This window comes from Azospirillum brasilense (assembly GCF_005222205.1).
GTDB lineage: Bacteria > Pseudomonadota > Alphaproteobacteria > Azospirillales > Azospirillaceae > Azospirillum > Azospirillum brasilense_G.
In genome coordinates this window covers 952,796-1,008,959 of the sequence record NZ_CP032346.1, presented here as the reverse complement: position 1 = coordinate 1,008,959, position 56,164 = coordinate 952,796, and the positions used below count along the sequence as shown (strand labels likewise).

Below are 56,164 nucleotides of genomic sequence, written 5' to 3'. Positions count from 1 at the left end.
GTGTCGACCAGCAGCATCCCGCGCGGGGCGGGCCGCTCACCGACGATCTCGAGCCGCTGGCCGTCGTAGCTGTCGAAACGGTCGACGTACTGCGCTGCGCTGCGCCGGGCGAAGGCGTCCAGCGCCTGCCGCTTCTCCGGCTCCGCCGACTGGTCGAAATAGGGGGCGGCGGCGACGCGGAGTGCGGCTTCCAGATCGAAGGTGTCGAGCATCACCGGCAGGAAGCGCTGGAGCCGCGCCCGTGCCGGCTCGCGTCCCGCGGCCTCCCGCATCAGGGAGAGGATGGCCTCGTTCAGCCGCGCCACCGTGGCGCGGGCGCCCGGCGTGGTGCCGGCTGCCGTGCCGGGCGCTTGCTGCGCCACGGCGGGGACCGGCAGCAGGCCGGCGGCCAGGACGGCCAGAGCCAGCGCGGCGCGCATCCAGGCCCGGCGTGAGATGGAACCAATCATCGCGGCGTTCCCATCCTCCTGCATTGGTCGTGGAAATCTGCCCGTTCGGGGCAAGCGGATTCAACCGTCCGTATGGGATGTAACAGCGTCCGGGCCGGTCTATCCTCCTGCGCGGCGCTGTCGAAGGGAGGTGTCCGGATGGGTGGACCGGCGAAGGGACGAGAGGGGTGGATGCCGATCCCGGACCATCCGCTGTATGGCTGCGACGCCATCACCCTGCTGACCGTGCTGGCGCGCAACGGCGGGCCGCGCGGGCGCGGCTGGCCGACGGCGCTGGCGGCGCTGGCCTCGGCGCTGGGGCGCGCGCCCTTCTCGCTGGCCGAGGCCGGGTGGGTGGCGGCGCGGCGGCGGACGTCCGCCGGCCTGCCGCCGCCGGTCTTCATCCTCGGCCATTGGCGCAGCGGCACCACCCACCTCTACAACGTGCTGAGCCGCGACCCGCAATTCGGCATCATCGACCCCTTCGCGGTCGGCCTGCCCTGGGACATGCTGGGGCTGGGCTCGGTCCTGCGGCCGCTGCTGGCCCGCGCCCTGCCGGAGCGGCGCTACATCGACAACGTGCCGGTCAAGGCCGACAGCCCGCAGGAGGACGAGATCGCGCTGGCGAACATGTCGCCGGTCTCCTTCTACCACGGGCTCTATTTCCCGGAGCGTTTCGACGAGAACCTGCGCCGGGGACTCTACTTCGACGGCTGCACGGCGGCGGAGCGGGAGGCCTGGAAACGCCGCTTCCTCTATTTCCTGGAGAAGGTGTCGATCGCCCAGGGCGGGCGCTGCATCCTGCTGAAGAATCCGGTCTACAGCGCGCGGGTCGCCATGATGCGGGAGATCTGGCCCGACGCGCGCTTCATCCACATCCATCGCGACCCGCGGGCGGTGTTCGTGTCGACGGTGGGCTTTTACCGGACGCTGCTGGCGCGGCTGGCGCTCCAGCCCCATGAGCACATCGACGTGGAGCGGGTGGTGCTGGACCATTACCCGCGCATCATGCAGGCGCTGATCGACGACACGGCCGACCTGCCGGCGAACCGCTTCGCCGAGGTGCCCTTCGAGCGCTTCGAGCGCGCGCCGCTGGAGGAGGCGGAGCGGCTGTACCAGACGTTGGAATTGCCGGGCTTCGCGGCGGCGCGCCCGGCTTTCGAGGGGTATCTGGGGGCGGTGAGCGGCTACGCGAAGAACCGCCACCGCCTGTCCGACGAGGGGCGGGAGCGGGTGGACCGCGAATGGGCGCCCTTCGTCGCGCGCTGGGGGGCCGGTGTGGCGTGAGAGGCGTGGGATGGCGGAGTTTTGCCCCCACCCTGACCCTCCCCCGCTTCGCAGGGGAGGGAATATCGCCCTCCCCTGCGAAGCGGGGGAGGGAGGGGACCCGCGAAGCGGGGAGGGTGGGGGCGATAACCGTTCTGCTCATCACTCTCCTCACCCACCCCGCCCAATCCGCCTGCCGCACCGTTTCCGTCACCGCCGACGGCGCCCCCGTCACCGGCATCGAGGACATGGCGCTCGACGCCGCGCGCGGTCATGCGGTGCTGTCCGCCTACGACCGCCGTGCCGGAACCGTGGGGGGGCTCTATCGGCTGAACTTGCGATCCCTCGACGCGCCGTCCGTCGCCGTCACCCCGCTCGCCACCGGCCTGCGCCCGGCGGGCATCGACCTGCGCGCGGAACCGGATGGCGCGCGCTCCCTGCTCGCCATCAGCCGCCACGAGGACGGGTCGGCGACGGTCGAGCGTTATCGCCTCGACGGCGTTACCCTGACCCACCAGGGCACCAACGCCGGCCCGCTCCTCTGCCGGGCCAACGACGTCGCCTTCCTCGACGGCGACCGCTTCCTCTTCACCAGCAGCCATGGCGGCTGCGGCTGGAGTGCCGTGATCGAGGACAACGTCCTCGGCGGGCGCCACGGCTTCGTCGGCCTCGTCGAGAACAACGGCGCGCGCGTCCTGATCGGCGGGATCGGCTTCGCCAACGGCCTGTTCCCCGAGCCGGCCCACGACCGGCTGACCGTCGCCGCCACGCGGGAGGACGCGCTGCTCGTTTACCGCCTGTCCGATCCGCAGGCGCCGCCGCAACGCATCGCCGTTCCCGGCGGGCCGGACAACCTGACGATGGCCCCGGACGGCCGCCTGCTGGTGGCGCTGCACCCATCGCCGTTCCGGCTGGCGCTGCACCGCTACGGCTGGCCGGGAGGGGCGGCGGCGCCGACCCGGATCGCGGCGCTCGGCCCCGCCGGGACGGAGATCCTGCTGGACGGGGACGGGCGGCGCTTCCCCGCCGCCACGGTCGCCCTCTCGTGGAACGGGCGGCTGATCATCGGCTCGGTCACCGCGCCGGGACTGCTGGTCTGCGACGCAGCCGCCAACGGTGCCACAGGATCATCAGCGCCGGCAGAACCACCAGCGACGAGATGACCGTGTAGGTGATCGACACCGCCAGCAGCACTCCCATGCTGGACAGCCCGCGGTGGTTGGACAGCGCCAGCGTGGCGAAGGCGGTGCTGGTGGTCAGCGTGCTGACCAGGACGGCGCGCGGGGTGCTGGTCACCAGAAGCTCGATGCCGAAGGCGCCCTCCGACGCGCCCTCCCGCACCAGATCCTGCCCGCGGGTGACCATGTGGATGCTGCTCGACACGCCGAGCGCGAAGAGCAGTGGGATGACGATCACGTTGGCGAAGTTGAAGGGGATGTCCAGCAGCCCGGCGGTCGCCATGGTCCACAGGGCGGCCAGGACCAGCGGCGCCAGGATCAGCACCATCCCGGTCACCGAGCGCTGGACCGCGACCAGCAGAAGCACCATCAGCACCAGCGTCAGCGCCGTCGCCTCCAGGAAGGACGAACCGACGACGCGGGCCGCCTCCGTCACCGTGACCGGCGCGCCGGTGGCGTTGGGGGCCACGGCCAGCACCGCGTCGGCGAAGTCGGCCATGTCCCGGCTGTCGGAGATGTCGTGGGTGGGCAGCACCTCGACGCGGGCGCGCCCGTCCGCGGCGATCCAGCGCGCCTTCAGGCTGTCCGGCACGTCGGCGGCGGTCACCGGCCGCTCCACCGCCATGCCCTCGCGCAGCCGGTCGAGCAATGGCGGCACCCCTCCGGTCAGCGCGCCATTGAGCGTGGCGAGCTGCGCCGGCTGGATGCGGGACAGGGCGTTGCCGAAGCCCTGCACGGCGGCGCGCAGTTCGGGCGGACCGTCGCGCTTGTCCGCCAGATATACTGCCACCACGCCCTTCAGCGCGGCGAAGGCCCGCTCCAGCGCGCCCTGGTCCAGCGCCGCCGACTCCACCGGGGCGGTCAGGCTGGGGCCGAGCAGCAGCGACAGGTCGGCCAGGATGGGCAGCTTGGCCTCCTGGTCCTTGGGGATGAAGCTGGCGTAGGTCCGCACGCCGCCGGATTCCGGCAGGGCCCGCAGCCGGTCGGCCAGCGCCTGCGCCGCCGCGAGGTCGGGCGTCAGGATGTTGACGGAATAGGGGGAGGTGCGCGGGGTGGTCGCCAGATCGCGGTAGGTGGCGACGGCCTCGGTCGTCTCGTCTTGGAGGTTCAGCGGGTTGACGTCCAGCCGGACCAGCGGCAGCGCCGCCATGGAGAGGACGGCGCTGGCTCCGGCCAGGGCGAGGATGGCGCGGTGGTGGCGGCTCACCCAGCCGGCGAAGCCGCGGTCCTCGCGCTCCGGCGCCGGAACGCCGGGGCCGGGGCGCAGCAGGACGATCAGGGCGGGCAGCAGGCTCAGGCTGATGAGCAGGGCCACCAGCATGCCGACGGCGGAGATGACGCCGAACTCCGCCAGCCCCAGATAGGCGGTCGGCACGAAGGACAGGAAGCCGATGATGGCGCACAGGGTGCTGAGCACCAGCGCCGGGCCGACCGCCCGCACCGCCTCGATGGCGGCGGCCAGCGGCGGCAGGCCGCGGCGCAGCTCCTCCTGGTAGCGCAGGCCGAGATGCCCGCCGTAATCGTCGCCCAGCCCGAAGAACATCACCGCGCAGGTGACGGAGATCAGGTTCAGCCGCCCCACGGTCAGCGCCGCCGCCCCGGCGCTCAGCGTCAGGCCGAGCAGCAGGACCACCATGATGCAGGCGATCAGCCGCCCCGACCGCATCCCGGCGATCAGCACCGCCGAGACCAGGATGAAGGACAGGATGGTGGCGATGCCGGCGCTGTTGGCCACCGTGTCCAGCTCCGTCTGGCGCAGCGGCACGGCGCCGGTGACCCGCATCTCGACCCCTTGCCCGACCGGCTCCGCCATCACAGCGCCGATGGCCTCGTGCACCGCGGTCACCGCGGGCCGCCCGCGCCCGAAGGAGCTGTTGTCGAGGATGGGCCGGGCCAGGACGAAGCGGCGGTTGGCCGCCCGGTCCTCCTCCTCCGCGGCCTGTACCAGCCCGGTCCAGGACAGCGGCACCGGACGCCCATCCGCCACCGTCGCGCTGCTGACCGCCAGCCGGTTGAGCAGTTCGGCGGGGGTGGCCGGAGCGCCCTCGTCCGCGTGGGTGAGGATCAGGTCCAGCAGGTCGGCCAGCCCCTGGAGGTTCGGCGCGGCGTTCAGCGCGCCCAGCGCCGCCTGCGCCCCGGCCAGCCGGGTCGCCAAGTCCTGCAATTTTTCCGTGTCGAGAAAAAGCAGCCCGTACCGGTGGAAGTATGGATCGGCGGACGGCACCTCCACCGCCGACAGCACGTCCGTACGGGCGGACATGCGTTCCGCCAGACGTACGGCGGCGGCGTCCGACTGATCGGGGGAAGGGCTGTCCACCACCACGACGATCTGGTCGTCGGCGAAGGGAAAGGCCTGCCGGTACTCCTCCGTGTGCTGACGGAAGGCGGTGTCGGGCGAGATCATGTCCGACGTGCTGGTGCTCATCGTCAGATTGTCGGCGGAATACCAGCCCGCCAGCACCGTCATCAGCACCCAGAGGGCCAGCGTCACCTTCGGCCTCCGGCAGGACAGGGCGCCCAGGCCCCCGATCATGGCGCGGCCGAAGTCCGCCATCCGGCCCAGGACACCTTGCCGTTCTGTCACGCTGTACGTCTCCCTAGAAAGCGTACGCAGTCTGCCAGGACAACCTTTGGCACCCAACGTACGCTACTGTATGTTACTTCCAACCAATGGGCGAACCGCGGCACCTCGTTACCCAGATACCTCCACCATGGGAAACACCCATGGAGAACACCGGGGCAAAGCGGGAGCGCCGATGCAAGACCACAACGCAAGCACAACCTTGCGGGTCCAACGGGCCGAGCCGTCGGCCAAGGCCGTGAGCGGCGCCGTGGCCGAGGCCACGGACGCCCTGATCCGCCGCCAGCAGGCCGACGGCCATTGGGTGTTCGAGCTTGAGGCCGACGCCACCATCCCGTCCGAATATCTGCTGCTGCACCACATCCTGGACGAGATCGACCCGGAGCTGGAAGCCGGGCTGGCCGCTTTCATCCGCGGGCGGCAGGGCAAGGACGGCGGCTGGCCGCTGTTCTTCGGCGGCGCCATGGACATCAGCTGCAGCGTGAAGGCCTATTTCGCGCTGAAGGCGGCGGGGGACAGTCCCGAGGCGCCGCACATGCGCCGCGCCTGCGAGGCGATCCTGGCGCGCGGCGGCGCGGCGCGCTGCAACGTCTTCACCCGCATCCTGCTGGCCCAGTTCGGGCAGATTCCCTGGCGCGCCGTGCCGGCGATGCCGGTGGAGGTGATGAACCTGCCGCCCTGGTCGCCCTTCCACATCTCGCGCATCTCCTACTGGTCGCGGACGGTGGTGGTGCCGCTGCTGGTCGTCATGGCGCACCGGCTGCGCGCCCGCAACCCGCGCGGAATCGGCATCGCGGAGCTGTTCACCGAGCCCCCGGAACGGGTGCGCAACTGGCACAGCAACAACAGCCGCGGCGGCTGGGCCACGCTGTTCCGCGCGCTCGACGCCGCCCTGCACGCGGTGGAGCCGCGCCTGCCCGCCAACGGGCGCCAGACGGCCATCGACCGCGCGGTGCGCTTCGTCACCGAGCGGCTGAACGGGGAGGACGGGCTGGGCGCCATCTTCCCGGCGATGGTCAACGCCGTGCTGATGTTCCACTGCCTGGGCATGCCGCCCGACCATCCCGACGCGGCGACGGCGCGCCGCGCGCTGCGCGGGCTGGTGGTGCGGCAGCCGGGGCGGGTCTATTGCCAGCCCTGCCTGTCACCGGTGTGGGACACCGCGATCATCTGCAACGCCCTGCTGGAGACCGGCAGCCCGCTCGCCCGCGCCGCGGCCCGGAGGGGAGCGGATTGGCTGGTCGACCGGCAGATTTTGGACGTGGAGGGCGATTGGGCGTGGCAGCGTCCGGGGCTGGCGTCGGGCGGCTGGGCCTTCCAGTACAACAACCCCCATTATCCGGACACCGACGACACCGCCATGGTGGTGATGGCCCTGCAACGGCTGGACGCCGAGCGCTATGGCGAGCCGATCCGCCGCGCGCGGGACTGGATCGTCGGCATGCAGAGCCGCAACGGCGGCTGGGGCGCCTTCGATGCCGAAAACCAGCACGATTTCCTCAACCACATCCCCTTCGCCGACCATGGCGCCCTGCTCGATCCTCCGACCTCCGACGTGACGGCCCGCTGCGTCATGATGCTGGCCCGGCTGGGCGAGGGGCGCGACACCCTGCCGACCCGCCGCGGCCTGACCTTTCTGGAGCGCGAGCAGGAGAGCGACGGCGCTTGGTTCGGGCGCTGGGGCACCAACTACGTCTACGGCACCTGGTCGGCGCTGGAGGCGCTGAACGCCGCCGGCGTGCCACACGCGGCACCGGCGGTCCAGCGCGCCGCGCAGTGGCTGCTGGTCCACCAGCGCGCGGACGGCGGCTGGGGCGAGGACGGCGCCAGCTACTGGGCCGGCAACCCGCGCGGCGAGGGACCGGTCTCCACCGCCTCGCAGACCGCCTGGGCTTTGCTCGGGCTGATGGCCGCCGGCAAGGGCAACCACCCGGCGGTCGACCGCGGTATCGACTATCTGCTGGCGGCCCGCAACGCCGAAGGGCTGTGGAGCGAGGATCCCTTCACCGCTGTGGGCTTCCCCCGCGTCTTCTACCTGAAGTACCACGGCTACGCGGCGAGTTTCCCCCTGTGGGCGCTGGCCCGTTACCAGGCCCTGAGACCCTGATGGGGCGGGCGTGAGAGGAGCGGCGGTCCTGGCCGCGGCCCTGGCCGTGACCGTCCAGGGCGTGCGCAACGGCGAGGGGGAGGTCGTCCTTGCCGTCTGCGAGGAGGCGGCCTACCCGGCGGGGCGCTGCGCCTTCCGGGCCACCGCCCCGGCTGTGGAGGGGTCGGTGCGCATTGCCGTTCCCGACCTGCCGCCGGGGACCTACGCGCTGCGCGCCTACCACGACGAGAACGGCAACGGCCGGTTGGACCGCAATCTTCTGGGCGTGCCGCGGGAGGGCTTCGGCTTCGGCAACGACGCCCCCGTGCTTCTGGCGCCGCCGAGCTTCCGCGACGCCGCCGTGACGGTGGGGGCGGAGGATGTGGAGACGGCGTTGACGCTGCGTTACTGGGTATCTCCGTAGGGAGGCGTGATGACCGCCGCGATCCTCACCGGCATGGCGTTGGAAGCCCGTCTGGCCCGGCGCAGCGGGCTTCCCGTCGCCTGCGCCATGGGGGACGCCGCCGCCGCGCTGGCGGCGCATCGGTTGCTGGAGGGGGGCGCCGGCGGGATCGTCAGCTTCGGCATCGCGGGGGGCTTGGCGCCCGACCTGCGGCCCGGCTCGCTGGTCCTGGCGACGGCCGTCGTCGATGAGGACGGCGCCGTCTTCGAAACGTGGCGACCCTGGCGGGACCGCCTCCAGAGCGCCTTGCCGCTGGCGCGCTCCGCCTTGGTGGCGGGCGCCCGGATACCGGCGGCGACGGTCGGGGACAAGGCGCGGCTGCGGGCTCTGACCGGCGCCGTGGCCGTCGATCTGGAAAGCCTTGCCGTCGCGCGGGCCTGCCAGGCGTGGGGCCGGCCCTTCGCCGTCCTGCGGGTGGTCGCCGATCCGGCGTGGCGGGCGCTCCCCAGGGCGGCGCTGGCCGGGCTGGACGGGGCGGGGCGCATGGCCCCCGGCGCCGTGCTGGCGCGCTTGGTCGCCGACCCCCGCGAACTCGTCGCGCTGGGCCGGCTGGCCTGGGACCTCGGCCGCGCCCTGGCGTCACTGCGCGGCGCCGCCCAGGCCATTCCGACGGATTTACTCGGCGGCGGTCCGCTCGGCCTCGATCCGGCGCAGCGTGTCCGCGACGTGGCGTGAGAAGACCTCCTCCGCCGGGCGCTGGCGGTCCAGCGGGATCTCCGGCGCCATCGGCCCCTCCGTGCGCGGTCCGCGCAGGCTGACCGCCAGCGCCGACAGAGGATTGCGCAGCGTGTCCTCCACCGCGGTCGGCTCATAGCCGCTATGGACCATGCAATCGGCGCATTTCTCGTAATTGCCGGTGCCGTAGGCGTCCCAGTCCGTCTCCTCCATCAACGCCTTGAAGGTCGGGGCGTAGCCCTCGCCCAGCAGATAGCAGGGGCGCTGCCAGCCGAAGACGTTGCGCGTCGGGTTGCCCCAGGGCGAGCAGCGGTAGCTGCGGTTGCCGGCCAGGAAATCGAGGAACAGCGACGATTGCGAAAAGCGCCATTTCCGGCCCCGCCCCCGCGCGAAGACGTCGCGGAACAGCTCCTTGGTCTTGCGGCGGTTCAGGAAATGCTCCTGGTCGGGCGCGCGTTCATAGGCGTAGCCGGGCGACACGGTGACGGCGTCGATGCCGGCCGCCATGACCTCGTCGAGGAAGGCGGCGACCTTCTCCGGCTCCGCCCCGTCGAACAGGGTGCAGTTGATGTTGACGCGGAAGCCCCGCGCCTTGGCGGCCCGGATCGCCGCGACGGCGCGGTCGTAGACGCCCGGCTGGCAGACCGCCTTGTCATGCTCCTCCCGCCCGCCGTCGAGATGGACCGACCAGGTGAAGAAGGGGCTGGGGGTGAAGCGGTCGAGCCGCTTTTCCATCAGCAGGGCGTTGGTGCAGAGGTAGACGAACTTGCGGCGCGCCACGATGCCGGCGGCGATGGTGTGGATATCCGGATGCAGCAACGGCTCGCCCCCGGCGATGGAGACCACCGGGGCGCCGCATTCGTCCACCGAGTCCAAAGCTTCCTCCACCGACAGGCGGCGGCGCAGGATGGGGTCGGGATAGTCGATCTTGCCGCAACCCGCGCAGGCGAGGTTGCAGCGGAACAGCGGCTCCATCATCAGCACCAGGGGGAAACGCCGGTTGCCCTTGAGGCGCTGGCGCAGCACATAGGCGCCGACGAGCGCCGCCTGGATCGCGGGAACGGCCATGGCTACGCCTCTCCCGGACCATGGTGGATCGCCGTCTGGTGGATCGCCGTCATTCGCTCATCCCTGAAATTGCATCGCGCTCCAGTTTGGAGCGTCCGGGGACGCACGGCAGGTAGCTTACTGTATGATACGTGCCGCGGTCCGGCGGCCCGCGAGGGTTTGGCGGACGTACACGGCGTACGTACGCCCTTTCGGTGCGGGGTTCGCCGTCGCGGTCAAGGCTGCGGCGCCTTGCGCCTGCTCCGCGTGGCTTTGGCCTTCGGGGATTTGGCTTGCGGCTGGGCGAGGTGCTTCAACGCCTCGTACCGCTCCAGGAAAAGCGCGTACGCCCGATCGGGCCCGACCGGGACGATCCTGTCCGGGTGGGCGGGCGGCAGGTGTCCCCAATCCAGCCAAGCGGGCGGCAGGAGATCGCGCAGCTCCGTGGCCATGCAGACGAGGTCGGCCTGCTTGATGGCCGGCGCCTCGTCGTCGAAGCCGAACCAGCGGCGCAACGCGTCCTTGACCGGATGGAGCCGCTGTTTGACGTAGTCGCGGTCCAGCATCACCTTCACCGGCGACGGCCAGTCGCCGAGGAACTCCTCGCAGTCGTGCATCAGGGCCGAGTAGGCCAGGGGCGGCGGCACCAGACGCGAGACCATCACCGAATGCTCGGCGACCGAGTACCAGGGCCGGGCCGCCCCGCCCCAGCGCGGCTGGGACGACAGGCACTGGGCGATGTCCTCGATCGGCATGCCCGTGGCGTCCGGAGTCAGCAGGTCGAGGACGAAGCCGGACGGCATCAGGATGGCCGTCCGTCCGTCCGGTCTCTTGAGAAGGTCGAGTTGCATGGTGGCTGGCTGTTCCGAAACCGCGTGCGGGGTGCGGGGCCATCCCCGAGAGGCGGCCCCGGCCGTCGGCCCGATCGTTGATCGGGCCTTGCGGGTTTAGCAGATCGCCGACAGGGCGGACAACGGGCCCCGGCGCAAGGTCGCGATCATCCACGACAGCGCGTCGCTCCGCCCGTTTCCATGGTTGCATAAATTACGATTTTTGCATCATTTGCGGACTTCTCCGGTCGTTCCCAGCGATGTAACGTGCTCAGACGCTTTCCCAATGCAACGACACGGATAGGATGGCCGCGCCGATGCTCAACGAGCCTGCGAAGGATGGGTCGCTGAACCGCAGCATCAACGACCTGCGTGTCCTGCTGATCGAAGACGATGACTTCACCCGCCGGCTGATGAGCCGTCTGCTCCAGGATCTGAAGGTTCGCCAGGTGTGGGAGGCGTCGGACGGCGTGTCGGCGCTGGCCATCCTGCGCGACCATCCCGAAAAGGTGGACCTCGCCATCTGCGATCTGGAAATGCCGCGGATGAGCGGGTTGGACCTGCTGCACGCGCTGCGGACGGCCACGGGAAATCCTCTGGCCGATCTTCCGGTGATCGTCCTGACCGCCCACCGCGAGGCGGACACCGTCAAGCGGGCCATCGCCTACGGAATCTCCGGTTATCTGGTGAAGCCGGTGTCGAAGGCCGACCTCCAGAAGCGGCTGTCCTTCGTTCTTCAGAAAGTCCGCTGACAGGCTTTCCACAATCATTAGGCGTGATTGCTCGGAAACTGAACCATTTCGCGAAATCGGGCGTTGCAGGAATGGGTGGGAGGGGGCACCTTCCTTCCGAACATCCCCTGACGGGAGACGCCGTGCCATGCCGGGGACCGTCCGGCCCATTTCCGGTCCGCTGCGGATCGCCTCCAATCCCATCGTGGACCGCCGCGAGGAATTGGCACGTGCGGTCGTGGCGATTCAGTTCGAGCGCTGGCCGGCGCTTTACGCCCGGTATGGCGATGCCGGCCGGGAGCACTGCGTCGAGGATGTCAGCTTCCACCTTCTGTATCTGGCGGAAGCGGTGGCGAGCGACAGCCCGGCGCTGTTTCGCGAATATGTGGCCTGGGTCAAGATCCTCTTCGCCGGAATCGGCATCCCCGACGGGGAGCTGGGCGAAAGCCTGGAAATCCTCCGCGACGTCGTGGCCGGCCGGGTCGATTCCGCCACGGCGGCGCGCGTGCGCGCGTGCGTGGGGGAGGGGCTGGCGGCTTTGCCCGGCCTGCCACGGGACGTGCCGCCCTTCGTCCGATCGGATGCGCCGCTCGGCGCGCTCGCGCGCGCCTATCTGGATGCGCTGCTGTCCGGCGACCGGCGCCGGGCGGCGACGATGGTGACGGAAGCCGCCGCCGGCGGGACCAGGGTGCCCGACCTGTACCTGCATGTGTTCCAACCGGCCCTGCGCGAGATCGGGCGGCTCTGGCAGACGCGGGCGATCACCGTGGCGCACGAGCATTTCGCCACCGCCGCCACCCAGGCGATCATGGGTCAGCTCTACCCGGCGATCTTCGCCACCGAGCGGAAGGGCCCGTCCATAGTCGCCACCTGCGTCGGCGGGGAGCAGCACGAGATCGGCATCCGCATGGTCGCCGATTTCTTCGAGATGGCCGGTTGGGACAGCCATTATCTCGGCGCCAACACCCCCGCGAACAGCATCATCCACGCGCTGCGTGAGCGGAACGCCCGGATTCTGGCGGTGTCCGCCACCATCACCGCCCATGTCGGGCGGGTCGCCGCCCTCATCGCCGCGGTGCGCGCCGAGCCGTGGGAACAGCCGCCGCGGGTGCTGGTCGGCGGTTACCCCTTCAACCTCGTTCCGGACCTGTGGAGGACGGTCGGCGCCGACGCCTTCGCCCCCGGCGCCGAGGAGGCGGTCGCCATCGCGGACCGGCTGATCGGCCCGGCGGCTCCGGACCGTGCCGCCGGTGTCGCGTGACGGGCATGGCGTGACGGGGATGGCGTGATGTGTGCGGCTTGAGGGAGAAGGCATGGACGGGCTGGTCCTGACCTGCGATCACGACGGGCGTCTGCGCGCCCTGCACCGGGTGGGCGCCGGACTGCCGGGATTGACCGGAAAGCCGGGCACCCCCTTTCCCGTGCTGTTCGGCCCGGACGCGGTGGCGGGCGCGCTGGACCTGTTCAGCGGCCTGCGGAAGTCCGGCCGGATGATCGATCAGCTCCTGTCCAGCCGACTCCACCCCACGGGGGCGTTCCATGTCAGCGGGCTCAGCGACGCGGAGGGACTGCTGCTGGCGGTGGCGCGGGCACCCGGCGGGCTCCCGGCCCTGCTTGAGGAGATGGAGACGCTCAACCCGCGGCTTGCCGAGCGGCTCGCTCCGCTCCGCAGGGCGGTGCCGGCTCCGGAGGTGCCCACCGTGGACGCGCTGTTCGACGAGATGACCCTCCTCAACAACGAACTCGCCACCGTCCAGCGGGCGCTCGCCAAGGCCAACGCCGAACTGGCCGCCAGCAACGAGCAGAAGAACCGTCTGATGGGCATGCTGGCCCACGACCTGCGCACGCCGCTCCAGGTCGTCGTCGGCTTCGCGGAGCTGTTGGAACAGAGGCTGGACGGGCGGCTGGAGGCGACGGAGCGGGCCTGCCTGGAGCGCATCCGGGAATCCAGCCTGTCGATGCGCCACATGGTGGAGGACGCGCTGTCCCTCGCGGCGCTGCAGGCCGGGCAACTGCGGCTGGCGCGGCGACCGTCCGATCTGGCGGCGCTGGTCCGTCGGAACGTCTCGATGAATCGCGTGTTGGCCGAGGGCAAGACCATCACCATCGAGCTGTCCGTGCCCGAACGCCCGCTGCCCATGGCCGACATCGACCCGGCCAAGCTGGATCAGCTTCTCAACAACCTGCTGTCGAACGCCATCAAATACTCCGACCGGGGCGGGCGGGTCCGCGTCGCCCTCAGCCAGGCCCCGGGCGAGACCGCGAGCGAGGGTGGCGGCCGGGCGCGCCTGCGCGTGTCCGACGAGGGAAGGGGCATTCCCCCGGCCGAGTTGGCCCAGCTCTTCCAGCCCTTCGCGCGCACCGGCCGGCTGGGCACCGAGGGGGAGGGGACGGTCGGCCTCGGCCTCTACATCTGCCGGTCCATCGCCGAGGGGCATGGCGGGCGCATCACCGCCGATTCGGCGCCGGGACGCGGCTCGACCTTCACCGTGGACCTGCCGTTTGTGGCATCATCCCCTTGAGACGCGGCGCATTCCACAGACGGGCTGGCGCGCCGACCGGCGATGCTGTAAAAGGAATCCCTACGATGTTGCGACGCGAAAGGTCCATGGGTTTACCCTTCCGCCGTTTCGGGCGGCCTCCGTGGGGAGCGCCGTGAGCGACGGCCGACCTCCCGACACGTCCCTGGACCGTCAGGCTCCGGAGGACGTTGACCGCGGCGATGCCGCGCCCACCGGCTCCCCGCCGGTGAACCCCGCTTCGGCGGTGCTGGACGATTTCCTGAACCACGACCATGGCGCGCGGATCGCGCTGGGCGACCTCGTGGGCATTCTGGGCGACCGCGCCTTCGGCGCCCTTCTTCTGATCCTGTCCATTCCGAACATCCTGCCGGTGCCCGGCCTGTCCACGGCGACGGGCCTGCCGATGCTGCTGATCGGCGCGCAGATCGCCGCCGGGCGCGACCGCCCCTGGCTGCCGCGCCGTCTGGCCGCCCTCACGCTCGACCGCGACGCCTTCCTGCGCGTGATCGCCAAGGCGAAGCCGCACGTCGACCGGCTGGAGCGGCATCTGCGCCCGCGCCTGCCGGCGATGACCGCCCCCACGGCGGAGCGGCTGCTCGGCGTGGCCGTGATGATCCTCGCCGGAATTCTGGCCCTTCCCATCGTCTTCGGCAACCAGCCGCCGGCCTTCGCCATCGCGCTGATCGCGCTGGGGCTGATCGAGAAGGATGGGGCTTTCGTCGCCGCCGGCCTCGTCGCCGGACTGATCGCCATCGTCATCGTCGCTGCCATCCTGTTCGGTTTCGGGCAGGCCGGCATGCTGATCTTCGACAAACTGTCTTCATAAAGAGGGAGCGCCCGCGGGCTCGACGCCATGATTTGGGAAGTACTGGTCATCATTTTGCTGATCCTGCTGAACGCCTTTTTCGCAATGTCGGAAATGGCGCTGGTGTCGTCGCGGCGCGCGCGGCTTCAGCAGATGGCCGAGGAAACACGCAGCAAGGGCGCCCGCGCCGCGCTGAAACTGTCGGAGGACCCCGGCAATTTCCTCTCCACCGTGCAGGTCGGCATCACGCTGATCGGCATCATCGCCGGCGCCTACGGTGGCGCGACCCTGGCCGACCGGCTGGGCACGGTCCTGGACGCCAACGTTTCCTGGATCGCCCCTTACGGCCAGCAGGTCGGCTTCGCGCTGGTGGTCGCCGCGATCACCTACCTGTCGCTGATCGTCGGCGAGCTGGTGCCCAAGCGCATGGCGCTGGTGAACGCGGAGCGCATCGCCGCCGGCGTGGCCGGTCCGATGAGCGTCCTGTCGCGCATCGCCATGCCGCTGGTCTGGCTGCTCGGCGTCTCGACCGAGGGCGTGATGAAGCTGCTGCGCCTGCCCACCGCGCGCGAGCAGACCGTCACCGAGGAGGAGGTCAAGAGCCTCATCAAGGAGGGCACGCAGACCGGCGTCTTCGAACCCGCCGAGCGGCAGATGATCGAGGGCGTGTTCCGCCTGTCCGACCGCACCGCGCGGTCGATCATGACGCCGCGCCCGGACCTCGTGTGGATCGACCTCGACGACCCGCCCGACGCCATCGCCAAGGAGATCCAGGCCAGCGGCTATTCCCGCTTCCTGGTCTGCCGCGGCGACGTGGACGAGGTGCAGGGCATCGTGTCCAGCAAGGCGCTGCTCAACCAGGCGCTCCAGGGCCGCAGCTTCGACCTGCGTGAGGCCATGGTGGAGCCGCTGATCGTCCATGACGGCACCCCCGTCCTGCGGCTGCTGGAGCTGTTCAAGCAGGCCAGCATCCACATGGCCGTGGTGGTGGACGAATACGGCAGCGTCGAGGGCATCGCCACCGTCACCGACATCATGGAGGCCATCGCCGGCGAGATGCCCGAGCAGGGGCAGGAAGGCGACGGCTTCGCGGTCCAGCGCGAGGACGGCTCCTGGCTGGTCGACGGCATGACCCCGGTGGAGGAGGTGGAGTCGCTGGTCGGCGTGAAGGGGCTGAAGGGCGAGGGCGATTACCACACCATCGCCGGCTTCATGCTCGACCGTCTGGGCCATGTCCCCACCGCCGCTGAGCATTTCCGCTGGAACGGCCTGCGCTTCGAGGTCATCGACATGGACGGCCGCCGCATCGACAAGGTGCTGATCCAGGAGAACGGCGAGGTCTCGGAGGGCTGACGGAGCGCTCCGACTGGCGGCGTCACAGCTCGGTGACGCCGCTCTTCGGGATGCGGACCTCGCGGTGGACCGACATGCTGAGCAGAAGCCCCACGCCGATCATCAGCGTCATCATCGCCGACCCGCCGTAGGACACGAGCGGCAGCGGGATGCCCACCACCGGGATCAGGCCGGTCACCATCGACACGTTGACCATCACGTAGAGGAAGAACTGCGCGGTCATGCCGACCGCCACCAGCCGGGCGAACTGGCTGCGGCAGCTCAGCGCGATGACCACGCCGTAGATGAACAGCATCAGGTACAGCGCCAGCAGGATCAGCGCGCCGACCATCCCGAACTCCTCCGCCAGCACCACGAAGATGAAGTCGGTGTGCTTCTCCGGCAGGAACATCAGCTGGCTCTGCGAGCCGGACATGAAGCCCTTGCCGAACAGCCCGCCCGACCCCAGGGCGATCTTCGATTGGAGGATGTTGTAGCCGGCGCCCAGCGGGTCGGTCTCCGGGTCGAGGAAGGTGTAGACTCGCTGCTTCTGATAATCGTGCAGGAACTCCCAGGCGATGGGAATGGCCGACAGGCCGCCGCCGATGACCAGCAGGAACTTCCAGATCCTCACGCCCGCCGCGAAGAAGACGGCGCCGCTGCCCATGATGAGCAGCAGCGAGGTGCCCAGGTTCGGCTGCATCAGCACCAGCGCCACCGGGACGAAGACCAGCAGCAAGGGCGGGATCAGCAGCAGCGGGCGGCCGATCTGGTCCAGAGAGATGCCGTGAAAGTAGCGCGCCAGCGCCAGGGTCAGGGCCGGCTTCATCAGCTCGGACGGTTGTAGCTGGAAGAATCCCAGGTCGATCCAGCGCTGGGCGCCCATGCCGATGCGGCCCATCAGCTCCACCGCGACCAGCAGGCAGAGCACGATCAGGAAGATGGCGTAGGCCGACTTCATCAGATGGCGCACGTCGACCAGCGCGATCATCAGCATCAGGACCAGGCCGGGAATGGCGCGCACGAGCTGCGGCTGCGCCCAGGGCTTCCAGTTGCCGCCGGCGGCCGAGTAGAGCAGGGCCACCCCGACCGATGTGATGATGCAGACCAGGAGCACCAGCCCCCAGTTGATCATGCGGAACTTGCTGCCGAGCGTCAGTTCCGGGCGCTGCGGGGCCAGCCCGCCCGACCCGTGGTTCGAAAGGACCGCGACCATGAGGAAACGTTCGTTGTGTCCGGGGGCGTCCGTGCCGGAAGGGCAAGCGGCGGCGCCTTGCGCGGCGGATACTGCACCAGCGCCGCCCTCCGGTAAAGCCGCCCGCTCCCCCCGCCTTAAAACTGCTTCAGCGGCCGGTCAGAACTGCTTCAGCAGGCGGTCGATGTACTCGCGCTCCATCTGCGGGCGGCCATACTGGCCGGAGCGGCGGCGCAGCTCGTCGAGGATTTCACGAGCGCGCTGGAGTTCGGCCTCCTCGGGGATCTTCACGTCCTCGTTGTTGTAGTTGCCGAAGCCGGAGGGGCGGCGGCCCAGCGGATCGCGGTTGCGGCCCTGGCCCTGGCGCTGCTGCGCCTGCCCGGGCTGCTGCCCGCTCATCGCCGGACCCTGCTGGCCCATCATCTGCTGCATCATCTGCTCGGCCATGGCCTGCATGCCCTGCTGAAGCTCGTCCATCGCCTGGGTCTGCGGCGGAACGGCGGAGCCGGGTTGCCCCTGCTGGAGCGCTTGGCCCGCGTCGCGCATGGCCCGTTCGGCGCGGCCCAGCGGGCGGGGAATTTCGCCGCCCTGCTGCTCGCCCATACGGCGCATCAACTCGCCGAGCTGGCGGCGCAGCGCCTCCTGCTGCTCGGCCTGCTGCTGCATCAGCGGGCTGCCGGACTGGCCCTGCTGCCCTTGCTGTCCCTGCTGCGGACGGCCCTGGCGGTTGCGCGGCCCCGGCTGCTGTCCCTGCTGCCCGTCCTGCCGGCCCATCTGCTCCTGTGACTGGCGGAAGGTCTGGTCGAGCAGCTGCTGCTGCCGCTGCGTCAGCTCCTGAAGCTCGCGCATCATCTGCGCCGCCTCGTTCTGGCCCTGCTGCTGCATCTGGGCCATGGCGCCGTTGCGCATCTGCTCCATCATCTGCTGGAGCTGGGACAGCATCTGCCGCGCCGCGTCGCGGGCGCCGGTCTCGGCCATCTGCCGCATCTGTTCCATCATGCGCTGAAGGTCCTGGCGGTCCATCATCTGGTCGGCCATTTCCGGCGGCACCATGGGGATCTGCTCGCCGCGCTCCAGCGCCTCGCGCATCTGCTGCTCCATGGCGTCGAGGAACTTGTCGAGCGCCGCCTGAAGCTCGTCCATCAGCTTTTTCAGTTCCTGGTCGTCGGCGCCGCGCTCCAGCGCCTCGGCGAGACGGCTCTCGGCGTCGCGCAGGTCGCGCTCGGCCAGCGACAGGCCGCCGTCCTCGATGCGCAGCGCGGTTTCCCACAGCAGTTGCTGGACGGCGGGGACCGATGCCCCCTCCTCGTCGAGCAGCAGGCGGTTCACCGCCGTGCGCATCGCCAGGAAAGCCACCAGATCGCCGCCGAACTGGCTCGGCCGCGCCGAGATCTCGGCCAGGGCGCGGGCCACCTCGATGCGGAGCTGCTGGGGCCGCAGGGTCAGCTTCTTGCGCTCCTCCACGATGGCGCGGGCGACCGGGTGGTTGAAGACGCGCTCAGGCAGGACCATCGCCACGTCCTCGGTGCTGCCGGTCTGGCCGGCGCCGTCGAGCGCGGTCAGGCGGATGGTGACGTTCAGCCCGGCCCAGGGATGGGCGGTCAGGTCGTGGAAGGCGGCGTTGCGCGCTTCGCGCGGGCGGACGCCGGGCAGGGCCAGCGGCAGTTCCAGCGGGCTGCGGTCGAGCGCCGGGGCTTCGCCCTCCGGCAGGTCCAGCCGAACGACGGCCTTGGCCTCGGCCAGCCCGTAATCGTCCTGCGCGGTGTAGTCCAGCCGCAGCGCACCGCGCTCCCCCTTGGTCGGGGGGCTGGCGTAAGCGATGGTCGGCGGGGTGTCCGGAATGATCCGCACGTTCCAGCCGCCCAACAGGTTGGACCCCTGGGTCACGGCGATGCGGGCGCCGTCCTCGATGGGCTGCTGGATCTGGAAGGTCGCGGAGTCCACGGCCTCGAAAGCGGTGGTCTTGCTGCCCGCCTCCAGCGACGGCGTGCCGCTGCCGCCGGTGACGCGGGCCAGCACGAGGCTGCCCTTGGGGACCGGCACGGGATCGGCGAGGCTCGGCGTGTGGGCGGGGTTGGCCGATTTCAGGAAAACCGGCGGCAGGCCGGTGTATTCGGGCGGCGTCACCCAGAGGTCGAGCGTCGCGACCGACGCCGTCGCCGTTCCGCCGAAATGCGGGGTGATGGCGGCGGCCAGCCGCGGCTTCCAGTCGCCCCAGGTCGCCCCGCCCGCGGCGATCAGCACCAGCGCCACCAGCGCGCGCAGGGCGTAGCGGTCCCGGGCGGCGAGGCCGTCGGACAGTGGCATGGCGACGCGCAGCCGCCGCATGGCGGCGCGCACCCGCTCCTGGTGCAGGCGCCACAGCTCCGCGGCGACGGGGTCGTTGCCGGCGGGCGTGTCGCGCAGGGCGTGGAGGGGGCGGTGGGGCAGGCCGCTGTCGCGCTCCAGCCGGCGGCGGGCGGCGTCCTCATCCGGAAGCCGGAAGGCACGCAGCCCGCGCCACCCCGTCCAGCCGATGGCGGCGACGAACAGCAGCAGGACCAGCGCGTGCAGCCAGCCCGGCAGAAGCAGGAAGACGTTCAGCAGGGCCAAGGCGAGGAAGGCCCCGGCGATGGTGATGGGCGCCCAGAGCGCCGGCCACAGCCGTTCCCAGAGCAGGGCGGCGCGGGCCTGCCCCATGCGCAGGCGGGGCTCCCGCGGGGCGGGTGCGGGGGGCGCCTCCTTGCGCAGGGGGAAGCGGAACCCGTCCTTGCTGTCGCTCATGCCGCTCTCCCGTCTGGTCAGGCACCGGGCGGGAGGAGACACCGCCGCCGGGACATCGTCAGGATATAGGCTCGGCTGCGCCGTCTGTCGCGGTCCGGCATGCCGGTTCGCTACCGAAACATCGGGCCATGTCCAAATTAAGGCAACCCGACGGATGGTCGAGAGGGCAGCGCCCTTTCCCATTCACGGCCGCGGGCGGTGGGACGTTCTCCAGAAGGCGAGGCGCAGCGCGCCCGCGCCACCGTGTCCGTTCAGGAGCGTTTCCATGCCAAGCCCCAAGACATTCTCGACCGCGACCGCCGCCGGGGAGCCGTACACCCTCGACCCCGACAAGGCTGGACAGGTCCTTGTCTATCGGTTCGCCGACAAGGCGAAAGCGACCGACTGGAGGTCGCGCCGCCGGAACACCGTCGGCGGCGGCTTCGCCAAGCCCGGCGATTCGGCCTTGAACGACTGGGCGATCAAGCAAAGCTCGTTCGGCAGCCAATCCGAGAACTCGAACGAAAACCCATTCGTGTCCGTCGCCACGGATTACGAGACCCTCTATGTGAGAGCCGAGGGGTGGGTGAAGAAAATTCTCGAGGCGGCCCCCGACCTGGGCGTCTTCTCGGTGCCCTACGACAAGCTTTATCGGCCGTCGCCGACCAAGCCGCTGTCGAAGGAGGAAACCGAGTGGCTTTACTATGATGGCGACACCGAACTCGAGACTTATCTGAAGTCGTGGGTGGCCAATCCCTACAAGAAGTAAACGGCGCGCGGTCGCGGCGTTCCGAAGGCCGGGCTGCCCCAGCCCGGCCGCTCAGGCCGTAGGGGCCGTCGTGCCGGTCCTCTCACCCCGTCCGTCGAGCCATTCGCCAAACCACTTGTCCATGACCAGGATATGGCCGCAGAGCCACATCTCGACGTAGCTCTGGAGGAACTGGACCTCCTCCGGATCGCGGGCGCCGGAATCGGATTGCCGGCGGACGAAGTCGGCGAAGGTGTCGTGCATCGTCTTGTGCTTGGCGTAGTCGGGGTAGCCGACCGCGTGCATCAGCCCTTCCTCGCGGCGGAAATGATAGGCCGAGTAATCGGCCAGTTCGCGCAGGAAACGGTTGGCGGATTCGCGCGTTTCCCCGGCGGCGATCGCCGCGCTGAACTGGTTGAAGAGCTGAAACAGCCGCTGGTGGTCCCCGTCCACCGCGCTCTGACCGATGGCATAGGCCGCGTCCCACTCCATGATGTTCCCCGCCCGTTTCTCGAACGGGGAATCATACGCCTTATGGGGTGTTCTGTGCAGAGGGTATCGCACGCCTCGTGTCTTGCGGTTCAACCCCCGGGGCGTCAGCCCTTGTGCCGGTCGGCCCAGAGATAGACGTCGGCCTTGACGATTCCCGCGAACTCCGCGACGGCGCCGTAGGCCTGGGCGTCGATGCGGATGTCCTCCTGGTAATAGGCGAGGAAGCAGATGCGCCAGTCGTTGGCCGGCTTCGCCAGGACGAGCTGCCGCAGTTTGGACGAACAGCCCGGCGGCCAGGCCCCGCCGGCCATCTGACGCTCCGGGGAGCGGTCCATGCAGGGGCTCTTGGTCAGCAGGATCTCGACGGTGTTGGGTTCCTGGCCGCCGTTCTGCGCGACATAGCCGGCCCAATTGACGATCAGCGCCTCTTCGGCGTGGGCGGCGCCGCCGCCCGGAACGGTGTTCTGGCCGTTGGGCAGGGAGTTGAGCGTCCAGAGGAGGGTGTCGTCCTCGTTCCAGCGCATGACCAGCGCGACGAGGTTGGGGTCCTGGGCGACGGCCAGGGCGATGTCGGCGACGGCGTCGCGAAAGGCGCCGTTGAGGCGGATGGACGTCATGGAAAGGGGCTCCCTGCGGGTTGGATGCCCCCTTCCTGACGCTCTTCGGCCGGTTCGCGTGAAGGGCCGGCTGCCGGTGGACCGGATCAGTCCTTCAGCCAGTCCGGCACGCGATCCAGCGCCAGCAGCTCCTCCACCGGCACGCGCGGCCGGATGACCGAGAATTGGTCACCGTTCACCAGCACCTCCGGGATCAGCGGGCGGGTGTTGTAGGTGGAGGACATGACCGCGCCGTAGGCCCCCGCCGACAGGATCGCCACCAGATCGTCCGGCGCCATGGCCGGCAGCGCGCGCTGGAGCGCGAAGGTGTCGCCGCTCTCGCAGACCGGACCGACGACGTCGTAGGGCTCGGTGGCGGCGCCCTTGGCGGGCTCGGTCACCGGGACGATGCCGTGATAGGCCTCGTAGAGGGTGGGGCGGATCAGGTCGTTCATCGCCGCGTCGATGATGACGAAGCGGCGGTGCAGCCCCTGCTTCAGGTAGATCACCCGCGACACCAGGATGCCGGCGTTGCCGACCAGCGAGCGCCCCGGCTCCAGCGAGATGCGGCAGCCGAGATTGCCGGTGATCGACTTCACCATGGCCGCGTAGTCGGCGATGTCCGGCGGCGCCTCGTGCTTGTAGACGATGCCCAGCCCGCCGCCGAGGTCGAGGCGGGTGATGTCGTGCCCGTCCTCGCGCAGGACGTGGAGCAGCGCCGCCACCCGCTCGTAGGCGGCGCGGAAGGGGGCGAGGTCGGTCAGCTGCGACCCGATGTGGACGGCGATGGCCACCGGCTTGATACCCGGCAACTTGGCGGCCTGGGCGTAGACCTCCCGCGCGTGGTCGTAGTCGACGCCGAACTTGTTCTCCTTCTTGCCCGTCGCGATCTTGGCGTGGGTCTTGGCGTCCACGTCCGGGTTCACGCGGAAGGCGATGGGCGCGGTGACGCCCAGGCTGACCGCCACCTCCGACAGGGCCTCCACCTCGGGGATGGATTCCACATTGATCTGGTGGATACCGGCCTCCAGCGCGGCGCGCATCTCCTCGCGCGTCTTGCCGACGCCGGAGAAGATGATCTTGCCGGCCGGGATGCCGCCGGCCAGCGCGCGGCGCATCTCGCCGCCCGACACCACGTCGGCGCCGGCGCCCAGCCGCGCGAAGGCGCGGATGACGGCGAGGTTGGAGTTGGCCTTCACCGCGTAGCAGACGTCGGCGTCCTGCCCCGCGAAGGCCCCGGCGTAGGCGCTGTAATGCGCCTCCAGCGCCGCCGTGGAATAGCAGTAGAAGGGCGTTCCGACCTCCGCCGCGATGGTGGACAGCGGCACGGATTCGGCGTGCATCACGCCGTTGCGGTAGGCGAAGGCGCTCATGGGAAGCGGGCTCCGGAGGACGGCTGACCGGGCTTGGGGTCGGTCTTCGGGTTCGGGTAGGTGCCGGGGAACGTGTCGGCTTCCTTGCCCTGCGGGGGATCGACGAAGCTCGGCTTCTTGCCGCAGCCGGCCAGCGTCAGCGCGACGGCGGCGGTCGCCAGGATCAGCAGCGGGCGCCTCACAGGAAGCGCTCCCGCGCCGCCGCGACGGCCTCGCGCACGCGGACGGGTGACGCGCCGCCGAAGCTGCGCCGGCTGTCCAGCGACGCCTCGATGCTCAGCGCCGGGAAGACGGACTCGGTGATGCGCGGCTCGATGGCCTGCAGCTCCTCCAGCGTCAGGGCGGTCAGGCCGACGCGCTTGTCCTCCGCCGCCTTCACGGCGCGCCCGGTGATGTGGTGCGCCTCGCGGAAGGGGATGTTCAGCTCCCGCACCAGCCAGTCGGCGAGGTCGGTGGCGTTGAGGAAGCCGCGGTCGGTCGCCTCGCGCAGCGCCGGCACGTTCGGCTGCATGTCGCGCACCATGCCTTCCATGGCGGCGATGCAGAGCGCCAGCGTGTCGTCGGCCTCGAAGACCGGCTCCTTATCCTCTTGCATGTCCTTGGAATAGGCCAGCGGCAGGCCCTTCATGGCGACCAGCAGGCTGTTCAGGCTGCCGATGACCCGCCCGGCCTTGGCGCGCACCAGCTCCGCCGCGTCCGGGTTCTTCTTCTGCGGCATGATGGAGGAGCCGGTGGTGAAGGCGTCCGTCAGCTTGATGAAGCGGAACTGCGCGGAGCACCACAGCACGATCTCCTCCGCGAAACGCGAAAGGTGCATGCCGCAGATGCTGGCAGCGGCCAGATACTCCAGCGCGAAGTCGCGGTCCGACACGGCGTCCAGCGAGTTGGCGGTGGGCCGGTCGAAGCCCAGCGCCTCCGCCGTCATGAAACGGTCGATGGGGTAGGGCGTGCCGGCCAGGGCGGCGGAGCCGAGCGGGCACTCGTTCAGCCGGGCGCGGGCGTCGCGCAGGCGGCCGCGGTCGCGTCCGAACATCTCCACATAGGCCAGCAGATGGTGGCCGAAGCTGACCGGCTGGGCGGCCTGGAGGTGGGTGAAGCCCGGCATCACCGTGTCGGTGTGCTTCTCCGCCAGATCGATGAGGGCGGCCTGGAGCGCCTTCAAGCCCTGGTCGGCGCGGTCGAGCGCGTCGCGCACCCACAGCTTGAAGTCGGTCGCCACCTGGTCGTTGCGCGACCGCCCGGTGTGCAGGCGCTTGGCCGGTTCGCCGATCAGCTCGGCCAGCCGGGCCTCCACGTTCATGTGGATGTCCTCCAGTTCCACCTTGAAGGTGAAGGCTCCGGAGTCGATCTCTTCCTTGACCCGGTCCAGCCCATCGCGGATGGCATCGGCGTCGGCCTGGGTTATGATGCCCTGGCGCGCCAGCATGGCGGCGTGGGCCTTCGACCCGGCGATGTCCTGGTCGGCCAGCCGCTTGTCGAAGCCGATGGAGGCGTTGATCTTCTCCATGATGGCGGCGGGACCGCGGGCGAAGCGGCCGCCCCACATCTGGCTGGCGGCCGGGGCCGAGCCGTCTTGGGTGGCGCGGTCTTGTGAGTTCGGCTTGGGCTGTTCGGCGCTCATGACGGACACAATACGGATGGGAGGACGGGAAGCGTGAGTATGCGGACTTTGGCGGCCACCGCAATCTTTTGTGTGACGCTGGGCGGTGCCGGGCTGTGGATGGCGCTGGCCGGACCGTCGGCCCCGCCGCCCGCCGTGCTGACGCTGGACCAGCCGGCCAACCAGCCCTCTTCCGGCGTGACGGCGGTGGGGCTGGACAAGTTCCGCTACATGGAGCCGCTGACGCCGGTGCCGGAGCTGCCTTTCCTGGACGGGGAGGGGCGCCGGGTCGACCTGTCGGAGTTCAAGGACCGGCTGGTCCTGCTGAACCTGTGGGCGACCTGGTGCGCGCCCTGCGTGAAGGAGATGCCGGCGCTCGACCGTCTCCAGGCGCAGCTGGGCGGGCCGGGCTTCCAGGTGGTGGCGCTGTCGGTGGACCGCGGCGGCAAGGATCAGGTGCAGCCCTTCTACCAGCGGACCGGCGTGAAGAACCTCACCCTCTACCTCGACCCGTCGAGCGCCTCCATGCAGACGCTGAAGCTGCGCGGTCTGCCGACCACCCTGCTGGTCGATCAGGAAGGCCGCGAGCTCGGCCGCATCGAGGGCGCGGTGGAGTGGGATTCGCCGGAGGTCATCGCCTTCCTGCGCAAGCACATGGGCCACGGCGGTGGGCCGAACCGCGACAGCCGCGGCGGGGTGGTGCGGACGGGCGGGTGATCCTGGCCAAGGTCCTTCTCCCCCTGGGGAGAAGGTCAGGATGAGGGGGCGGCCGCAGGCCGACCACGCCGGCTCATTGCAGAGCGCGGACGCCCTTACGGGCGCCCCCTCACCCTAACCCTCTCCCCGGTGGGGCGAGGGAATTCATGTCACTCCGACGACCCCGACGTTCCCGGCGGGGCATCCCCCGGCGGCGCCTGGGTCTGCGGCGGGGCGGGGCCGCGCGCCAGTTCGGCCATGATGCCCCGCGCCTCCTCGAAATGGCTGTGCAGCATCGGCAGGGCGTCGCGGGCAAAGTCCCCGGTCTCGCCGCCGCGCTCGGCCTGGGCCTCGTACAGCTTGATGGCGCGGGCGTGGGTCTCCTCCTCCGCGGCCATGTAGCGGCGGTCGAAGGCCTCCTCCGGCGTGTCGCGCAGGCTCGACATGTGGGCGCGGGCGGACAGGCCCAGCTCGCGCGGGATGGGGATGCCGTGGCGCAGCGCCATGCCGGCCAGCCGGTCGGTCTTCAGCCCGTGGTCGTCGGCTATGCGCCGGGCGAAGCGGCGGACCGGTTCCGTCTCCGCCCGGTCCTGGGCCAGCTTGCCCAGCGCCTGCTCGGCCATGCCGTCGGCCAGCGCCTCGGCGATGAAGTTGCGCTCCTGCCGCGACAAGGCGGAGGCGTAGGCCGGGGCTGACCCCGGAGCCTGGGCCAGGACCGGACCGGACAGACAGGCCACCAGCGGCCCGACCACCAGCATCGCCGTCAGGAAGCCGCGCCGCATCGCCCCCGTCCTTTCCGCCGTTCCCCTGCGGGACGAACAGAGCGCGAGCGCAGCGGTTCCGCAAAAGAACGAAGCCCGCCCCGGTTTCCCGGAACGGGCTTCGCAATAGGCGTCCGTTCGGACCCGCCGCGTCAGCGGGTCGGGACCGGCGGGTTCTTGGAGTAGTCGTAGAAACCGCGGCCGACCTTGCGGCCGACCCAGCCGGCCTCGACATACTTCACCAGCAGCGGGCAGGGGCGGTACTTGCTGTCGGCCAGACCCTCGTAGAGGACCTGCATGACCGCCAGACAGGTGTCCAGACCGATGAAGTCCGCCAGTTCCAGCGGACCCATCGGGTGGTTGGCGCCCAGCTTCAGCGCCGTGTCGATGGCCTGGACGCCGCCCACGCCCTCGTAGAGGGTGTAGACCGCCTCGTTGATCATCGGCAGCAGGATGCGGTTGACGATGAAGGCCGGGAAGTCCTCGGCCACCGCCGCGGTCTTGCCGATGTTCGCCGTCAGCTCGGCAATCGCGTTGAAGGTCGCCTCGTCCGTCGCGATGCCGCGGATCAGCTCGACGAGCTGCATCACCGGCACCGGGTTCATGAAATGCATGCCCATGAACTTGGACGGGCGGTCCGTCGAGGCGGCGAGGCGGGTGATCGAGATCGACGAGGTGTTCGTCGCGATCAGCGCCTCGGGCTTCAGGTTCGGGACCAGCTTCTTGAAGATCTCGCGCTTGAGCGCTTCGTTCTCCGTCGCGGCCTCGACCACCAGATCGGCGTCATGGAACACGGACAGGTCGGAGCCGGTGGCGATGCGGGCGATCGCCGCCGTCTTGTCGGCCTCCGTCAGCTTCCCCTTCTGAACCTGACGGTCCATGTTCTTGGAGATGGCGGCCACCGACTTCTGCAGAATCTCCGCGCTGATGTCGGAGATGACGACCTCGTACCCCGCCAGCGCGCAGACATGGGCGATGCCGCTGCCCATCTGGCCGGCACCGATGATGCCAATCTTCTTGATCGTGGACATATGAGCTTTCCCGCTTGTCTTTTGGCCCGCTGGTCTTCCGAAGAGGACTGGCCGATTACGCCTTGTCCAGCGCGGCCGTCAGCTCCGGCACCGCCTTGAACAGGTCGGCGACGAGGCCGTAGTCGGCGACCTGGAAGATCGGCGCCTCCTCGTCCTTGTTGATCGCGACGATGACCTTGCTGTCCTTCATGCCGGCGAGGTGCTGGATGGCACCGGAGATGCCGACGGCGATGTACAGCTCGGGCGCCACGATCTTGCCGGTCTGGCCGACTTGGTAGTCGTTCGGCACGAAGCCGGCGTCCACCGCCGCGCGGCTGGCGCCGACCGCGGCGCCCAGCTTGTCGGCCAGCGCCTCCAGAAGCTTGAAGTTGTCGCCCGACTGCATGCCGCGGCCGCCCGACACGACGATCTTGGCCTGGGTCAGCTCCGGACGCTCCGACTTCGTCAGCTCCTGGCCGACGAACTTGGCCGAACCGGCGTCGCCCGTCCCGGCGATGCTCTCCACCGTCGCCGAGCCGCCCGTGGCGGCGGCCGCCTCGAAGGCGGTGGTGCGCACCGTGACGACCTTGATCGGATCGGCGGACTTCACCGTGGCGATGGCGTTGCCGGCGTAGATCGGCCGCTCGAACGTGTCGGCGGAGACAACGCCGGTGATGTCGGAGATCGCCGCGACATCGAGCAGCGCGGCGACGCGCGGCAGCAGGTTCTTGCCCTCCGACGAGGCGGCGGCCAGCACATGGCCGTAGCCCTTGGCCAGTCCGACGACCAGCGGGGCGACGTTCTCCGGCAGCGGATGGGCGTAGGCCGCGTCGTCGGCCAGCAGCACCTTGGACACGCCGGCCACCTTGGCGGCGGCCTCGGCGACGGCCTGGGCGCCCTGGCCGGCGACCAGCACGTGGACCTCTCCGCCGATCTTGGCGGCGGCGCTGACCGCGTTCAGCGTGGCGGCCTTCAGCGCGGCGTTGTCGTGTTCGGCAATGACGAGAATGGACATGTCAGATCACTTTCCCTTCAAGGCGCACTAGCCCCTCAGATCGCGCGGGCTTCGTTCTTCAGCTTGTCGACCAGGGCGGCCACGTCGGCGACCTTGACGCCGGCCTTGCGCTTGGCCGGCTCGGCGACCTTGAGCGTGGTCAGGCGCGGCGCCACGTCGACGCCCAGCGCGTCGGGGGCCAGCGTCTCGATGGGCTTCTTCTTGGCCTTCATGATGTTGGGCAGCGAGGCGTAGCGCGGCTCGTTGAGGCGCAGGTCGGCGGTGACCACCGCGGGCAGCGTCAGCTGCACGGTCTCCAGGCCGCCGTCGATCTCGCGGGTCACGGTGACCGAGCCCTCGCCCGGCGCGACCTTGGAGGCGAAGGTGCCCTGCGGCCAGCCCAGCAGGGCGGCGAGCATCTGGCCGGTCTGGTTGCAGTCGTCGTCGATCGCCTGCTTGCCGAGGATGACCAGAGTCGGGCCTTCCTTCTCGACCAGGGCCTTGAGCACCTTGGCGACGGCCAGCGGCTGCGTCTCGGCGTCGGTCTGGACCAGGATGCCGCGGTCGGCGCCCATGGCGAGGCCGGTGCGCAGCGTCTCCTGCGCGGCCGTCGGGCCGACGGTGACCACGATGACCTCGGTCGCCTTGCCGGCTTCCTTGAGGCGGACGGCCTCTTCGACGGCGATCTCGTCGAAGGGGTTCATGCTCATCTTCACGTTGGCGGTCTCAACGCCGGAACCGTCCGCCTTGACGCGGATCTTGACGTTGTAATCGACCACCCGCTTGACCGGGACGAGGACCTTCATATCCCACCCTTTTCTTGAATTATGCAGGCGCACCTTCGCCGCTGGCGCCGAATCGGGCAGCTTGTGACAGCGCTGCGACCATAGGAGTTGACGTTTTGGCTGTCAACGCCGCCTACGCCGCAAGCGCGAAGGAGGCGGAATTGCATCAACGGTTTGCACCCGGAACCCAGAGCACGTCGGCCGTTCCGTTCGCGTTCAGTTTCCGGCCCAGGACGAACAGATGGTCGGACAGGCGGTTGGCGTACTTGACCGCCGCCGGGTTGACCGGTTCCGACTCCGCCAGCTCGGTCATCAGCCGTTCGGCCCGGCGCACCACGGTGCGGGCCAGATGCAGGTGCGCCGCCGCCGGCGAGCCGCCGGGCAGGATGAAGGAGGTGAGCGGGGCGAGGTCAACATTCATCGCGTCGATCTCCGCCTCCAGCCGGTCCACCTGCGACTCCAGGATGCGCAGCGGCGGATAGGCCGGGTCCTCCGCCTCCGGCGTGCAGAGGTCGGCGCCCAGGTCGAACAGGTCGTTCTGGATTCGCGACAGCATGGCGTCGGTCTCCGGCTGGTCCGCGGTGTGGAGGCGGACCAGCCCGATGACGGCGTTCGCCTCGTCCACCGTGCCGTAGGCGGCGACGCGCGGGTCGTGCTTGGGCACGCGGCGCCCGTCGCCGAGCGAGGTCTGGCCGCGGTCCCCGCCGCGGGTGTAGATGCGGGTCAGCTTGACCATGGTTCCTGCGTGTATCCTCAATCAGCCTTGGGTCAGGATGGCGAGCAGGAACAGCACCAGCGCCACCCCCTGGAGCGCCACGCGCATCCGCATCGCCCGGTTCGATTTGCGCGAGTCGCCCTGTCCACCGCGCGCCATGAAGAACAGCCCGGAGAACAGCGACGCCACGACGAGGCCGAGCGCCACGATCAGCAGAAACATGACGAGTCCGTTCATGGCGCCATACTACCCCACGGTCCAGGTTACGCCTACACCGGCCAATCCGGCTACACGGCCATTCCGATGCGAGGCGCCTGTTGCGCTGACGCCCGGTCTTCTTACATTGTCGCGGACGACCCGGACGGCGAGAGGAATTCGGTATGCGGCGGCGGAGTTTCCTGAAGGCGGCGGCGGCCACCGGGCTGGTAGCCTCGGCCGGAGCCTTTCTGACCACGCGCCGCGCCGCGGTGGCCCAGCCGTCGGAGATGCTGGCCGCCTTCCCCGACCGGTTCGTCTGGGGCGCCTCCACCTCCTCCTACCAGATCGAAGGGGCGGTGACCGCGGGCGGGCGCGGCCCCAGCGTGTGGGACACCTTCAGCCATTCCTTCGGCAAGGTGGCGAACGGCGACACCGGCGACGTGGCCTGCGACCATTACAACCGCTACGCCGGGGACGTGGACCTGATGGCGAAGGCGGGGATGAACGCCTACCGCTTCTCCGTCGCCTGGCCGCGCGTCCAGCCGACCGGCACCGGCCCGGCCAACGCCGAGGGGCTGGACTTCTACGACCGGCTGACCGACGCGCTGCTGGCCAAGGGCATCGCGCCCTGGCCCTGCCTGTACCATTGGGACCTGCCCCAGGCGCTTCAGGACCGCGGCGGCTGGACCAACCGCGACATCGCCGGCTGGTTCACCGATTACGCCCAGCTCGCAGCCGCGCGGATCGGCGACCGGGCCAAGCACTGGACCATGCTGAACGAGCCGTCCGTCCACGCCATCTTCGGCCACGGGCTGGGCGGGCACGCGCCGGGAATGACCGGCAAGGGCAACTATTTCAAGGCGATCCACCACCAGAACCTCGCCCAGGGCATGGCGCTGAAGGCGTTGCGCGCCGCGGGCGGGGCCAAGGGCTGGCAGCTCGGCACGGTGCTGTCGCTCCAGCCGGTCTGGCCGGTCGGCGGGCTGGACGCCAATTACGCGGCCTCGCTGATGTGGGATGCGGTGTGGAACCGCGCCTGCCTCGACCCGCTGCTGCGCGGCGAGTATCCGGAGCTGCTGCGCGACGGCTTCGCCCCGCTGGTCAAGGCCGGCGACCTGGAGGCGATCCGCCAGCCCATCGACTTCCTGGGCATCAACTATTACAGCCGGATGCACCAGCAGCCGGACCCGGCGGGCCTGTTCGGCACCGGCTACGGCTCCCCGCCGGAGGGCACGCCGACGACCGGGATGGGTTGGCCGGTGGAGCCCGACGGCATCGCCGAGATCCTGATCGAGCTGAAGCAGGAATACGGCAACCCGCCGGTCTATGTGATGGAGAACGGGGCGGCTTATCCCGATCAGACCGGGCCGAAGGGTTTCGTCCAGGACAACGACCGCATCAGCTACCTGCGCCGCCACATCCTGGCCGGTCATCAGGCGTTGGAGGAGGGGGTCGATCTGCGGGGCTGGTTCGTGTGGAGCCTGCTGGACAATTTCGAGTGGGCCGAGGGGTACCAGCGGCGTTTCGGCCTGATCGAGGTGGACCGCCAGACCCTGGAGCGCCGTCCCAAGGCCAGCTACCACTGGTACGCCGACGTGATCCGCAGGAAGGGCGTTCCGACCTCGGCTTGAGGGGGCCGGCTTGAGGGGGCCGGGTTAAGGGGGCCGGGTTAAGGGAATGGGGCTGCGATCATGGCGCCTGTTGCCGCCGCCCAGCCGACGCGCTTCGCCATCCAGAAGGCGCGCGGCAAGGGCTGGAAGACGCTGGAGGTCGGCGAGGACCTGGACCACGCCCGCGCGCGCTTCAACCTGATGGTGCGGGTGAACCCGCGCGCCTATTTCCGCCTGATCCAGCTCGACCACAACGCCGGGGCCGGCGGCGACGGGATGGAGTTCAGCTGGAGGCTCATCGAGCTGCACGACCCCACCCAGGGCGGAGCGGCCGGGCCGGGGCCGAAGCCCGCTCCGGCGAGGCCGGCGCCCCGTGTGGCCGCCAGGGGTGCGTCCCGGGCGCCACGGCGGCGGGAGACGGTGCCGCTGCCGCTGCGCTTCTATGCGGCGGTGGTGCTGGCGGGGCTGCTGATCGGCGGCGTGCTGTATCTGCGCTATGGCCTGCCGGGGCCGTGACGGGCGGTCAATCCTCGGCGGTGTAGCCTTTGCGGCGCATGCACAGCGCGAAGATTTCCTTGCGGTAGCGGAACTGTGGGGTTTCCGGCAACGGGCGGTAGGGATAGCCGCGCAGCCGCATGGTGTTGTCCACCTGTTCGGTGCACTCGTCGTAGGCGGCGGTCGCCGTGGTCTCCGTGGCCGTCCATTCCCGGTAGGCCGGGGTGCTGCCGCAGGCCGCCAGCATCAGCGTTCCGCCCGCCAGGATCGCGTGTCTCAAGGTCGCCATGCCATGACCTCCCGCAAAGCGCCCAACAAGGTGCCATGTGTGGATCTATACCACGTTTTTGCGCGCGCATCGGTTAACGGATGGGGAATGGACCGGCCCTTCCGGGTGCCGCCGGGGGAGGGGGACCTGATGCCGCCGCAACGCAGGCGCACAAAAATCGCGCCCGGAAATCCGCCGCAATCTGGTAACACGGTCGCGCATCCACGATAGTGGGTCGGCGATGGTCGGTTGGCGTCTCGGACGGAGGATGGTCATGACGGGTGGTTCGCACCGCGCGCGCCGCGCGGTCGCGTTGGCTGTGGTGGTGCCGGTTCTGGCGGCGGGTCTGCTGGCGGGCGTTCCGGTGTGGGCGCAATCGACGGCGGACATCCAATGGGCCCAGACCATCCTGAAGGATAAGGGCTACAACATCGGCGGGCGGGCCAACGGCCAGATGCACGCCGAGACGAAGGCGGCGCTCGGCAAGTATCAGGCCGCCCACGGACTGCCGGTGACCAACCAGCTCGACAAGGCGACCATCGCCAAGATGATGGGCGAGCGGGAGGGCAAGGCCCCGGCGACGGTCGGAAACCTCGCCCAGCAGAAGATCGGCGGCGGCGGCCCCGGGCAGGCGCCGCGCGAGCCGCAGCGCGAGGTGGTGCCCCGCGCCGCCCCCACCCAGCGGATCGACAGCGGCACGGGCAGCGTCGGCGGCGGCGCCCAGTTCAGCGCCGGCCCGCCCGTGACCAGCAGCAGTTCCTCGTCGGGCAGTTTGTCCGGGGGTGGCCCGTCCGGCGCCCCCGCTGCGTCGGCTCCCGCCGCGTCCGCCACGACGTCCGCGTCCGGACAGGGTCCGGTGCCGCAGGCCGCACCGCGGGCCAGCGTCACCGCGGCCACCCCGTCCGGGCAGCCGGTCCCGGTGGTCGAGCCGGCGGCGGACAGCGGGTCGATGCTGCCGGGCTGGGCCGCCAACGGCGCCCGCTACGGGGTGATGGGCGTGATCGGGGCGACGGTGCTCGGCATCGGCTTCGCGTGGTGGCGCAGCGGGCGGGCCAACGCCTCGCGGCCGGTGCCGCGCAACGACGGCCCGCGCGACCAGCGCCGCGAGCCGAGCTTCGGCAGCGGCCGCCGTCGGGAGGAGCTGACCACCGGAGCCCTGCCGCCGCTCAGCAGCGGCGGGCGCGGGCGGCGGTAGGCCGCGGCCTTCTCAGGCAACCCTGTTTTAGGCCATCTGGGACATCGGGCACAGGGTGTTGCCGCAGCCGGACGGGTTGCAGGCGGGCATCGGCGCGGGCGACGGCTTGGATGCGCCGACGCGCGGCGCCATGATCGCCTTCGACACCTCGGTTCCGCCGCAGGACGGGCAGGACAGTCCGTCGGCCTTTTGGGTGTCGTAATCGGCCATGTTTCTGAACCACTGTTCGAATTCGTGGCCGCAGGCGCAACGCAGGGCATAGAGGATCATCGCGGGGTCCCCGGGGTGGATGGGCAACGGATCGGCGGCGACCATGGCCGAGCTTCGCCGTTGCCCGCGATGAGGTGGATCAAACCGCTGCGCTCCGGTCCCGTGAGCGGGTTTACTGCGGTCGTTCGGACAGGGCGACGCCTTCCGCGCTGGGATAGACCGACAGCAGCCGCATCGGCTTGTCGCTCAGGTTGCGGCCGCTGTGCCACGCCGCCTGCTCGATGTAGGAATCGCCGGCCTTGTAGACCTGCGTCGGCATGCTGTCGCTGGCGATGGTCAGCTCGCCCTCCAGGATGTAGATGAACGGCGAGACGGCGTGCCGGTGGCGGATGATCTCGCCGCCGGGCGGCAGCTCGACCAGCCGCGCCGTTACCAGCGGTGTTCCCTCCGGGTAGGCGAAGGCCTTGCCGTCCGCCGTGGCGGTGGCCTGAAGCAGGGTCTTGACGATCGGCCCCGGTGCTGCCGCGGGCTTGTCCTGCGCCGAGGCCGCGCCGGCCAAGGCGATGAGCGCCGTGGCGGCAAGGGCGGCGCGCTGGATGGCCGCCGTCCGCAAACAGGTTCTTACGATCATCGCGTGCGCTCCATGCCGTGGTTTCGAAAAGACACTGGCTGCCTATCCGTGGCGGCACGTCGAAAATGGAGAATAATAGCGATGAAACGCAACCAATTGTCGCGGCCTGCGGCGAAGTGCGGCATCCCGGTGCCGTAAAACCTCAGCGGTGGGTCGTCACTCCCACCTGCCGGCACATGGACAGCATGGCGCAGGTGGAGCAGCGCGGGCGGTCGCCGGTGCAGATCCATTTGCCGAAGGGCACCAGCCGCTCGTTGATCTCCACCCAGTAATGGCGGGGCAGCAGCTCCATCAGCGCGACCATGGTGCGCTCCGGCGTCGGGGCGGCGACGAAGCCCCAGCGGTTGACGATGCGGTGCACATGCACGTCCACCGCCACCGCCGGAATGCCGAATCCGACCGCCAGGGTCAGCGCCGCGATCTTCGGGCCGACGCCGTGGAAGGCCATCAGGGCGTCCGGCGTGTCGGGCACCTCCCCGCCGTGCTCCGTGATGATCCGCCGGGACAGCGCCCGGATGTCTCGGGCCTTGGGCTCGGGAAAGGTCGCGCCGTCGAGAAGGCGGGTCAATTCCTCCGGCGTCAGGGCGACCATCTGTTGCGGCGTGCGCGCCACCGCGAACAGCCGCTCGCACACCACGATGGTCGTCTCGTCGCGCGTCCGCGCGGAGATCAGGCTGCCGACCAGCTGCTCGAAGGGGCTGCCGTAGCCGCGGTCGCGCAGCGCGAACATGGCCGCCTTCGGGCGTCCGGCCACGGCCTGGCGCAGGCGCCGGAACGCCTCGTCGATGTCGAAGGGGTCCTTGTCGGCGAGAGGTGGCGCGGAGCGCAGAGGCATGATCGGTCGCTGGCATGGTGAAGGGGGCCACACCGAAACAGCGGACAGGGCAGGGTTGCTCCCCATTCCCCTTCGCGAGGCTGTGCAATTTCAGCGAATTAGCAATCCTTAAATTAGGAGAGGCCGGAGCCCATGGCGACGGAGGCGTTTGAGCAGCTCGCCGTGAACAAGACCGGCTGAGCCGACGCGCCTACCCGGCGCTGGAGAACAGCGGCCGGCGCAGGCGGCCGGCGGCGATGTCGGCGCGCAGCGCGCCGGCGTCCATGGCCTGGATGCGCTCCAGCTCCGCCTTGTTGGCGTCGATGAAGGGGTTCCGGTCGGTCGAATTCTCGGGCCGTGCGTGTTCCAGGTGATAGAGCGGCCCTGGGACCCGCTCGACCCGCAGGCCCAGCTTGCGCAACCGCTCGACGATCTCGTCGTCCTCATAACCCCAGGAGACGAAGCGCTCGTTGTAGCCGCCGGCCTCCAGCAGCGCCGACCGGTCGAAAAAGGCGCCGCCGCCCGGCGAGTTGCGGTGCATCAGGGGGAAGCGCGGGCAGACCGCGTTCAACGGGGCCGCCGACAGGGTGTGGCCGAAGCGGTGGACCTCGCGCCCCAGAATCCAGAAGAACAGCCCGTTGTAGGGAAAGGCCATGGCGGCACCGCCGCGCACCGCGTCGCGGGCCAGCGCGTACTGCACGGGATCGACCACGACGTCGGTGTCATGCAGGGCGACGATGGGGGTGTCCGCCGCCTCGACCATGCGGTTGAGCAGATGGGCCTTGTGGGTGAAGGGCGTGTCGTTGCCGGTCAGGTGCAGGTGCCGGCAACGGGCGGCCAGGTCCGGCCCCAGCGCGTCGGCGACGTCGCTCGGCCCCGCCTTGTCCTCGCCGATCAGGACGGTGGTGTCGGCGTGCTTGAGGAGAAAGGAGACGATCCAGCGCAGGTTGCGCTTGCGATCGGCGCTGTCGGCGCGGAAGGGGACCAGGACGGTGACGTCGCGCAGGTCCAGCCGCCCGTCCGGCCCGGCCCCGTCAAGGATCGCCCGGCGGGCACGGAAGGCCGCGGCCTGCACCGCCAGCCGCTCCCGCGACCCCTCGTCCCGCGGATCAATGGCCAACGCCATCTCATAGAAGGACACGGCGGCGCCGGGGCGGCCGAGGTCGGCCTCGATGTCGCCCTTCTGCCGCCAGCCGGGGACGAAGTGAGGATGGCGGGCCAGCAGCGGGTCGAGCACGTCCAGCGCCTCACCGAGGCGGCCGATGGCCTGCAGGGCCTCGCTCAGGTGATATTCGCCGTCGGGAAAGTCGGGGCGCAACGCCAGCGCGCGGCGGTAGGCCGCGATCGCCTCCTCCGTCCGCAGGGCGACGTGGAGCAGGGCGCCCAGGTTGAAGTGCGCGTCGGCGTCCCCGCCATCCCGCTCCACCGAACGCGCGATCATCGCCAGCCCGCGTTCCCGGTCGCCGCCCAGCGCCGCCAGCAGCCCCAGCCGGTGTAGCGCCTCCGGGTTGTCGGGATCGGCGTCCAGGATCCGGCCGTACAACGCCACCGCCTCGGCCTGCCGCCCGGCCTTCAGATGGTCGAGCGCGATGCCCAGCGCCTCCTCGATGGTCGCCATTCGGTGGGGTCCGTTTCGTCCGTGTGTCGCCTTCCGGTGGATTCCACTTTGACACAAAGGCAATTGCGGGGAAATCATCCGCTCCGGGACCACGCCTCAGGGAAACACCCGATAATGAACGATCATCGCATCAGCAAGAATGGGTCCATGGGAGGACTCACCCGCCGTCAGTTCGGCACCGCCGCGGCCTCGGTCGCCCTCTCGGCCGGCGCGCTCGCCGCCTTCGGCCGGGCGCCGGCCTTCGCGCAGGGCGCCGCGCTGAAGGTGGGCGTGCTGCTGCCCCGCTCCGGCCTGCTCGCCCAGGCCGGCCAGGCCTGCCAGCGCGGCGCCGAGATCGCGCCGGCCATCCTCGGCGAACTCGGCTACAAGGTCGAGATCCTGTCCGCCGACACCGAATCGAACGTCGACGTCGCCCGCTCGCGCGCCGAGAAGCTGATCAACGACGGCGCCAACGTCATCGTCGGCGCCTTCGACAGCGGCCAGACCGCCGCCGCCGCCCAGGTCTGCGAACAGCGCGGCGTGCCCCTGGTGATGAACATCGCCGCCGCCGACCGCCTGACCGAGCAGGGCTACAAGACCGTCTTCCGCAACTTCCCGACCTCGACCATGCTCGTCACCAACGGGCTGGCGCTGATGAAGGACCTGTTCGCGGCCAGCGGCGTCACCCCGAAGACGGCGGTGTTCCTGCACGCCAACGACACCTTCGGCATGGCGCAGAAGCAGGCGATGGACGCCCTGTTCCCGAAGCTGGACATGCCCTTCGGCATCGTCGACAACATCTCCTACGACCCCAAGGCCCAGGATCTCGCGGTCGAGGTGGCGAAGGCCAAGGCGACCGGCGCCGAACTCGCCATCGTCACCACCCGCGCCAACGACGCCATCATGCTGGTGCGCGAGATGGTCAAGCAGCGCTGGGAGCCCAAGGGCATCGTCTCCCCCGGTTCGCCCGGCCTGTATGACGAGCAGTTCTACAAGGTGCTGGGCAAGTACGCCGACTACGCCATCACCAACCTGCCCTGGTACGATCCCAAGGCGGAACTGACCAAGCGCGTCGAGGCGGCCTTCAAGAAGCAGTATCCGAACGACCGTTTCGAGGGCTACGCCTTCAACGTCGCCTTCACGCTGGAGGCGATCCTGGTGGCCGCCGACGCCTTCAAGCGCGCCGGCACCGCGGAGCCGGCCACCCTGCTGGAGGCGCTGCGCCAGACCAACCTGAAGGACAAGATGATGGTCGGTCCGGCCATCACCTTCGACGAGAAGGGGCAGAACACGCAGCTCATCTCCGCCTGCCTGCAGAACCGCAACCTGCGTCCGACCGTGGTCCTGCCCAAGGGCTCGGCGGAGATGGACCCGGTGTTCCCGATGCCGGGCTGGGGCAAGCGCGCCTGATCGAGAGCGTGTGAGACGGGAGGGGCGCGGTCGCAAGGGGCCGCGTCCCCTCCCTTTCCTTTACGCCGTCTGGGCTTCCAGCGCGTAGGCCAGCAGCCGTTCCACCGAGGCTCGGCGATCGCCGGCCGCGGCGAACCGGGCGCGGGCCTCGGCCGACTGCCGGTCGCGGACCGCCGGATCACCGGCCAGGGCGGCGGCGCGCTCCAGATAGGCCGCGTCGTCGGCCACGGTGAAGGCCGGACCGGCCACGGTCGCCACGTCCCCCGCCGCGACGGTGACCACCGGAACCCCGTCGGCCAGCGCGAAGGCCGCGCTGCCGCCGCCGCCCTGGCGGCGCGGGTTCAGGTAGGCGGTGGCGTGGCGGTGCAGCGCCCGCACATCCTCCACGTCGCCCAGCGCGTGGACGCGGTCCGCGTTGCGCAGGGCGGCGATGCGCTGCGGCAGCGACTCCACGCCCCCGGCGACGGCGATCCGGGCCTCCGGCAGGCGGTCGAGGAGCGAGTCGACCAGCGCCAGGAAGTCCGGCCCGGCCTCCTGGTCGAGACGGTTGCCGACCACGAGGAAGAGCGGCCCGGCTTCGGGAATGCCAAAATCGGCGCGGCTGCGTTCCGGCCCGGCGGGCGGCAGGGTCCAGCCGAAGGAGAAGGGGCGGAAACGTTCCGCCATGTCCACCGGCCAGCCCTGGGTGGTGTCGGTCTCGCCATAGCCCAGCACCAGCCGGGCCATCGACAGCGGCAGGCCGGAGGAGGTCGGCAGGCAGACCACCGGGCGCGCCCCGGAGAACAGATCCGCCACCACGTTGGACCCGCCGAAGGCGACGATGACGTCGGGGTCGAAGCCGTCCACGTAATCGACGATGGCGTTCACCTTCTCCTCGTCGAAGCGCTTCTGCGGGAAGGACATCATGCGGACCCGCGCGCCGAAGGCGGCGATGACCTGCTCGCCCTCATACTCCTCGGTGATGTTGTAGGAGTATTCGGGGACGAAGCCGTTCTCGCCGGTGATCGCCATGGCGTTCGGGTTGATGATGACCACCTCGCGCCCGAACTCGTCCTGCAGTCGGCGGGCGAAGTCGAAGGCGTCCGCGGTTGGCTGGTGGCCGGCGCCGAGCATCTGGTTGGTGATCAGGGCGACCCGCCTGACCTCGCCCCGCGGCGTGGCGCGCTTCATGCGGCGGCGCAGGTGGTAGCGCAGGGCCGTCTCGTCCACCATCAGGCGGTAATAGTCGGTGAGGTTTCCGGACTGGAACGCGCCGGCGTCGCCGGACCGCGCCGCCCCCTGGAAGAGCTGCATCGCCATGCCCCAGAAGGCGTAATGGATCGACGGCACGGTGAAGCGCATCGGGTCTTCCAGCACGGCGTTCGTCAGCGCCTCGTAATGGGCGACGTCGCCGTCGAGCAGGAACAGCAGGGAATGGCGCCGCATCACGTCGCCCATGGCGTATCCCGCATCGACCTCCGCCGCGGCGGCGCGGCGGGTCTCGTCGTCGTAGCGGCGGATCAGCCCGGCCAGCGCGCTGACGTTGCCCCAGCCTTCGCCCTCGTTGGTCAGCAGGGTCAGGGCGCGGGCGAAGCTCAGAGCCGCCTCGCGGGTCTGGCCGGTGGCGTGCAGGGCGTGGCCCAGATTGGCGTGCAGCAGGGGCGAGGTCGGGTCGCCGGCCACCGCCCGTCCGATCAGATCCACGGCCTCCGCCGGCCGCCCGCTCTGCAGGCCGATGACGCCGAGCAGATGCAGCGCGTCCGGATGGCCGGGGGACGCCGCCAGCACCTCCCGGTACAGGCTTTCCGCCTCCGTGGTGCGGCCGGCGCGGTGGTGTTCGGTCGCAACGGCCAGCGTCTGTTCGATGGTGTCCATGGTCGGCGTTCCTGCTGCTTGGTCCCTGACGGCATGTTTACGCGCTTTTAGGGCGGATGCGCTGAACTTTTCCCATGCAGCGCACCGCGACATTCTTGTGGCATCTTTTGCCGACCGCAACCCTGGCGATTGCGCTCGCGCTCGTTTCGCCCGATGGCCTGCGCGCGCAGGACACGGCGGCGGCCGCTGGAACCACCGCCGAATCCATGCCGCCGCGGCGAATCGTCATCAGCCTGACGGAGCGCCGGCTTCATCTGCTGGAGGAAGGACGCCCGCCGCGCTCCTTCCCGGTCGCCATCGGGCGGCCCGGCGTGGCGATTCCGCTGGGGGACAGCCAAGTCCTGCGCAAGCGGCGCAACCCGACCTGGCGCCCGACCGCCAACCAGCGCCGGGACAATCCGGCGCTCCCGGCGTCGGTGCCGCCGGGGCCGGCGAATCCGCTGGGCAAGTTCGCGCTCGACCTCGGCTGGACGGCCATCGCCATCCACGGCACCAACGAGCCGGATTCGGTGGGCCGCCGTGCCAGCGGCGGCTGTTTCCGCATGCTGCCCGCCGACATCGCCGCCCTGTTCGAGGCGGTTCCGGTCGGGACGCCCGTCCGAGTCGTCGCCGGGCCGGCGGCCGTGCCGCCCCCGCAAGCCGCCGCCCTTGCCGCCGCGCCGCTCGCGGCTGCGCCACCCCCGCCGCCGCCCGAGAAGGCCGCGTCGCCTCCTCCCGCCATCCTGCCCGATCCGCGTTGCGCCACGGCCGGGGCGCCGCTGCGCCGGATGATCTGCACGGTGCCGGAACTGGCCGCGCTGGACGGTCGGGCGCGTGGGCTGCAGCAGCGCCGCCTCGCCGCCCTGCCGGCGGAGCGCCGCGACGCCGCGGCCTACGCGCTGCTTCAGGAGGAGCGCCGCTTCGACGACCGCATCACCGCCCGCTGCTGGGTCCGCCGCGGCATGGAGGAGGACCCGGCGGTCGCCGCCGCCGCGCGGGCCTGCCTGGGCGACGCCCTGACCGAGCGGCTGGAGGAGGCGAAGCGCCGCTGATTGCCGCCGGATCCGCACAGGAAACTTGTCACGACTACGAAGGACTGCTACGCCGCTCAGGCTTGGCCATCCGGGGCTCTCCCAAGGGCGAATGATGCATGCCGTTTGACTATTACCTGAACATCGCCGCGTCGGGCCTGCTGACCGGACTGGTCTACGGGCTGGCGGCGCTCGGCCTGTCGGTCATCTTCGGCGTCGTGCGCGTGGTCAACTTCGCGCATGGCGAGATGATGGTCGCCGGCATGTACGGCGCCGTGCTGCTGGCCAGCCTGCTCGGGCTCGACCCGATCCTGGCGGCGCCCGTCGTGGCGGCGGTGCTGTTCGCCTTCGGCTGGGTGCTGCAGCGCGGGCTGGTCAACCGCTTCGTGGAGCGGCCGGAGCACATGCAGTTCATCCTGCTGCTGGGCATCGCGACGATCATTTTGAACGCCATGCTGATGCTGTTCGGCCCGGATTCGCGCAACGTCATGGTGCCCTACAGCTTCGACACGGTGGAGATCGGGCCGCTGCTGCTCGACGCGGTGCGGCTGCGCGCCGGGGCCGGGGCGATCGTGGTGACGGTGGCATTGTTCGCGTTCTTCCGCTTCAGCCGCACCGGCAAGGCGATCCGTGCCTGCGCCGACAACCCGCTGGGCGCCCGCGTCGTCGGGCTGAACATCGACGGGCTCTACGCGCTGACCTTCGGCATCGGCGCCGGGGTGGTGGGCATCGCCGGGGCGCTGATGACGCTGCTGGTCGATTCCCGGCCCCAGCTCGCGCCGGAATACACGCTGCTGAGCTTCATCATCGTCATCGTCGGCGGGCTGGGCAGCCTGCCGGGCGCCCTGCTCGGCGGCATGCTGATCGGCTTTTCGGAGGCGATGGCCGGCTTCCTGCTGGACCCCTCGCTCAAATCCCTCTTCAGCTATGGTGTGCTGATCGTGGTGTTGCTGCTGCGCCCGCAGGGCCTGCTGGGGAAACGGTCGTGACGGGGCGCGGGATCGTCCTGCTGGTGCTGGCCGGCGCGCTGCTGCTGGCCGCGCCGATGATCGCCGACCGCTACGTCCTGTCGGTGCTGACCACGGTGCTGTGGTTCGCCTATGTCGGGCAGGCGTGGAACGTGATGATGGGCTTCTCCGGCCTGCTGTCGCTCGGCCACGCGCTCTATGTCGGGCTGGGGGCCTACGCCAGCGCCGCGCTGTTCGTGCATTTCGGCATCGGCCCCTGGGCGGGCATGTGGGTGGCCATGCTGGCGGCGACGGCCGCGGGCTGCTTCATCGGCTTCCTGGGCTTCCGCTTCGGCGTGCGCGGCGTGCATTTCGCGCTGCTGACCATCGCCTTCGCCGAGGTGGCGCGCATCGGCTTCGACCATCTGCACTGGTTCGGCGGCTCGGGCGGCTTCTTCATCCCGGTGGCGGGCGACGCCGGCAACGACCTGCTGAACCTGCGCGGCTCGCCGGAGCTGTTCTATTACGTGATCCTGGCGCTGGTGCTGGCCGCGCTGGCCCTCTCGCGGGGGCTGCTGCACAGCCGCCTCGGCTACCAGTGGCTGGCCGTGCGCGAGGAGCCGGAGGCGGCGGAGGCGGTCGGCGTCGACCTGTTCCGCGCCCGCATCGCGGCGGTGGCCGTGTCCTCCGCCCTGACGGCGCTGGGCGGGGTGTTCCAGGCCTTCTACTTCAACAACCTGTTCCCCGAGCAGGTCTTCTCCATGGGCCGCTCCATCGAGATCATCCTGCCGGCCATCGTCGGCGGCATCGGCACGCTGATCGGGCCGATCCTCGGGGCCTTCATCCTGACCCCGCTGGGCGAGCTGCTGACCTTCCTGATCGAGGTGACCGGCTTCGACCTGCCGGGCCTGAAGCAGCTGTTCTACGGTGTGGCGCTGGTGGTGATCGTCGTCTACCGCCCGGACGGGGTGTGGCCGTGGCTGGCCGACCGGCTGGGCCTCGTCCGCCGCCCCGGGGAGGACGCGTGATGGCGGGGCTTCTGGAGGTCGAGGGCCTGTCCAAGCGGTTCCGCGGGCTGAAGGCCGTTTCCAACGTCAGCTTCTCCGTGCCGGAGGGCCGGATCGTCGCGCTGATCGGGCCGAACGGCGCCGGCAAGACGACCACCTTCAACCTGATCGCCGGGGTCTTCCCGCCCGACGAGGGGCGGGTGCATCTGAAGGGCGCGCCGATCACCGGGCTGAAGCCCAACCGCGTCTGCGCCGCCGGGATCGGCCGGACCTTCCAGATCGTCAAGCCCTTCGGGCAGTTGTCGGTCGAGGAGAACGTGATCGTCGGCGCGCTGGCCCGCGAACGGTCGGTGGCGGCGGCGCGCGACCACGCCCGGACGGTGCTCGACCGGCTGGGGCTGGCCGACCAGGCCAACCGTCCGGCGCGCAGCCTGACCCTGCCGGACCGCAAGCGCTTGGAGGTCGCCCGCGCGCTTGCCACCCGCCCGATCCTGCTGCTGCTGGACGAGGTGCTGGCCGGCCTGCGCCCGACCGAGGTCGACCGCATGGTCGAGGTGCTGCGCGACCTGAACCGGCGCGAGGGCATGACGATCCTGATGATCGAGCATGTGATGCGCGCCGTCATGGCTCTGTCCGACCAGGTGGTCGTGCTGGACCATGGGGAGAAGATCGCCGATGGGCTGCCCGCCGAGGTTGTGGCGAACCCAAAGGTGATCGAATCCTACCTGGGCGCCGAGGATATCTGACCGACTGTTCGCAACAGGCGGCCTTGGCGCTGGAAACACTCCTTTAATGTTTGTTGGCCCATCATTCGTTCCCAGATAAGGGCAACGGCCGGCACAGCAACGTCCGGTCGAGAAAACAAGCGTCCGGAAAGGGTGCTGCACGGGAGGAACGAATGAAGGCACTCGGCAATCTGCGGATTGGCCAGCGGCTGTCCATCGGCTTCGCGGCGGTGATCGCGGTGCTGGTGGTGACGGTCGGCACCGGCCTGCTGCTGACCGACAACGGGAAGACGCTGAGCCGTCTGGTGGCCGATGTCCGCATGCCGACGGCGCTGGCCGGGCAGGGCATCGTCGCGTCGGTCACCGCCACCAACGCGGCCATGCAAGGCTATCTGCTGACCAACCGCGAGGATCTGAAGCAGGAGCGCAACGTCGCCTGGGACCGCATCGACGCCCTGCGCCAGGAGTTGGACGCGCTGTCGTCCCGCTGGTCCGATCCGCAGGTCCAGGCCACCTGGGACGCGGTGAAGCCCCTGCTCGACCATCTGCGCCGCGACCAGGACATGGCGGAATCGCTGGGCACCATCGGCGACCAGATGGGGGCGCTGAACTCCCTGAACGACGACGCGATCCCGCGCGCCAACCAGGTGATGAGCCTGCTGGTCGGCGACGCCCGCTCCAACGACGCCAGCGGGCTGATCCCGCGCCAGCGCGCCCTGCTGCAGGCCGACACGGCGGGGATGATCCAGGGGGCCGACCGTCTGGTGATGATCCAGGCGGTTCTGCTGACCCTGGGGCTGCTGATCGCCGCGGCGGCGATCCTGCTGACCTCGCGCTCCATCGTGCGGCCGCTCGGCGCCATGACCGAGGCGATGCGGCGGCTGGCCGACGGCGACTCCGCGACCCCCGTGCCGGCCACCGGGCGGGGCGACGAGATCGGGCAGATGGCCAAGGCCGTTCTGGTCTTCAAGGACAACATGATCGCCGCGCGGCAGGCCGCGGAGCGCGAGCATGCGGAGCAGGACGTGCGCGCCCGCCGCGCCCGCGCCATCGAGGAGCTGACCGGCCGCTTCGACCGTGAGGCGGCGGCCGTGCTCGGCTCCGTCTCCGCCGCCGCGGTGCAGATGAAGGCGACGGCCAGCCAGCTCGCCGCCACGGCGGAGCAGACCACCCGCCAGTCGGTGACCGTGGCCGGCGCGTCGGAGCAGGCGAGCGCCAACGTGCAGACCGTCGCCACCGCCACGGAGGAGCTGGCCGCCTCGGTGCAGGAGATCGGGCGGCAGGTCGCCAGCAGCACGGCCATCGCCGACGAGGCGGTGCACAAGGCCGAACGCGCCGACCAGGCGATGCGCAGCCTCGCCAGCGCCTCGGCGGAGATCGTCGCGGTGATCGACCTGATCACCCAGGTGGCCTCGCAGACCCGGCTGCTGGCGCTGAACGCCACCATCGAGGCGGCGCGTGCCGGCGAGATGGGGAAGGGCTTTGCCGTCGTGGCGGCGGAGGTCAAGGCGCTGGCCGACCAGACCACCCGCGCTACCGACGAGATCGCCGCGAAGATCGTCTCCGTCCGCAGCGAGACTGAGGGGGCGGTGGCCTCCATCGGCGACGTGATGGGCACCATCGGGCGAATCAGCGAGGTCGCCTCCACGATTGCCGCGGCGGTCGAGCAGCAGCAGGCGGCGACGCGGGAGATCGCCCGCAACATCCAGCAGGCCGCCGTCGGCACGCAGGATGTGACCTCCAACATCGCCGACGTGAACCGGGCGGCCAGCGAGACCGGCAGCGCCGCCCGCAACGTGCTGGAGGCCGCGGGATCGTTGTCCGATCAGGCGGATGGGCTGCGCAGCAAGGTGGAGGTGTTCCTGACCGCGGTGCGCACGGCCTGATGCGGTGGGCTGGGTGCGCAGAGGAGCGATGCAGAGGAGCGACGCAGAGGGGCGACGCAAAAGTTCGGTGCGCCGGGTCATCGGCCAGATCAACACTTGACCCGGACGCCCGAGCCCGTCAGCTTCTCGCCGGGCTCCCCCGTGACGCAAGCACATGAACCGACTGCAACGCTATCTCTTCCGCAATCTTCTGATCGCCCTCCTGTACTCCACGGCCGGCCTGACCCTGACGATCTGGCTGAGCCAGTCCTTGCGGCTGATCGAGATGGTGGTGGAAGCCGGGGCGCCGATGCGGGTGTTCCTGTGGCTGCTCATCCTGACGGTGCCGACCTTCCTCGGCATCGTGCTGCCTCTGGCCCTGGTCGGGGCGGTGCTGTTCACCTACAACCGCTTGGCGACCGACAGCGAGCTGGTGGTGATGCGCGCCGCCGGCGTCGGCCCCTTCGCCCTGGCCGCGCCGGCGATGCTGTTGGCCTTCGGCGTGACGGTGGTCGTCTATGTGCTGAACCTGTGGCTGACGCCCGCCGCCCATCAGGAGCTGGTGCGCATGGAATACGCCGTGCGCAGCGACTACTCGCAACTCTTCCTGCGCGAGGGCGTGTTCAACGAGGTGGGCGACCGCTTCAGCGTCTTCGTGCGCGAGCGCGACAGCGAGGCCAACCTGCACAACGTGATCATCCATGACGGGCGCGTTCCGGAGAAGCCGGTGACCATCATGGGCGAGCGGGCGGTGATGCTGACCGGGTCGGAGGGCGCGCGCTTCGTCGTCTACAACGGCAACCGGCAGGAGCTGGACCGCAAGACCAACCGGCTGTCCCAGCTGTTCTTCGAACGCTACGCGGTCGACCTGAAGGTGCTGAGCAGCGCCAGTGCCGAGCGCTATCCGGATGCGCGCGAGCGCTCCACCGACGAACTTCTGCACCCGTCGCCCCAATTGGCGAGCGATCCGAAGATGATGCGGGACCTGCTGGCCGAACTGCACCACCGCCTGTCCTCGCCGCTGCTGGCGCTGGCCTACACCATGGTGGCGCTGGCCTGCCTGCTGTCGGGCGAGTTCAACCGGCGCGGCCAGTCGGTGCGCGTGACCACGGCGGTGCTGGTGGTGATGGCCATCCAGGCCGCCGTCCTCGGCCTGTCCAGCCTCGCCGCCAAGGTGACCGTTCTGGTCCCGCTGATGTATGTGCTGCCGGTGGCGGCGCTGGCGCCTGCCGCCTGGATCCTGTCGCGCAACCTGCGGCGGCGCCTGCCGCCCGGCGGCGAAGCGGCGGCAGGCTGAGGGAGGCGGGCCGGGTCTTGCGCATCCTGTTCATCACCTCGAACCGTCTGGGCGACGGGGTCCTGTCCACCGGGCTGCTGGCCCATCTGACGGAACGGCATCCGGACGCCGCGCTGACCATCGCCTGCGGGCCCTTGCCGGCGCCGCTGTTCCGCTCCGTGCCGGGGCTGGAGCGGCTGATCCCCATGCCGAAGCGGGCCTGGGCGCGGCATTGGATCGACCTGTGGCGGGCCTGCGTCGGCACGCGCTGGGACCTGGTGGTCGATCTGCGCAACTCCGCGGTCGGGCGTCTGGTCCTGGCGAAGCGCCGGTTCTTCCACGCCCGCGCCCCGCATCTTCACAAGGTGGAGGAGATCGGGCGGGTGTTGGGCCTGTCGCCGCCCCCGTCCCCGCGCCTGTGGATCGACGCGGCGGCCGAGGCGGAGGCCGACCGGCTGCTGCCGGGCGGCGCGGAGCCGTTCCTGGCGATCGGCCCGACCGCGAACTGGACCGGAAAGGAATGGCCGGCGGACCGCTTCGCGGCGCTTGCCGAGCGGTTGACCGGTCCCGGTGGGCGGCTGTCCGGCCGGCTCGTCGCCGTTCTCGCCGCCGGGCCGGAGCGCGAGCGCGCCCGACCGGTCCTGGAGGCGCTGGGCAGCCGGGCCATCGACCTGACCGGGCGCACCGATCCGATGGCCGCGGCGGCCTGCGTGCGCCGGGCGGCGCTTTACATCGGCAACGATTCCGGGCTGATGCACATCGCGGCGGCCGCCGGCACGCCGACCGTCGGGCTGTTCGGGCCGGGCTTCCCGGAAACCTATGGCCCTTGGGGCGTGGCGGCGCGCACCGTGATCAGCCGGGTTCCGCGGTCCGAACTCCTGGCCCGCCAGAAGGCCGACCCGCAGGCCACCGGCCTGATGGACGGCATTTCCGTGGATGCGGTCGAGCAGGCGGCGGAGGAACTGTTCGGGCCGGCAACTCAGGAATGGCGCGAAGTCGTGACAAATCCTTGCAAATCACCGGGAACAGGTCCCTAAAGTTGACAAGGATTGAAGGATCGCTGACAATCCTTCTGGTCCGGACCTGATACAGCATTGCTCTGTCCGGCGGCCTGTCCCGAGGGTTTGGAATGAAGCCGACACCGACATACGCGAACAAGCCGACCTCCGACAATCCCCGTGATGTCGAGGCCTGGGCTTTGGCGGAGGCGTCGCGGCGCCTGCTCGATGCCGGGCGCAGCCCCGTGAACGAAGAGACGCTCCGCGCCGCCCTGCAATTGAACCAGCGCCTGTGGACGATCTTCCAGGCCGCGATGACCGAGGACGATTGCGGCCATCCGCCGGAGGTCCGCACCAACATCGCCGCCCTGTCGCTGCTGGTCGACCGTGAGACGATGGCTCGTCTGATCGATCTCGACGTGTCGAAGCTGGACACCCTCATCAGCATCAACCGGTCGGTGGCCAGCGGCCTGACCGCCCGCCCCGACACGGTCGCCCAGGGCCAGCCCGCTCCGGCTCCGCAGGCGGCGGCGCGGCCCGCGGTGCCCGCTCCGGCGATGGCCCCGCAGGTTTCCGCGCCGGACAGCCAGCCGCCGCGCCAGTCGCTGCGGATCTCGATCTGAGATCCGCCCGCAGGCAAACGCAAAAACCGGCGCCCTTCGGGGCGCCGGTTTTTTATTTGGCGGCCGTTCCCTCCCCGGCTTCGCAGGGGAGGGGGCCGTTGCGCTCTCAGGCGATGTAGTTCAGCAGCGACAGCTTCTGGCGCTGGCCGGCGACCGTGTAGGCGGCCTCCAGCGCGTTCATGGAGGTGCGCAGGCGGGCCGCCACCTCGGTCTCGTCGATGCCTTCGATGCCGGCGATGCGCTCGACCACCGTGGCCGACGCGGTGGTGTGGGCGGTCTTCTTCTCCTCCAGCGTCGCGAGGTCGGACGCCACCTTGGAATGGACCGAGCGCACCTCGTCCTTCGCCTGGGCCATCAGCTCCCGCGACTTGGTGATGTACTCTTCGTACTTGCCGGGGTTGGACGCGGCGACGTGGGCCATGCGGAAGGCGGCGACCAGCTTCTGGAAGGCGCGGTCGTCGCTCGTGACGCCGTAGGTCAGATTCTGGCCGTCGTCGATGGTGACCGCGGCCTTGTCCCACGCCTTGCTGTTCTTCCGGTTCGACATGTATTCCGAATCGTAGAAGGGCAGGTCCGGCGGGTCCACATAGGGCAGGTCGGTCAGGGCGTCGGCCTGCGACGGCAGGGTGGCGACCGAGATGGTGTTGTCGATCTGGCCGTTGACCGCCCGCACCGAGGTGGTGAACTGCTGCACGCGCGACGGATGGTTGGGGTCCATCGTGCTGTTGCTGGTCAACTGGATGGTCGATCCGTTGCCGGCGGGGTCGATGGTCACCGGCGGCACCGGGCTGGTCTTGGAGAACTCGGCGCGCAGCATGTCGGCCACCTTCGACACGTCGGTGACGCCGTTGTTGTAGTCCTTCTCCGTGACGGTGTAGCGGACCGTGTATTGCTGGTAGGGCGGCAGGTCCTCCGGCTCGTCCGGATGTTCGGAATAGTATTTCCGGTTGAAGGGGTCGTCCGGGTCGCCGACCACGACGTTGATTTCGTAGGTGTCGCCGATGTCCACGCCGTCGCCGGTCAGCGCGAAGCTGTCGATCTGCTTCAGCCCGGTGCCGGCGGGCGCCGGCAGGGTGGCCGCCTGGGTGGTGGTCGGCGCCGTCATCGAGTTGTCGATGCTCATCGAGTTCTGGACGCGCGCCTGCACGTCGAACTTCTGGCTCGGGTCCTCGCTGATCAGCGAGATGACGCCGTTGGCGGCGGAGGCGATGATCGGCAGCTTCGGGTTGGCCGACTGGATCAGGCTGTTGAGCGTGTTGGCGACGAAGGTGACGGTCTTCGGATCGCCCGGCTGGACCTGATAGCCGAAGGGCTTGCCGTCGATCGACACCTCGAAGTAATCGTCGGCGTTGACCATCGACCCGTTCAGCGTCACGCGGGTGGATTGCGGCTGGGCCAGCAGGTCGCCGACCGGCTCGGTGCCGTAGCGCGAGCCGGCGAACAGGTAGCGGTCGCCGAACTGCTCGTTCAGAAGCTGCTGGATGTCGCGCAGCGCGCCCTCGACCCGGTCGCGCATGTCGTTGGCCTGCGGCCAGCTCACGTTGAAGGTGCTGCTCGACGCCGCGGTGAGCTGGTCGAAGCTGAGGTTCAGCACCGCGCCCTCGCCGGGGCCGCCATCGATCTTGAAGTTGTAGCCGCCGCCGTCGCTGGGGGGCACGGTCTTCAGATTGATGGTGCGGGTGGTCTTGCCGCCCAGCCCGTCGGTCACCGTCACGTCGAACGACCCGTTGACGCCATCCTTCGAGGGGATGGAGGTCACGGTGTAGCGGGCGTTCTGGGTGAAGGTCGACTTGTCGCTGTTGACCGTCAGCTTCAGCGCATCGGGATTGCTGTTGAAGGGGGAGGTGACGCTGGCCGGTCCCGGCTCGAACGGCATCAGGTTGCTGCTCTGCCAGTCCGTGGCCAGCTTCTCCAGGCTGTTCAGCACCGTGTCGGTCGCCTTGACGCGCGGCGACGCGGTGTTGATGTTCTGGATATAGGATTCGCGCTGGGTCAGTTCGGCGCGCAGGGCGAGCAGCTTCTGCGTCTCGGCCCCGTAGGCGTTCAGGTCGGTGGACTTCTTGCCGGTGGTCAACTGCTCGGAGAGCGTGTCCACCTTGTTCTGGCCGTTGGTCAGGTTGCGAACCAGGCCAAGATACTTGGCGTAGCTGCTGACTTGAGTGACGGAGCTCATCGGACGATCGCCTCCAGCGCGTCAAACATCGTGTTGGCCACTTGCATGACCCGTGCCGACGCGGCGTATGAGGTCTGGAGCTGCTGCAGATTCGCGATTTCCTCGTCGATGTTGACGCCGGTCGTCGCGTGGTAGCGCTCCTCCAGGATCTGGCGGGAGTCCTTGTCCATCGAACTCTTGTCCAGCGCGGTCTTGGCCGCGGACATCCAGCCGCCGGTGATGTTGCTGGTGATGGAGCTGAAGGACGCGCCCTCCAGCTTCAGCCCGTCGGCCTGGAAGCTGCGGCCCGTCGCGCTGAGCGCCGTCACCACGTCCTTGACGGCCGCGCTCTTCAGCTTTTTCGTGTTGTTCAGCAGGTTTTCGTTCACGTGGATGGTGAAGCGGTCGTTGCCCATGAAGAACTGCGTGCCTTCCTCGCCCGGCACCGTCTTCGCCTGGTCGTAGGCGTCGCGGAAGCTGGTGGGCTCGCCGGGCTTGGTGGAGCCGGTGAACATCTGCGCGTAGGCGTCGAGCTGCGAGCGCAGCTTGCGAATCACCTCGGTGGTCGGGTCGGCGCTGGCCGGCTGCGGCGGGGTGGAGGTCGAGCCGTCGGCGCGCAGGTTCATCAGCGCGGCGACCTTGCCTTCCTTCAGGTGCTGGTTGACGTTGGTGACTTGATTGCCCACCGTCAGGTTGATATTGCCGCCCTCGTAGGAAAGATTTGCCGCCTGGCTGTCGACCAGCGCCAGCCCCGTGGGGGTGAAGACGGCGACGCGGCCGTCCGGACGGGTCATCGTGCGCACGCCGACATAGGTGCTCAGCTCGCGGATCAGCCCGTCGCGCTTGTCGGCCACCTCGTTGCCGGCCGAGCCGTAGCCCTGCAGCGACACGATGTTGTTGTTGATGCTGTTGATTTCCTTCAGCAGCCGGTTGACCTCGCCGACCGACTGGCTGAGGTCGCCCTGGATCTCGCGGTCCATGTCCTCCACGCCCTGGGACACGCGATTGATCTCGCGCGCGAAGGTGTCGGCGGCCTGGATGAGCTGGTACTGCGCGACCTCGCTTTCCGGGGAGGTCTCCACCGCCTTCCAGGCGGTCTGGAAGGCCTCGGCGTATTCGTTCAATTGCGGCTTGCCGCTGGTCGTGCGCAGCAGGTCGCCCAGCTTCTGCATGTAGGACGATTTGGCGGCCGAGAAGCCCTCGCGCGCGGTCAGGTCCTGCACCTGGCTGAGCAGGGCGGAATCGACCTCGCGGCGGTACTGGGAGGTGAGGACGAACCCGTTGGAATCCAGCACGTTCGTCACGGTGTGACGGGTGCGGGTGGGGTCGTCGGCGCGGGCGACGTTGTCCGAGACCAGCTTCACCTGGGCCTGGACCGCACGGAGGCCGGCCGTCGCGCTGCCGAGGGCGCCAAAGAGGGACATGGCCGTTGGACCTTTCGTCTACGGGGAAAGCGGTCTGCTGTTGACCGGGCGGGCCGCGGATCACGCGGCCGCCCGTTGATTCAGGACCGCGCTTAGCGCTTCAGCCCGAGGACTTCCTGGAGCATCTCGTCGGAGGTCGTGACGATCTTCGTGTTGGCGGAATAGGTGCGCTGGGTGACGATCAGCTTGGTGAACTCGTCCGCGATGTCCACGTTGGAGGACTCCACGCTGTTCGCGACCACCGCACCGGCCCCGTTGGTGTCGGGGTCGTTGAAGTTCGGCCGGCCGCCGTCGTCCGTCTCGATGTAGACGCCGCCCGCCTCGCGCTGCAGGGCGTTGGGGTTGTTGAAGGTGACCACCGGGATGCGCCCGATGACGCGGCTGCGGCCGTTGTCGTAGTTCACGATCACGTCGCCGTTGTCGCCGTAGACCACCTCCTTGTACTGGCCGCGCGAGGCGCCGTCCTGCACCAGCTCGCGCACGTTGATCTCGCTGCCGGCGAACTGGGTGACGCCGCCCGACTTGCCGATCTGGCCGAGGTTCAGCGTGATCTGCTGCGGGCCGAAGCCGTAATCCACCGTGAAGGTCACGTTGGCGTCCGCCCCCAGCCCCTGGTTGGCGGAGGTCACCGCCGTGCCGGTGCCGACCTTGGCCGTGCTGACGCTGGTGATGGTGCCGACGTTGCCGGGATCGGTGCCGAAGTTCAGCAGGACGTGCGCCGGGGTGGTGCCGGCCTGGGCGGCGGTTTCCAGAATGAACTGATCGCCGGCGGTGCCGCTCGCCGACTTGGCGACGAGCTTCAGCACGCTGCCCTCGGCGCTGGCCGTCACCGGCAGGGAGGTGTTCTTGTTCACCAGATTGGCGAGGCTGGCCGCGATGGTCTCCATCGAGGTCTCCTCTCCGGTCGTCTTGTAGGTGATGGGCGAACCATTGACGATGACCGTATACTCGGCGTCCTTGTCGCCCGGCGTGCCGGTCAGCGTCACCGATTCCGACTGCCGCACCCCCGCCACGTTGGAGGTGGTGGTGGAGGCGGTCAGCGTGCCGGAACTGCCGGTGGCGTTCTGGATGCTGGCCTTCGCCTCAAATTTGCCGGTCGTCGAGGTGTTGTGGGTGAGGGTCAGCCGGCCGCCGGTCGAGGTGGCGACGACGTTCAGGTTGGCGGCGTTGACGCGGTTGGCCAGTTCCTGCAGGACACCGTTGATGTCCTGGAGGTTGCCGTAGTTGGACTTGTCCACCTTCACCGAAATGGGCGTTCCGTCGACCGAAACCGAATAGACGTCGCCGATGTCGATCTGCGTCTGCGGGTAGGAGAATTCCTGGCGCTGGCCGCGGGAGTCCGTCGGCGCACTGATCGTCGGGCCGTTCACTTGGTTGTTGGAGGCCGAGCCCGAGCTGTATTCCTGATCGATCTTGAAGGGCGTGCCGGGGTTGCGGGCGGTGACCTGGAGCTGCGAGTTCACCACCGACGCGATGACCGGCGCCTGCGGCCGGGCCGAGTTGATCTGGGCCGCCAGCGCGTTGGCGATGCCGCCGTAGGTTCCCATGGTCAGGATGTTGTCGGCGGTGACCGAGACCGCGTAGGGCACGCCGTCCACCCGAACGGTGTAACTGTCGCCCACCCGCACGTTGTCGGTGCCGGTGATGTCCAGCTTATTGCCGCTGACGCCCAGCGCTGTGCCGGCCGTCGTGCCGGTCAGCACCAGGTCACCTGCGGCGTTGACCGTGGCGCCCACCGCAAGGCCGGCGTTGTTGATCTGCGTCATCAGGTCGTTGACGACGCCTTTCATGTCGTTCAGCGTGTTGATGTTCGAGTAGGAGACTGTCGTCTTGAACTCGGTGCCCAGCACGTTGACGATGTATTGGTCCGGCACCTTCAGGCTTGCCGCCGTTGGGAAGGAAATCTGCGTAATTTCAACCGTGGCGGGTGCGGGTGCGGGTGGATTAGGGACCTGGATGGGCGTCACCGTGGCCGCCGTGTAGTCCACCGGGGTAGAGGCTGTGATGTTGTTCTTTCGGCTGTCGGCGTTGGTCACGCCGTAAGTGGCCGTGAAGGTCTGCGTCGCGAGCGTGCCGTCCAGCACGAGCTGGTTGGCGGACCCCGCGGGTACGGTGGCTGTGCCGATCAGGGCGTTGATGCCCAACGGCGGTACGGCGCCGTTGATCTGGCTTGCCAGATCGGCGACCACGCCGTTGATGTCGCCCAGCGTGCCGATGTTGGCCGAGGTGACGCGCGTCTTGAACTCCTTGCCCGCCACGGTGATGCGGAACTCGTCGCCCACATCGATGGCGGCGGTGGAGAAGGTGAAGGTGCTGCGCTGGTCGCCACTGACCGAGCCGGTCAGGTTGGTCGAGGGACCGCTCACCGTGCTGAGCTGCGGCGCCGCGTTGGAGAAGCTGCCGCTGATCTCGACCGGAGAACCGTCCAGCTTCTTCACCAGGATCTTGCGTGGATCGCTGCCGTCGATCTCGGCGGTATAGGGAGCCGGCACCATCGCGTTGACGGCGCTGGCCAGCGCGTTCGCAACGTCCGTGAAGCTCGAGAAGTTCGCGATGTTCGCGGCGGTCACCGCGACCGTGATAGGAGCGCTGCCGTTGATGTTCAGTGTGTAGGTGTCACCGATCCGGATGTTGTCCTGCGACGTGCCGTCCGGATAGTAGTTGGTGCGCCCGCTGATCGTGACCGACGAGGACGGGACGGACGTCGTGCCGTTGACCAGCACTTGGCTGACCTGGGCCACCGGGGTCACGCCGGACACTTGGCTGCCCGCCGCCATGGAGGCGGCGCCGCCGGTGAAGGAGCCGGCGACCGGCTGCGTCGAGCTTCCCGGCGCCTCGATGCCCAGGCGCCACGCGTTGGCGGCGTCCTGGCGCCAGTTGAACTGGATGGTCCGGGCGTTGCCCTGGGTGTCGTAGACCTGGATGCTGGAGGACGGGATCGGCACGCCCGGCGTCGGGGTGGCCGGCAGGTTGGCGCCCAGCGTGATGCTGTTGGTCGACTGCGGCTTGTCGGTCAGGGTGTTGACCTGGAGCGGCTGCACCACGTCCTTCTTCAACTGGCCGGTCACGTCGTCGACGATCCAGCCGTTCAGCGCGAAGCCGGCGCTGTTCACCAGATAGCGGTTCTTGTCCAGCTCGAAGTCGCCGACGCGGGTGTAATAGACGTTGTCGGCGTTCAGCGTGCCGGTCTGGGTCTGCACCGTCTCGCCCTGCTGGCCGGGGCCGGTCAGGCCGCGGCTGAGCTTGGACACGCTGAAGAAGCCCTGGCCCTGGATGGCGGCGTTGGTCGGGCTCTGCACCTGGGTCAGGTTGCCCTGGATGTTGTTCATGAAGACCGGCGCCGCCGTCACGCCGCCCGGCGCGTGCAACCGCTCGTTGGATTGCAGCACCAGCGTCTCGAACGCCGTGTTGACCCGCTTGTAGCCGACCGTCGAGGCGTTGGCGATGTTGTCAGAGATGTGACCGAGGGCCTTCGACTGCGCGCTCAGGCCGAGGACGGCGGTGGTCATCGAACCGAAGATGCTCATGGCCAGGGATCTCCACGCGGAAAGGGCATAAATCGTTGCCATTCGGGTAAGCAAGGACGATGCCAACTTCGGGGTCTTCCCTAACGCGCTGATTTGTATGAATAAGCCTCCGAGGCGACCGCGCCGGCCCCCTTTTTGCCGCGCGCTGGGAAAAATTGGCCTAGCAGCCTGTGCGGGGGAGGGAAGAAAGCTCCCCTCCCATCGGCCCATCCGATCGGTATGACCTAAGGACAGGGCGTGGCCGGGTGGGGGCTGCGGTAGAAGGGGAAAGGAAAACGGGAAACAGGCCGGCGGTGGGGCCGCCGGGGGAGGGCGGCTTGGACCGTGTGGAGCAACTTCTGATACCCTTGCTGGGGGCCGCCCTGCTGGGGCACGCGCTCGGCAACGCGCCGCTCCGCTTCGATCGTCCGGACCCGCAGCCCTTCGATGTGGCCGCCTTCAACGCCACTCTGCTGGCGGCGGAGATGCCGGCGCCGCCTGTCGCAAGCTCTTTCTCATCCACCCGCCCGGCCTGGAGCGGGAGCGATCCCTACGACTGCTTCTGCGGCGCCAACTGAGCGGCGGCGAACCGTTCAAGCTCCGTGGCGACGGCGTGCAGGACACTGCCCCAGTCGCCGGGGCGGGGCTGGCGGAACAGGCGCAGCGACGGGTACCAGGGGCTGTCCGTACGGTCGAGC

The 56,164-nt window shown here is 69.7% G+C and carries 52 protein-coding genes (2 of these 52 cut by a window edge); 25 read left to right on the top strand and 27 right to left on the bottom strand.

Annotation, left to right across the window (positions count from 1 at the left end; translation table 11 throughout):
• A protein-coding gene (locus tag D3869_RS18665; RefSeq protein ID WP_247895781.1) for an ABC transporter substrate-binding protein crosses the window boundary here: on the bottom strand, positions 1–449 show its 5' portion. It extends 217 nt beyond the left edge of the window; the window shows 449 of its 666 coding nt (coding positions 1–449); the start codon lies at positions 447–449; its stop codon lies off the left edge, out of view.
• Positions 450–620: 171 nt separating this feature from the next.
• Between D3869_RS18665 and D3869_RS18660 the strand changes: the two genes are divergently transcribed.
• Together D3869_RS18660 and D3869_RS18655 are read left to right on the top strand one after the other, a co-directional pair.
• Entirely contained in the window at positions 621–1,715 is a 1,095-nt protein-coding gene (locus D3869_RS18660) for a sulfotransferase family protein (protein ID WP_137141388.1), read from the top strand.
• 116 nt (positions 1,716–1,831) lie between these two features.
• Complete coding sequence (locus D3869_RS18655) at positions 1,832–2,857, top strand: hypothetical protein (RefSeq protein WP_247895780.1); 1,026 nt, start codon at positions 1,832–1,834, stop codon at positions 2,855–2,857.
• Here D3869_RS18655 and D3869_RS18650 read toward each other — a convergent pair.
• Positions 2,769–5,456 carry an MMPL family transporter gene (locus D3869_RS18650; protein ID WP_137141387.1) on the bottom strand — a complete coding sequence of 896 codons (2,688 nt, stop codon included), beginning with the start codon at positions 5,454–5,456 and terminating at the stop codon, positions 2,769–2,771. The two genes, D3869_RS18655 and D3869_RS18650, sit on opposite strands and share 89 nt — an antisense overlap.
• A gap of 172 nt (positions 5,457–5,628) precedes the next feature.
• On the opposite strand from D3869_RS18650, the gene shc reads away from it, so the two are divergent.
• The 3 genes from shc to D3869_RS18635 are packed head-to-tail and all read left to right on the top strand — an operon-like array spanning position 5,629 to position 8,677.
• Positions 5,629–7,560, top strand: a complete 1,932-nt coding sequence (gene shc / locus D3869_RS18645; protein WP_175426525.1) for a squalene--hopene cyclase — start codon at positions 5,629–5,631, stop codon at positions 7,558–7,560.
• 10 nt (positions 7,561–7,570) lie between these two features.
• Positions 7,571–7,963 carry a DUF2141 domain-containing protein gene (locus D3869_RS18640; RefSeq protein ID WP_247895779.1) on the top strand — a complete coding sequence of 131 codons (393 nt, stop codon included), beginning with the start codon at positions 7,571–7,573 and terminating at the stop codon, positions 7,961–7,963.
• Between the two features lie 9 nt (positions 7,964–7,972).
• Positions 7,973–8,677 (top strand): hypothetical protein, encoded by a 705-nt coding sequence (locus D3869_RS18635; protein WP_137141385.1) that lies wholly within the window; start codon positions 7,973–7,975, stop codon positions 8,675–8,677.
• Here the strand turns inward: D3869_RS18635 and hpnH are convergent.
• Together hpnH and D3869_RS18625 are read right to left on the bottom strand one after the other, a co-directional pair.
• Positions 8,618–9,745 carry an adenosyl-hopene transferase HpnH gene (gene hpnH, locus D3869_RS18630; RefSeq protein ID WP_137141384.1) on the bottom strand — a complete coding sequence of 376 codons (1,128 nt, stop codon included), beginning with the start codon at positions 9,743–9,745 and terminating at the stop codon, positions 8,618–8,620. The genes D3869_RS18635 and hpnH overlap by 60 nt on opposite strands.
• A gap of 215 nt (positions 9,746–9,960) precedes the next feature.
• Positions 9,961–10,575, bottom strand: a complete 615-nt coding sequence (locus tag D3869_RS18625; protein WP_137141383.1) for a hydrolase — start codon at positions 10,573–10,575, stop codon at positions 9,961–9,963.
• Positions 10,576–10,871: 296 nt separating this feature from the next.
• Here D3869_RS18625 and D3869_RS18620 point away from each other — a divergent pair, with 296 nt between their 5' ends.
• From D3869_RS18620 to D3869_RS18600, 5 genes are all read left to right on the top strand, one after another.
• Positions 10,872–11,306, top strand: coding sequence for a response regulator (locus tag D3869_RS18620; protein WP_137141382.1), 435 nt, complete (start codon positions 10,872–10,874; stop codon positions 11,304–11,306).
• A 127-nt stretch (positions 11,307–11,433) separates the two neighbouring features.
• On the top strand, positions 11,434–12,546 hold the full coding sequence (locus D3869_RS18615; RefSeq protein WP_137141381.1) for a cobalamin B12-binding domain-containing protein: 1,113 nt from the start codon (positions 11,434–11,436) through the stop codon (positions 12,544–12,546).
• Between the two features lie 52 nt (positions 12,547–12,598).
• Positions 12,599–13,807: a sensor histidine kinase gene (locus D3869_RS18610; protein ID WP_137141380.1), complete on the top strand. Its 1,209-nt coding sequence runs from the start codon at positions 12,599–12,601 to the stop codon at positions 13,805–13,807.
• 133 nt (positions 13,808–13,940) lie between these two features.
• Positions 13,941–14,633, top strand: a complete 693-nt coding sequence (locus tag D3869_RS18605; RefSeq protein ID WP_137141379.1) for an exopolysaccharide biosynthesis protein — start codon at positions 13,941–13,943, stop codon at positions 14,631–14,633.
• Between the two features lie 27 nt (positions 14,634–14,660).
• On the top strand, positions 14,661–15,965 hold the full coding sequence (locus tag D3869_RS18600) for a hemolysin family protein (RefSeq protein WP_137141378.1): 1,305 nt from the start codon (positions 14,661–14,663) through the stop codon (positions 15,963–15,965).
• 22 nt (positions 15,966–15,987) lie between these two features.
• Here D3869_RS18600 and rodA read toward each other — a convergent pair whose 3' ends face one another.
• Both rodA and D3869_RS18590 read right to left on the bottom strand, forming a co-directional pair.
• Entirely contained in the window at positions 15,988–17,160 is a 1,173-nt protein-coding gene (gene rodA / locus D3869_RS18595) for a rod shape-determining protein RodA (RefSeq protein ID WP_137141377.1), read from the bottom strand.
• Positions 17,161–17,298: 138 nt separating this feature from the next.
• A complete protein-coding gene (locus tag D3869_RS18590) occupies positions 17,299–19,902 on the bottom strand; it encodes a TIGR02302 family protein (protein WP_137141376.1) in 2,604 nt (867 codons plus the stop codon).
• Between the two features lie 265 nt (positions 19,903–20,167).
• Between D3869_RS18590 and D3869_RS18585 the strand changes: the two genes are divergently transcribed.
• Entirely contained in the window at positions 20,168–20,650 is a 483-nt protein-coding gene (locus D3869_RS18585; RefSeq protein ID WP_137141375.1) for a hypothetical protein, read from the top strand.
• Positions 20,651–20,701: 51 nt separating this feature from the next.
• Here the strand turns inward: D3869_RS18585 and D3869_RS18580 are convergent, their stop codons facing one another.
• The 5 genes from D3869_RS18580 to argH all read right to left on the bottom strand — a co-directional run bounded on the left by D3869_RS18580 (position 20,702) and on the right by argH (position 24,711).
• On the bottom strand, positions 20,702–21,121 hold the full coding sequence (locus D3869_RS18580; protein ID WP_137141374.1) for a bacteriohemerythrin: 420 nt from the start codon (positions 21,119–21,121) through the stop codon (positions 20,702–20,704).
• Positions 21,122–21,225: 104 nt separating this feature from the next.
• Positions 21,226–21,738, bottom strand: coding sequence for a hypothetical protein (locus D3869_RS18575; protein ID WP_137141373.1), 513 nt, complete (start codon positions 21,736–21,738; stop codon positions 21,226–21,228).
• Between the two features lie 86 nt (positions 21,739–21,824).
• Entirely contained in the window at positions 21,825–23,090 is a 1,266-nt protein-coding gene (gene lysA / locus D3869_RS18570; RefSeq protein ID WP_137141372.1) for a diaminopimelate decarboxylase, read from the bottom strand.
• Positions 23,087–23,272, bottom strand: a complete 186-nt coding sequence (locus D3869_RS18565) for a hypothetical protein (RefSeq protein WP_014197613.1) — start codon at positions 23,270–23,272, stop codon at positions 23,087–23,089. The genes lysA and D3869_RS18565 overlap by 4 nt, the downstream gene beginning before the upstream one ends.
• Positions 23,269–24,711 carry an argininosuccinate lyase gene (gene argH / locus D3869_RS18560; protein WP_137141371.1) on the bottom strand — a complete coding sequence of 481 codons (1,443 nt, stop codon included), beginning with the start codon at positions 24,709–24,711 and terminating at the stop codon, positions 23,269–23,271. The genes D3869_RS18565 and argH overlap by 4 nt, the downstream gene beginning before the upstream one ends.
• Before the next feature lie 39 nt (positions 24,712–24,750).
• On the opposite strand from argH, the gene D3869_RS18555 reads away from it, so the two are divergent.
• On the top strand, positions 24,751–25,407 hold the full coding sequence (locus tag D3869_RS18555) for a TlpA family protein disulfide reductase (protein WP_137142002.1): 657 nt from the start codon (positions 24,751–24,753) through the stop codon (positions 25,405–25,407).
• 149 nt (positions 25,408–25,556) lie between these two features.
• Here D3869_RS18555 and D3869_RS18550 read toward each other — a convergent pair whose 3' ends face one another.
• The 6 genes from D3869_RS18550 to D3869_RS18525 all read right to left on the bottom strand — a co-directional run bounded on the left by D3869_RS18550 (position 25,557) and on the right by D3869_RS18525 (position 29,888).
• On the bottom strand, positions 25,557–26,168 hold the full coding sequence (locus tag D3869_RS18550) for a DUF4142 domain-containing protein (RefSeq protein WP_137141370.1): 612 nt from the start codon (positions 26,166–26,168) through the stop codon (positions 25,557–25,559).
• A 131-nt stretch (positions 26,169–26,299) separates the two neighbouring features.
• Positions 26,300–27,178 carry a 3-hydroxybutyryl-CoA dehydrogenase gene (locus tag D3869_RS18545; RefSeq protein WP_137141369.1) on the bottom strand — a complete coding sequence of 293 codons (879 nt, stop codon included), beginning with the start codon at positions 27,176–27,178 and terminating at the stop codon, positions 26,300–26,302.
• Positions 27,179–27,233: 55 nt separating this feature from the next.
• The gene (locus D3869_RS18540; RefSeq protein WP_137141368.1) at positions 27,234–28,172 is read right to left on the bottom strand and encodes an electron transfer flavoprotein subunit alpha/FixB family protein; all 939 of its coding nucleotides are present in this window, start codon (positions 28,170–28,172) and stop codon (positions 27,234–27,236) included.
• A 35-nt stretch (positions 28,173–28,207) separates the two neighbouring features.
• On the bottom strand, positions 28,208–28,957 hold the full coding sequence (locus tag D3869_RS18535) for an electron transfer flavoprotein subunit beta/FixA family protein (RefSeq protein ID WP_137141367.1): 750 nt from the start codon (positions 28,955–28,957) through the stop codon (positions 28,208–28,210).
• Between the two features lie 145 nt (positions 28,958–29,102).
• Complete coding sequence (locus D3869_RS18530; protein ID WP_137141366.1) at positions 29,103–29,672, bottom strand: cob(I)yrinic acid a,c-diamide adenosyltransferase; 570 nt, start codon at positions 29,670–29,672, stop codon at positions 29,103–29,105.
• Between the two features lie 21 nt (positions 29,673–29,693).
• Entirely contained in the window at positions 29,694–29,888 is a 195-nt protein-coding gene (locus D3869_RS18525) for a twin transmembrane helix small protein (RefSeq protein WP_137141365.1), read from the bottom strand.
• Between the two features lie 143 nt (positions 29,889–30,031).
• On the opposite strand from D3869_RS18525, the gene D3869_RS18520 reads away from it, so the two are divergent.
• A complete protein-coding gene (locus D3869_RS18520; protein ID WP_137141364.1) occupies positions 30,032–31,480 on the top strand; it encodes a GH1 family beta-glucosidase in 1,449 nt (482 codons plus the stop codon).
• A gap of 60 nt (positions 31,481–31,540) precedes the next feature.
• On the top strand, positions 31,541–31,975 hold the full coding sequence (locus D3869_RS18515) for a hypothetical protein (protein ID WP_137141363.1): 435 nt from the start codon (positions 31,541–31,543) through the stop codon (positions 31,973–31,975).
• 7 nt (positions 31,976–31,982) lie between these two features.
• Here D3869_RS18515 and D3869_RS18510 read toward each other — a convergent pair whose 3' ends face one another.
• Positions 31,983–32,243 carry a hypothetical protein gene (locus D3869_RS18510; protein WP_114861872.1) on the bottom strand — a complete coding sequence of 87 codons (261 nt, stop codon included), beginning with the start codon at positions 32,241–32,243 and terminating at the stop codon, positions 31,983–31,985.
• A gap of 253 nt (positions 32,244–32,496) precedes the next feature.
• Here D3869_RS18510 and D3869_RS18505 point away from each other — a divergent pair, with 253 nt between their 5' ends.
• The gene (locus tag D3869_RS18505; RefSeq protein ID WP_137141362.1) at positions 32,497–33,417 is read left to right on the top strand and encodes a peptidoglycan-binding domain-containing protein; all 921 of its coding nucleotides are present in this window, start codon (positions 32,497–32,499) and stop codon (positions 33,415–33,417) included.
• 27 nt (positions 33,418–33,444) lie between these two features.
• On the opposite strand, the gene D3869_RS18500 is transcribed toward D3869_RS18505, so the two are convergent.
• From D3869_RS18500 to D3869_RS18485, 4 genes are all read right to left on the bottom strand, one after another.
• Positions 33,445–33,732, bottom strand: coding sequence for a DUF1178 family protein (locus D3869_RS18500; RefSeq protein ID WP_432613414.1), 288 nt, complete (start codon positions 33,730–33,732; stop codon positions 33,445–33,447).
• Between the two features lie 67 nt (positions 33,733–33,799).
• On the bottom strand, positions 33,800–34,258 hold the full coding sequence (locus tag D3869_RS18495) for a cupin domain-containing protein (protein WP_137141361.1): 459 nt from the start codon (positions 34,256–34,258) through the stop codon (positions 33,800–33,802).
• A gap of 142 nt (positions 34,259–34,400) precedes the next feature.
• Positions 34,401–35,093 (bottom strand): endonuclease III domain-containing protein, encoded by a 693-nt coding sequence (locus D3869_RS18490; RefSeq protein ID WP_137141360.1) that lies wholly within the window; start codon positions 35,091–35,093, stop codon positions 34,401–34,403.
• A 190-nt stretch (positions 35,094–35,283) separates the two neighbouring features.
• Entirely contained in the window at positions 35,284–36,690 is a 1,407-nt protein-coding gene (locus D3869_RS18485; RefSeq protein ID WP_137141359.1) for a tetratricopeptide repeat protein, read from the bottom strand.
• A 147-nt stretch (positions 36,691–36,837) separates the two neighbouring features.
• On the opposite strand from D3869_RS18485, the gene D3869_RS18480 reads away from it, so the two are divergent.
• Positions 36,838–38,079, top strand: a complete 1,242-nt coding sequence (locus tag D3869_RS18480; RefSeq protein WP_247895778.1) for an ABC transporter substrate-binding protein — start codon at positions 36,838–36,840, stop codon at positions 38,077–38,079.
• 60 nt (positions 38,080–38,139) lie between these two features.
• Here D3869_RS18480 and D3869_RS18475 read toward each other — a convergent pair whose 3' ends face one another.
• Positions 38,140–39,933, bottom strand: coding sequence for a tetratricopeptide repeat protein (locus D3869_RS18475; protein WP_137141357.1), 1,794 nt, complete (start codon positions 39,931–39,933; stop codon positions 38,140–38,142).
• A 107-nt stretch (positions 39,934–40,040) separates the two neighbouring features.
• On the opposite strand from D3869_RS18475, the gene D3869_RS18470 reads away from it, so the two are divergent.
• From D3869_RS18470 to D3869_RS18435, 8 genes are all read left to right on the top strand, one after another.
• Positions 40,041–40,964 (top strand): L,D-transpeptidase, encoded by a 924-nt coding sequence (locus D3869_RS18470; RefSeq protein WP_247895777.1) that lies wholly within the window; start codon positions 40,041–40,043, stop codon positions 40,962–40,964.
• 98 nt (positions 40,965–41,062) lie between these two features.
• Positions 41,063–41,932: a branched-chain amino acid ABC transporter permease gene (locus D3869_RS18465; RefSeq protein WP_109469516.1), complete on the top strand. Its 870-nt coding sequence runs from the start codon at positions 41,063–41,065 to the stop codon at positions 41,930–41,932.
• On the top strand, positions 41,929–42,918 hold the full coding sequence (locus tag D3869_RS18460; protein ID WP_137141355.1) for a branched-chain amino acid ABC transporter permease: 990 nt from the start codon (positions 41,929–41,931) through the stop codon (positions 42,916–42,918). Before D3869_RS18465 ends, D3869_RS18460 begins: the two co-directional genes overlap by 4 nt.
• Positions 42,918–43,643 (top strand): ABC transporter ATP-binding protein, encoded by a 726-nt coding sequence (locus D3869_RS18455; protein ID WP_137141354.1) that lies wholly within the window; start codon positions 42,918–42,920, stop codon positions 43,641–43,643. Before D3869_RS18460 ends, D3869_RS18455 begins: the two co-directional genes overlap by 1 nt.
• 152 nt (positions 43,644–43,795) lie before the next feature.
• Positions 43,796–45,508, top strand: a complete 1,713-nt coding sequence (locus D3869_RS18450) for a methyl-accepting chemotaxis protein (protein ID WP_137141353.1) — start codon at positions 43,796–43,798, stop codon at positions 45,506–45,508.
• Positions 45,509–45,662: 154 nt separating this feature from the next.
• On the top strand, positions 45,663–46,784 hold the full coding sequence (gene lptF, locus D3869_RS18445; RefSeq protein WP_137141352.1) for an LPS export ABC transporter permease LptF: 1,122 nt from the start codon (positions 45,663–45,665) through the stop codon (positions 46,782–46,784).
• A 17-nt stretch (positions 46,785–46,801) separates the two neighbouring features.
• Entirely contained in the window at positions 46,802–47,800 is a 999-nt protein-coding gene (locus D3869_RS18440) for a glycosyltransferase family 9 protein (RefSeq protein WP_137141351.1), read from the top strand.
• A gap of 92 nt (positions 47,801–47,892) precedes the next feature.
• The gene (locus D3869_RS18435) at positions 47,893–48,384 is read left to right on the top strand and encodes a flagellar biosynthesis regulator FlaF (RefSeq protein ID WP_137141350.1); all 492 of its coding nucleotides are present in this window, start codon (positions 47,893–47,895) and stop codon (positions 48,382–48,384) included.
• Between the two features lie 106 nt (positions 48,385–48,490).
• Here the strand turns inward: D3869_RS18435 and D3869_RS18430 are convergent, their stop codons facing one another.
• The 3 genes from D3869_RS18430 to D3869_RS18420 all read right to left on the bottom strand — a co-directional run bounded on the left by D3869_RS18430 (position 48,491) and on the right by D3869_RS18420 (position 55,487).
• Positions 48,491–50,557 (bottom strand): hypothetical protein, encoded by a 2,067-nt coding sequence (locus D3869_RS18430; RefSeq protein ID WP_137141349.1) that lies wholly within the window; start codon positions 50,555–50,557, stop codon positions 48,491–48,493.
• Complete coding sequence (gene flgK, locus D3869_RS18425) at positions 50,554–51,960, bottom strand: flagellar hook-associated protein FlgK (protein WP_137141348.1); 1,407 nt, start codon at positions 51,958–51,960, stop codon at positions 50,554–50,556. The genes D3869_RS18430 and flgK overlap by 4 nt, the downstream gene beginning before the upstream one ends.
• Before the next feature lie 92 nt (positions 51,961–52,052).
• The gene (locus D3869_RS18420; protein ID WP_137141347.1) at positions 52,053–55,487 is read right to left on the bottom strand and encodes a flagellar hook-basal body complex protein; all 3,435 of its coding nucleotides are present in this window, start codon (positions 55,485–55,487) and stop codon (positions 52,053–52,055) included.
• 326 nt (positions 55,488–55,813) lie between these two features.
• Here D3869_RS18420 and D3869_RS18415 point away from each other — a divergent pair, with 326 nt between their 5' ends.
• Positions 55,814–56,044: a hypothetical protein gene (locus D3869_RS18415; RefSeq protein ID WP_247895926.1), complete on the top strand. Its 231-nt coding sequence runs from the start codon at positions 55,814–55,816 to the stop codon at positions 56,042–56,044.
• On the opposite strand, the gene D3869_RS18410 is transcribed toward D3869_RS18415, so the two are convergent.
• Positions 56,017–56,164: the final stretch of a tetratricopeptide repeat protein gene (locus D3869_RS18410; protein ID WP_137141345.1), read on the bottom strand. Its footprint extends 1,307 nt past the window's final position; the window shows 148 of its 1,455 coding nt (coding positions 1,308–1,455); the start codon falls outside the window, past its right edge; it ends in the stop codon at positions 56,017–56,019. The two genes, D3869_RS18415 and D3869_RS18410, sit on opposite strands and share 28 nt — an antisense overlap.

Bases quoted from the DNA above. Each gene is read 5' to 3' on its own strand.
- D3869_RS18450 (WP_137141353.1), top strand. From the start codon at position 43,796: ATGAAGGCACTCGGCAATCTGCGGATTGGCCAGCGGCTGTCCATCGGC.
- argH (WP_137141371.1), bottom strand. From the start codon at position 24,711: ATGAGCGCCGAACAGCCCAAGCCGAACTCACAAGACCGCGCCACCCAA.
- D3869_RS18505 (WP_137141362.1), top strand. From the start codon at position 32,497: ATGACGGGTGGTTCGCACCGCGCGCGCCGCGCGGTCGCGTTGGCTGTG.
- D3869_RS18475 (WP_137141357.1), bottom strand. From the start codon at position 39,933: ATGGACACCATCGAACAGACGCTGGCCGTTGCGACCGAACACCACCGC.
- D3869_RS18455 (WP_137141354.1), top strand. From the start codon at position 42,918: ATGGCGGGGCTTCTGGAGGTCGAGGGCCTGTCCAAGCGGTTCCGCGGG.
- hpnH (WP_137141384.1), bottom strand. From the start codon at position 9,745: ATGGCCGTTCCCGCGATCCAGGCGGCGCTCGTCGGCGCCTATGTGCTG.
- D3869_RS18525 (WP_137141365.1), bottom strand. From the start codon at position 29,888: ATGAACGGACTCGTCATGTTTCTGCTGATCGTGGCGCTCGGCCTCGTC.
- D3869_RS18480 (WP_247895778.1), top strand. From the start codon at position 36,838: ATGGGAGGACTCACCCGCCGTCAGTTCGGCACCGCCGCGGCCTCGGTC.
- D3869_RS18600 (WP_137141378.1), top strand. From the start codon at position 14,661: ATGATTTGGGAAGTACTGGTCATCATTTTGCTGATCCTGCTGAACGCC.
- D3869_RS18625 (WP_137141383.1), bottom strand. From the start codon at position 10,575: ATGCAACTCGACCTTCTCAAGAGACCGGACGGACGGACGGCCATCCTG.
- shc (WP_175426525.1), top strand. From the start codon at position 5,629: ATGCAAGACCACAACGCAAGCACAACCTTGCGGGTCCAACGGGCCGAG.
- D3869_RS18620 (WP_137141382.1), top strand. From the start codon at position 10,872: ATGCTCAACGAGCCTGCGAAGGATGGGTCGCTGAACCGCAGCATCAAC.
- D3869_RS18465 (WP_109469516.1), top strand. From the start codon at position 41,063: ATGCCGTTTGACTATTACCTGAACATCGCCGCGTCGGGCCTGCTGACC.
- rodA (WP_137141377.1), bottom strand. From the start codon at position 17,160: ATGGTCGCGGTCCTTTCGAACCACGGGTCGGGCGGGCTGGCCCCGCAG.
- flgK (WP_137141348.1), bottom strand. From the start codon at position 51,960: ATGTCCCTCTTTGGCGCCCTCGGCAGCGCGACGGCCGGCCTCCGTGCG.
- D3869_RS18520 (WP_137141364.1), top strand. From the start codon at position 30,032: ATGCGGCGGCGGAGTTTCCTGAAGGCGGCGGCGGCCACCGGGCTGGTA.
- D3869_RS18575 (WP_137141373.1), bottom strand. From the start codon at position 21,738: ATGACGTCCATCCGCCTCAACGGCGCCTTTCGCGACGCCGTCGCCGAC.
- D3869_RS18545 (WP_137141369.1), bottom strand. From the start codon at position 27,178: ATGTCCACGATCAAGAAGATTGGCATCATCGGTGCCGGCCAGATGGGC.
- D3869_RS18535 (WP_137141367.1), bottom strand. From the start codon at position 28,957: ATGAAGGTCCTCGTCCCGGTCAAGCGGGTGGTCGATTACAACGTCAAG.
- D3869_RS18580 (WP_137141374.1), bottom strand. From the start codon at position 21,121: ATGGAGTGGGACGCGGCCTATGCCATCGGTCAGAGCGCGGTGGACGGG.
- D3869_RS18585 (WP_137141375.1), top strand. From the start codon at position 20,168: ATGCCAAGCCCCAAGACATTCTCGACCGCGACCGCCGCCGGGGAGCCG.
- D3869_RS18510 (WP_114861872.1), bottom strand. From the start codon at position 32,243: ATGGCGACCTTGAGACACGCGATCCTGGCGGGCGGAACGCTGATGCTG.
- D3869_RS18610 (WP_137141380.1), top strand. From the start codon at position 12,599: ATGGACGGGCTGGTCCTGACCTGCGATCACGACGGGCGTCTGCGCGCC.
- D3869_RS18515 (WP_137141363.1), top strand. From the start codon at position 31,541: ATGGCGCCTGTTGCCGCCGCCCAGCCGACGCGCTTCGCCATCCAGAAG.
- D3869_RS18555 (WP_137142002.1), top strand. From the start codon at position 24,751: ATGCGGACTTTGGCGGCCACCGCAATCTTTTGTGTGACGCTGGGCGGT.
- D3869_RS18490 (WP_137141360.1), bottom strand. From the start codon at position 35,093: ATGCCTCTGCGCTCCGCGCCACCTCTCGCCGACAAGGACCCCTTCGAC.
- D3869_RS18615 (WP_137141381.1), top strand. From the start codon at position 11,434: ATGCCGGGGACCGTCCGGCCCATTTCCGGTCCGCTGCGGATCGCCTCC.
- lysA (WP_137141372.1), bottom strand. From the start codon at position 23,090: ATGAGCGCCTTCGCCTACCGCAACGGCGTGATGCACGCCGAATCCGTG.
- D3869_RS18495 (WP_137141361.1), bottom strand. From the start codon at position 34,258: ATGATCGTAAGAACCTGTTTGCGGACGGCGGCCATCCAGCGCGCCGCC.
- D3869_RS18530 (WP_137141366.1), bottom strand. From the start codon at position 29,672: ATGGTCAAGCTGACCCGCATCTACACCCGCGGCGGGGACCGCGGCCAG.
- D3869_RS18660 (WP_137141388.1), top strand. From the start codon at position 621: ATGCCGATCCCGGACCATCCGCTGTATGGCTGCGACGCCATCACCCTG.
- D3869_RS18590 (WP_137141376.1), bottom strand. From the start codon at position 19,902: ATGAGCGACAGCAAGGACGGGTTCCGCTTCCCCCTGCGCAAGGAGGCG.
- D3869_RS18420 (WP_137141347.1), bottom strand. From the start codon at position 55,487: ATGAGCATCTTCGGTTCGATGACCACCGCCGTCCTCGGCCTGAGCGCG.
- D3869_RS18485 (WP_137141359.1), bottom strand. From the start codon at position 36,690: ATGGCGACCATCGAGGAGGCGCTGGGCATCGCGCTCGACCATCTGAAG.
- D3869_RS18635 (WP_137141385.1), top strand. From the start codon at position 7,973: ATGACCGCCGCGATCCTCACCGGCATGGCGTTGGAAGCCCGTCTGGCC.
- lptF (WP_137141352.1), top strand. From the start codon at position 45,663: ATGAACCGACTGCAACGCTATCTCTTCCGCAATCTTCTGATCGCCCTC.
- D3869_RS18430 (WP_137141349.1), bottom strand. From the start codon at position 50,557: ATGAGCTCCGTCACTCAAGTCAGCAGCTACGCCAAGTATCTTGGCCTG.
- D3869_RS18550 (WP_137141370.1), bottom strand. From the start codon at position 26,168: ATGCGGCGCGGCTTCCTGACGGCGATGCTGGTGGTCGGGCCGCTGGTG.
- D3869_RS18435 (WP_137141350.1), top strand. From the start codon at position 47,893: ATGAAGCCGACACCGACATACGCGAACAAGCCGACCTCCGACAATCCC.
- D3869_RS18540 (WP_137141368.1), bottom strand. From the start codon at position 28,172: ATGTCCATTCTCGTCATTGCCGAACACGACAACGCCGCGCTGAAGGCC.
- D3869_RS18500 (WP_432613414.1), bottom strand. From the start codon at position 33,732: ATGGTCGCCGCCGATCCGTTGCCCATCCACCCCGGGGACCCCGCGATG.